This is a genomic window from Lysinibacillus sp. NPDC056959 (assembly GCF_042674095.1).
Classification (GTDB): domain Bacteria; phylum Bacillota; class Bacilli; order Bacillales_A; family Planococcaceae; genus Lysinibacillus; species Lysinibacillus zambalensis.
In genome coordinates this window covers 115,343-173,013 of the sequence record NZ_JBHURE010000001.1, presented here as the reverse complement: position 1 = coordinate 173,013, position 57,671 = coordinate 115,343, and the positions used below count along the sequence as shown (strand labels likewise).

Below are 57,671 nucleotides of genomic sequence, written 5' to 3'. Positions count from 1 at the left end.
AAGGAATCGGTATACTCATTACAGCCGAAACAACTAGAAGAATGGTTAAAGGAAAATGGTGAAAAGCCGTTCCGTGCGGCGCAAATTTTTGATTGGCTTTATAATAAACGAGTAAAAACATTTGAAGAAATGTCTAACCTTTCAAAGGGATTACGTGAAAAGCTAGAAGCAAGTTTTTCATTAACGACATTATCAACAATTATTAAACAGGAATCTAAAGATGGTACGATCAAGTTTTTATTCCAATTACAAGACGGCTATTCTATTGAAACTGTATTAATGCGTCATGAATATGGCAACTCTGTTTGTGTGACGACACAAGTAGGCTGCCGAATTGGCTGTACGTTTTGTGCCTCAACTTTAGGTGGTTTAAAACGACACTTATTAGCAGGGGAAATCGTGGAGCAAGTTGTAAAAGTACAGCAGACTTTAGATGAAGTGGGCGAACGTGTATCACATATCGTCATTATGGGTATTGGAGAACCTTTCGATAATTATGATGCGATGATGAACTTCTTAAAAGTCATCAATCATGAAAAAGGGTTAAACATTGGTGCTCGTCACATCACTGTATCAACATCAGGAATAGTTCCAAAAATTTATCAATTTGCTGATGAACAGCTACAAATCAACTTTGCAGTTTCCTTACACGCACCAAACCAAGAGGATCGTCAAAAACTTATGCCAATTGCACGTGCTTATAAGTTAGATGAATTAATGGAAGCCGTTCAATACTATACTAAAAAAACGGGCAGACGTGTTACTTTTGAGTATGGTTTAATGTCTGGTGAAAATGATTCAGTTGAAATTGCAGAAGAATTATCTGCTTTAATAAAAGGAATTAAATGCCACGTGAACTTAATTCCTGTAAACTATGTACCAGAACGTGATTATGTTCGTACATCTCGAAGTCAAATTTTTGCCTTTGAAAAAACATTAAAGAAGAATGGTATTAACGTAACGATCCGCCGAGAGCAAGGTGCTGATATTGCAGCAGCGTGTGGTCAATTACGTGCGCAAGAGAGATCTGAAGAGACGAGGTGACCAGTGTTGGAATACACAGTCGAAAGTGATATTGGGTTAAAACGGGCAATTAATGAAGACCGTGCGGGATTTTTTAATCGCCAAGACGGGTTTGCACTAGCACTTGTAGCGGACGGCATGGGTGGTCATAATGCTGGCGATGTAGCGAGTGATATGGCGATGAAACAGATGGAAACCGTTTTTTTACAGGCAGAGGCACATCATTTTGCGTCAACAACATCAAAAAAAGAGTGGTTATTACAAGCAGTCAAGCAATTGAATAAAAGTATATATGACTATTCTTTATCACATGAAGACTGTAAAGGAATGGGCACGACGTTTATTGCAGTGTTAATTGAAAAAAATCATTGCTTTATCGCACATGTTGGTGATAGTCGTGTGTATTATTTCTTTGAGGATGGTGCACAACAAATAACAAGAGATCACTCCTATGTAAATGTTCTGGTTGAAAATGGTGAAATTAGTGAAGAGGAAGCGTTGACGCATCCGAAGAAAAATTTCATTTTAAAGGCAGTTGGTACAGAAGAAACGATTGAGCCAGACTTTTATGAAGTTGATTTAGCATCAGAATCGTATTTACTCATTTGCTCTGACGGTTTAAGCAATAAACTTACAGTGTATGAAATGGCATCAATTATTACGTATCCAGATTCAGTAGAAGAAAAAGGACGAAAACTTGTAGAATTAGCAAATGCAAGCGGGGGAGAAGACAACATCTCCCTCGTGCTGCTCACAAGGCAAGATGAGGAGGTGTAAGTATGCTTGTAGGTAAACGAATTAGTGACCGCTATAAAATTATAGGGCTTATAGGTGGCGGTGGTATGTCCAATGTTTATTTAGCGCATGACATGATTTTAAACCGTGATGTAGCGATCAAAATATTGCGTTATGATTTTACCAATGAGGATGAATTGTATCGCCGTTTCCAACGTGAAGCACTTTCTGCTACAAGCCTTACACATCCGAATATCGTTAGTGTTTATGATGTCGGTGATGATGGTGACCTACATTATATTGTGATGGAATATGTCCAAGGGAAAACATTAAAGCAGTACATACAGGAATTTGCACCAATTTCTCCTGCCAGATGTGTGCATATTATGAAGCAGTTAACGTCAGCAATTGCCAATGCTCATGAAAATCATATTATCCACCGTGACATTAAACCTCAAAATATTTTAATGGATGCAGAAGGTAATGTGAAAATAACTGATTTTGGTATAGCGATGACGCTGAGTGCTACATCATTTACACAAACGAACTCCGTGCTTGGAACGGTGCATTATTTATCGCCTGAGCAGGCTCGTGGTGGTACAGCAACAAACAAATCTGATATTTATGCACTTGGCATTGTTTTATATGAATTATTAACTGGGGAATTGCCATTTTCAGGCGAGTCAGCTATTTCTATCGCGCTTAAACATTTACAATCAGAGACGCCATCAGTTCGTGCCTTCGATGCTACAATTCCACAAAGTGTGGAAAATGTTGTGCTAAAAGCTACAGCAAAAGATGCTTCTCATCGTTATTCAACTGTAGATGAAATGCAAGCAGATTTAGAAACAGTTTTATCGCCGAATCGTATGAATGAACCGAAGTTTGTCATACCGGTAGATAATGATGTGACGAAGGCTATTCCGATTATAAAAGAACCAACTGCACATAAAGACGAAGATTTAACGAAGACAAGAGTAATCGAACCAATTACACAATCAACGCCGAAACCCGAAGCGAAGAAGCCTATTGAAAAGGCAGTACCTGTAAAGAAAAAGAAAAAGAAAAAATGGCCAATAGTTGTTGCTGGGTTAGTAATAGCAGCGATCGCCATTTTCCTATTCGTTTTCTTTGGAACAGATCTATTTAACCCGAAAAAGGTACCTGTACCTAGTGTGGCTAATATGACAGTTGAAGAGGCTACTAAGAAATTAGAGGCTGAAGGCTTTACGGTGGGTCAGTCGCCACAGGAGCGTTATGACGAGGACGTCGAAAAGGATAAGGTTATAGAAACTGACCCTACAGAGGGTACGGAGCGTGTAAAAGGCACAGAAGTAGACTTAATCGTGAGTCTTGGGGTAGAAATGACGAAAGTGGAAGATTATAGAGGCCAGCAAATCAGCCAAGTTCAATCAATGCTAAAGGATAAATTTTTAGATTCTGAAGTTAGCTATGTAAATTCAAAAGATCCTGAAGGACAAATTATTGAACAAGAGCCAGCACCACAAGAAGAGGTAGTCGCTAAGAATACAATAATGAAATTTACGGTAAGCGCAGGTGTAAAAATGATCACCGTAGATGATGTTGTGAAGTACACTAAAGCTCAAATGGATGAGTATGTAAGAAGAGAAGGCTTGACATGGCGTGTTGTTCGTGAAGAAAATGATGATACAATACCAGCTGGAAGTGTTAAATCACAATTGACAAGAGCAGGAACGCAGGTTGAAGCGGGCACCGCAATCGCTGTTATTTTAAGTAAAGGACCTGCAGCAAGACCTGATAAAACTTTGGTGATACCTGTGAAAATTGAATATAAGCCAAATGAAGAAGGTTTAGAGCAAACTATTCGAATTGATATTCAAGATAAAAACCATAAAATGTTAACAACAGTTGAAACATTTACTATTACGGCTGATCAAGAGCACCGAATACAGCTTGTTATTGGAGATGGTCAGGATGCAGCCTATAAAATTATTCGTGATTCAGAAATTATAGATGAAAAAACAATCAACTACGATGATGTCAAATAAGGGGGAATTGGATGGCGCAAGGCCAAATTCGTAAAGCATTAAGCGGTTATTACTATGTATATGATGGAGAAGAACTAATTCAATGTCGAGGACGTGGGGTATTTCGCAATCGTGGGGAATCCCCACTCGTTGGTGACATCGTAGAATATACTCTGGAAACAAAAGGCTCGGACGGCACTATTCAAAAAATTATGGAACGCCAAAATGAATTAGTACGTCCCCCTATAGCCAATATTGATCAAGGCATTCTTGTGTTTTCTGTAAAAGAACCTAATTTTAATACAATTTTACTCGATCGTTTCTTAGTTGTTTTAGAGTCATTTTATGTTCATCCGATTATTTGTTTAACAAAGATGGATCTGCTAGAAGATCATGAACGTGAGGAATTGCAAGGCTATATAGCAGATTATGAGCGTATGGGTTATACCGTGCTACAAACCTATAAGGGTGAGGAAGAATTAGTTGAACGTCTACAACCTATTTTAAAGGAGAAAACCTCCGTATTAGCAGGGCAATCTGGAGTTGGAAAATCTACACTACTAAATACATTGATTCCAGATTTGAATTTAAAAACAGGCATTATTTCACAAAGCTTAGGGCGTGGTAAACATACAACTCGCCATGTCGAACTAATCGAAGTATGTGACGGTTTATTAGCAGATACTCCAGGATTTAGTTCATTTGATTTTGATGAAATCGAAAAAGAAGAATTAGGCGCATGTTTCCCCGAAATGGCCCGTATGGCAGATGATTGTAAATTTAGAGGCTGTTTACACTTGAAGGAGCCGAAATGTGCAGTAAAAGAAGCGGTGGAGACGGGGGAAATTCGTGACTACCGCTATAAACATTACGAACAATTTTTACAAGAAATTATGGATCGAAAGCCGAGGTATTAATGATGATACAAATAGCACCATCAATTTTAGCAGCCAACTTTGCTAATTTAGGAGAAGAAGTTAAGGAAGTAGAAAAAGCAGGTGCACAGCTTATTCATATCGATGTTATGGATGGTCATTTTGTGCCAAATATTTCATTTGGCTCTATCGTATTAGACGCCATTCGTCCTTTAACGGATTTACCATTAGATGTACATTTAATGATCGAAAATCCTGATCAGTATATTGAACAATTCGCCAAAGCAGGGGCAGACTATATTACGGTGCATGTAGAAGCTTGTCGCCATTTACACCGTACAATCCAATTAATTCGTTCATTTGGAGTCAAACCGGGTGTTGTATTAAATCCACATACACCAATAGAATCCATTCAACACATATTAGAGGATATTGATATGGTGTTGTTCATGACTGTGAATCCAGGGTTTGGCGGGCAAAAATTCATTCATTCTGTAGTGCCAAAAATTGAAGCATTAGCAGCTATTATTAAAGAACGTAATCTTGATATTGCTATAGAGATCGATGGTGGAATTAATGCAGAGACTATTGTTCCTTGTGCAAAAGCAGGAGCAACTATTTTTGTAGCTGGTTCAGCAATTTATAGTAAAGAAGATCGTACAGCGGCACTTCAAGAAATTTTAGCTGCTGGTGAGGCAGCGATTCAAGGATGACCAAAGTCGTTGTTTGTGCAGGTGGACCAAAAGAGGAACTCTGTTCATTTAGTCCGTTTAAAGAGCAAAGTGATGTATTATTTATCGGAGCTGATCGAGGAGCGCTATATTTAATCGAGCAAGGCATCACACCACATGCCATAGTAGGAGATTTTGACTCTTTATCAAAAGAGGAATACGAACTGGTGATGGCACATACAAATGATAGACAACGATTCCGAGAAGAAAAAGATGAAACAGATACGGACTTAGCGCTATTAAAAGCCTTGACCTATACACCACTAGAAATTGTTCTTACAGGTGTTACGGGTGGACGTTTAGATCATTATGAGGCGGCAGTTCGTTCGATTTATCGTTTACAAAAAGAGTATCCACACGTAGTATTGAAGATTATTAATCATGCAAATATGTTGCAATTTTTAATGCCAGGCAAGCACATCATAGAAGCAGATAAGCAATATCGTTATTTATCTTTCTTTGCACATGAAGAGCCGATTAAAGATGTTACATTAAGGCAAGTAAAATATGAAACAACAAATGAAGAAATCTCTCTTGGTACATCCCGCTTTACAAGTAATGAAATAATAGGCAATTCAGGGTCTATATCTTTCTCACAAGGCATATGTTTAATGATAAGAAGCATAGATTAGCGTAAGGGGGAGAGAGTCCTGAAAGTATATACATTCCAGCTGCCGAAATTTGTAAGCAGTATTACGCGTACGTGTATCAACATTTTCAAAAAAGATAAGAAAGTAAAAAAATCCGACTAACACTAGTCGGATTTTTTTATGGTGTTGAAAAAAACGGTCAAGGAAGTCTTTGTGAATATTGTGGTGGGTAATTTCCGTTCCAGGCTACTCGCTTTGTCGCTGACGCTTCGCTTTCGCGGCAAAGCGCCCGGTCGGAACGGAAATCAACCCCTCCCTTTGCAGAAGAACTATACTTTATATTATATCGTAACTGCCATTCCTATAGATTTATAAGCGATTTGTTGAGTTGGACAGCTATATGTAAAGAAAGCCGCAAGCAATTACGTTTCTTTGTCATTGCTTGCGGCTTAGTCATTTTATTGTATTTATAGGAAATCCACTAGTAGGATGATTAAATACGACTTATTCATGTAAATAAATACTCATAAAGGCGGTTGATAGCTTGCCTAGTTATTGAGAAAGAAAAAAATCGATTTGCGCCAAATGCGAAATCGATTTTTTGGAAGCGGCGATTAAACGCGCTCGATTTTACCTGATTTTAATGCACGAGCAGAAACCCATACACGTTTTGGTTTACCGTCTACTAAGATACGAACTTTTTGAAGGTTAGCACCCCAAGAACGTTTGCTAGCGTTCATAGCGTGGGAACGGTTGTTACCAGTACGAGCTTTACGCCCAGTGATTACACATTGTTTTGGCATGTTGTATTCCCTCCTTACTGTCAATGCTGAAAGATTATTATTTCAGTTCGGTATTTCACATACCATAATAATTTAACATACGATGACGTTCAGTGCAATAGTTTTCACATAACCTTTCAAGAAAAAAACCTTTACAGACTAAAAACACTTGTTAAATAATGGGTGATAATTCCTAGATAAAACAATTATTAGGAGAAATAATTGGAAGTTTTCAATTTTATTCCGCCCGATTGGAGAAGGCTCATAATCAGTAGGGGGATAAAGAAAACTCACTTCCATAACGTTTTATTTTCCACGGTAGCCAAGCTTCATGGAAACACGTTTACCAGTTTTCACTAAACGCTCTGTAAGAGTATTAGTATGTTCTGCTGAAGCGTTAAAGCTAACAAAACCTATACTTATTGCACCGACTATTTCATTGAAACCATTTACAATGGATACTGCGATCGAGGATGTTCCAGCCGTTCTTTCCCCATGACTAATGGCAAACCCTTGTAGCCTTATTTGATCGAGCTGTGACTCTAATTCAGAGATTTCTTCATGAGGAATAAGCTGTTCAATAATTTCCCTTGCTTGAGAAATAGGCATTGTGGCTAAAATTGCTTTATTTGCAGCCCCGATATTCATCGGAATACGAATGCCTAACTGATCGTAAATTCGAATCGGGTTAGTTGTACTGTCAATTCTTTCAATGATAATTGTATCTAAACCAGCGGGCTTACTTAAATAGACGCTTTCCTCGACTTCTCTTGCTAAACACTCTAGTTCTGGCCTAATTTTACTAATGTAGTCCATCGTATCATACACTTGTAGGCCAAGTTCCATCCATATTGTACCGAGACGATATTGTTTAGTTTGATCGTCTTGTTCAATCATTCCCTCTTTAATCATCGCTTTTAAAATTCTATGTAGTGTGCTAAGTGGTAAATTGCATCTTGCCGAAAGCTCTGAAATGGACAAACTGTTTTCATTTGCTTCAGAAGCCAAAACTTTAGCGATTGTCATAGCTCGTTCTAATAATTGCATTCATGTCCCACCTCTCCTTCATTTATTTTATTTTTATTCTTTGTCTAAGTCTAGCTACATAATCGTGGATATCTATTTCGTTACGCTTCTTACCTCGAAAAGAATGAATATAGGGATTTTTCTAAATATATTGACATTATACCTTAAAACACATATATTTTTCATATAAACTTTCCTCTATGCGGAAACTTTTTCCACTACACGGAAAAGGGGTGAAGGGAATGCATTATTGTTCGTCAATGTATGCACCTTTGAAACACGTAATAGTAAAACATCCAAAAGATGCTTTCCGAAACCAAGAGCATCTTAGCGATGAATGGAAAACATTTAACTACTTATCAGAACCTAACTATAATGAGGCTCTTATAGAATACGCTGAATTTATGAGTATTCTAGAAAAGTATGTTGAAAAAATTGATTTTTTACCAGAATCAGATGAAGTAGGTTTGGATTCGTTGTATGCACATGATCCTGTAAAGTTCACACCAAATGGTGCCATTATCCTGAAATCTGGCAAAACATTAAGACGGCCAGAAGCAGCTGTGTATAAAGCATTTTTACAGGAAAAGGGCATTCCAGTTATCGGAGAATTGATTGGAGAGGCTGTATCAGATGGTGGCGATATAGTTTGGCTTGATGATCGTACTCTTGCTGTAGGTAGAGGTTATCGAACGAATGATGAAGCTATTCGTCAGCTAAAGGACATGACGGAGGATATAGTCGACGAATTCATTGTTGTACAGCTACCGCATGATTTAGGTGAAGCTGAATGTTTACACCTAATGTCCTTCATTAGTATGGTGGACAAAGATTTAGCCGTTGTACATTCACGATTAATGCCGGTATTTTTTCGGCAGCTTCTAATCAACCGAGGTATTCAATTAATTGAAGTTCCGAAAGATGAGTATGATGCGCTAGGCTGTAACGTTTTGACACTTGCACCTAGGGTATGTATTATTCCCAATGGAAATCCAATTACAAAGCAACAATTACTTCATGCAGGCGTAACAGTTTATGAATATAAAGGAAATGAAATTTCGCTAAAAGGAACAGGTGGACCAACATGTCTAACTTGCCCAGTAGTAAGAAGATAAAAGGAGATGTCGTAAAATGTTTAAAAATGTTATTGTAAAAGACCCAGGAAATAGTTATTTAAATGGTTTAACGACTAGTGACTTAGGAAAACCGATATTAGAAAAATTATTTGAGCAGCATGAAAAATATGTTGAAGCCTTAAAAAGATGTGGCGTGGAGGTTACACAGCTCCAAGCGAATGAAGCCTTTCCAGATTCAACATTCGTAGAGGATACAGCTGTTTTAACACCTGAATTTGCCATTATTTCAAATCCAGGGGCAGAGGCTCGTAATCGTGAGATTGAGGAGATCGAACCAGCTGTTAAAAAGTTCTATGAAAATTTATATTATATCGAAGGTCCAGGAACACTTGATGGCGGAGATGTATTGCAGGCAGAAAAGAAATTTTATGTAGGCATCTCTGACCGTACTAATGAAGAAGGAGCTCGACAATTTAAAGAAATCGTTGAAAAAGAAGGCTATGAGGCAACGATTATTCCGTTAAAGGAATTTTTCCATTTAAAAACGGGCATCGCATATGTTGGTGAAAATCGTATGGTGCTAGCAGGGGAGTTTATCGACCACCCTGCATTCGAATCCTATGAAAAAATTATTATTCCAAAAGAAGATGAGTATTCAGCAAACTGTATTCAAGTAAATGATTATGTCATTATTCCAGCAGGCTATCCAGAAACAAATCGTAAATTAAACGATTTAGGCTACCAAACAATTGAGCTTGAAATGTCGGAATTTAGAAAACATGATGGTGGGCTAAGTTGTTTGTCATTACGTTTTTAGTTCAATAAAAAAATATCCAATCAATATCAATTATGTCTCGGCATAATTCCATGACACCCGCTGAAAGAAGTCAAATAGGATAAATTGATTGGGTACTTTAGTAGAATTAATATCAGAATATTCAATGTATTGTTCACAACTAGAGAGTGGGGATGGATGTTGAGTAAAGGGGAACAACGGCAAGATCATCAATTAAACCGTTCAATGAAGAGTCGTCATTTATTAATGCTATCGCTCGGAGGCGTTATTGGAACGGGGCTATTTTTAAATGTTGGCTTTACAATTAATCAGGCAGGTCCTGGAGGGGCATTAATTGGCTATTTATTTGGTGGCTTAATATTGTACATGGTTATGAATTGTCTTGGAGAATTAGCGGTGTATATGCCTGTAACTGGTTCTTTCCAAACCTATGCAACACGTTTTATCAGTCCTTCAGCAGGATTTTCTTTAGGATGGATGTATTTTGTCGGTTCAGCTGCCACAGCGGGGGTGGAATTTACAGCAGCTGGAATTTTGATGCAGCATTGGTTCCCGCATGTTCCTATTTGGATTTGGTGTGCCGTATTTATGGTCCTGTTATTTACTCTAAATGCATTAACAACAAGAGGCTTTGCGGAAGCGGAATTTTGGTTTGCAAGTATTAAAGTTATTGCGGTGATTGCATTTATCGTTATAGGAGTTGCAGCAATCTTTGGAATGATTCCGTTAGCTGATCGTCCGACACCACAATTTACGAATTTTGCACCATCTGGTTTATTTCCGGCAGGTATTTCAATCATATTTGTCACAATGTTGAATGTTATCTTTTCTTATCAAGGTTCTGAACTTGTTGGTATTGCTGCAGGAGAAACTGAAAGTCCGGAAAAAAATATTCCTCGGGCAATAAAGACAATTCTTTTTAGGATTATTGTTTTCTATATTGCTTCTATTATTGTTTTATCTGCGATATTCCCTTCAACGGAGCTTGGACTATTGGAAAGTCCATTTGTCACATTGATGAATTTAGCTGGTGTTCCATATGCAGCTGGCATCATGAACTTTGTTATTTTAACGGCGATATTATCAGTAGGTAACTCGTGTCTTTATGCGTCCACACGTTTATTATGGTCGATGTCAAAAGAGGGCATGGCGCCTAAACTATTTGGACGACTAACGAAAAATAAAGTGCCATTCAATGCACTCATTTTTACGATGCTTTTCTCGCTGCTTTCTTTATTAACGAGTGTGATGGAAGCAGATGCAGTATTTGTTTTACTCATGTCTATTGCAGGAATTTCTGTAACAATTTCATGGATGGGAATTTGCGCATCTCAATTGATGTTCCGGTATCGTTATGTGAAAGCAGGAGGGGATGTGGCTAATTTAAAATTTAAAACGCCATTTTATCCATTGATCCCGGTGTTCTGTATTATTTTTTGTATGCTAATTCTTGTCTTTTTAGCATTCGATCCAACACAAAGAGCTGGTTTATTATATGGAGTTGGGTTCTTTATTGCTTGCATGATTTTCTATAAATTGAAATTGAGTAAATCAAATACAGCTTCTTCTGAGTTTGAAATAAAAAATGAGGAATCTATTGATATACACTGATATGTATTCTGTGTTGAGAAGATCGGATAAAGGAGAGTTTTTATGAATGTTTATCTTTGGAATACCCCTGAAAAACTACGTGCATTATTATGTGAAATTGTCAGTTGGGAAAGTAGAACTTTAACAAAAGGTGAACATGAATTTGCCTATAAATTAAAAAATAAATTGCAAACGCTTTCTTATTTTCAGGAAAACCCGGAATTTATTGAATTACATGATGCAGGTCTTGAACGCAATGCTGTAACTGCCTTGTATAAGCATCCTTCTGCAACAGAAACGGTTGTGTTAATTAGTCATTTTGATACGGTCCATACTGAAGAATATGGCGAGCTGGAACTATTAGCCTTTTACCCTGAAGAGCTGACAAAAAAGCTAATGGAACCAAAATACAAAAAGGATTTACCTGAAGCGGCAAGAATTGATTTGGAATCAGGCTACTATTTATTCGGTCGTGGAACGATGGATATGAAAATGGGGCTTGCTTTGCATATGCAGTTGATTGAAAAGGCAAGTATCGAAGAATGGCCCATCAACCTTATTTTAACGGCGGTGCCAGATGAAGAAGTGAATTCTGCTGGAATGCGTGCAGCAGTTGTAGAGCTTGTCAGACTTCGTGAACAGCATGGACTCTCTTATAAACTATTTTTAAATAGTGAGCCTTCTTTTTCACAAGGTCCAGCTGATATCAATGAATATATTTATTCAGGAACTATCGGTAAAATTATGCCTGCTGCCTTATTTTACGGGAAAGAGACACATGTGGGTGAGCCATTAAAAGGAATGACCGCAAATTTTATTGCTTCCTACATGACGCAGCATATGGAGTGGAATCCTGTTTTCCGTGAGACAGATCTCGGTGAAAGTACGCCATTACCTGTATCCTTACAATTAAAAGATTTGAAAATGGAGTATTCTACACAAACACCATATCGTGCAGCAGCCCTTTACAATGTGTTTTTATTAAAGCGCACAGCATCGCAAGTAATGGATATTTTTGAACAAGTTGCATTGGAAGCGATGTTAGCTTGTAATGAACAGTATAAGCGAATTTGTGAGCGAGAAAAGGTACAAGGTGTAGGTGAAGTAAACGTACTTCGTTATGAGGCACTTTTAGAGTATGCGATTAATAAATTAGGCGCCAAGGAAGTAGATTTAATTAAAAGTCAAGTTATTGGAAATAGCGCATGGGATGATCGAGAGAAATCTATTCGCATTGTGGATCAGCTAATGATTCGTTGCCAGGAACTATCACCAGCGACAGTGTTGTTATATGCACCACCTTACTATCCGGCAATCAATTCATCTAATGATTCTCTTGTTATTCGATCCATTGAATTGATGAAGAAAACAGCCAAAACATTTAATATTGAAGTGGAGCAAATTCACTATTTTAATGGAATTTGTGATTTGAGCTATGTCAATTATTCTGATAACTCTAATGAATGGATAGCATTCGAACGAAACACGCCTGTATGGGGAGAGACATATAGTATTCCGTTTGAGGAAATGTCCTCATTAAAGGGACCTGTTTTAAATGTTGGACCGTTTGGGAAGGATGCTCACCAAAAGACGGAAAGACTACATGTGGATAGTGCATTTAAGGAAATGCCAGTGATGATTGATTCGCTTATTAAAAGCCTGTTTTGATTTAAGGAATAGAATGGCATCAAGGGATGTATAATCGAAGTGCTGTTATAAATTTATTCTGTTCGATTATATGGTGAGGAGCCGTAATATTCACTTTGAACTTTTCGGAGTTTACAAAAATTATATGTAATCGTTCAATTTTGTTGAAAAAGTTGGTGTATATAAACATCAGCTTTTTTATTGATTCGAGATTTTAAATAGCGAAAGTGGAACGCCAGATCTAGAAAATTTATTTTTGACTACGAAAATCAGCCAAGGTAGAGTAGTTCCTTTTTCAACAACTTTGCAAAGACTACTTGTATTTTTCATTATTTAGACGATAAAAATAGAACAAATTATCTTCATTCTGCAATGTTTTCTGTGCGAAAGCAACAAATGTTTTTGCAAGTTTGTTTTATTAGGAGCGGACATTATCGAAAATCAAGAAAAGCTAGTTCTCTCTATACAGAAAGAAATGATTCAATTTAATTTAAAACGGATGCGAGCGGTAGCATGGACATTGATGTATATATCAACTATCATTACGATTATTCATTATGGTGAGGTTCTTCTATTCGAATTCAGAAAGAGCGATGGTGCCAGCATATATAGCTATTCACACGATATTGTTTTATATAGATTTAGCGGTGTTAGTATTTGTAAAAGAGAAGAAATTTCAGGTTACAATGCTTAATATGCGAAAATATGAATCTATCTTACTTGCATATATCTATACGATATTGTTATTGATTACTGTAATAACCGTAATGGACGTTTATTTCTTTAAACATGCAGCTCTTTATGAGGTACTATTTTTAATAATTTGCACTGTTTTTTCCGTCTCTTTCCGGAAAATTTTTCTGATTATGGTAATAACAGTACCACCAATTTTAATAAGTGCTTATCTGAGTGTTGGGATATCAGGTGAAGGTATTAAAATACTTTTACCGATGTCCCTTATTATTCCTATAGGGCTAGTTATTCAGCGACATACTTATAAAATGCAACGACAATTTACGAAAGAACATATTTTATTGCAAGAAGAAATGACAAAATCTAAGAAATTGTCAAAATTATTAGCTGAGAAAAATAATGAACTATCAGCGCAAGCACTTCGGGATACGTTGACCAATTTACCCAATCGACGGGCTTTAAATAATAAATTGACACAAATTGGGCAGCAACTTAGTAAATCAAAATCTTTATTTGTCATGATGATCGATATTGATTTCTTTAAAAATTTTAATGATTATTACGGTCATTTACAAGGTGATGAAGCATTAATAAAAGTGGCGGCTCTTTTAAATGAAATTGCAGAAAAATATAATGCATTTGCAGCACGTTGGGGAGGCGAAGAATTCGTCATCGTTAGTCAGCATGCCGCCAAGTTTTCAGAGCATGTTTGTGAGGAAATTTTAGAGGAAGTACGCAACTTAAACATTCGTCATGAGCATTCGATAGTAGCTGATATTGTAACGGTCAGCATCGGGATGTGCCATGTTAAAATTACAAATAGCGAGCAATTAAAAACATGCTGTGAATTAGCTGATCAAGCATTATACACAGCAAAGCAACACGGTCGTAACAACTTTTACAGCAAAAGTGGAAATTTCGATGAAGATGTCTGTTTGCCTTTATAATGTCAGAAAAACGTTGATACAGTGCGCTTTCATGCCTTCCAAGGTTGCTTAATGTATAATGAAAGTGTTACAATATCATTTAGTCAAAAAGAGCCAAGGGGGCATTTCTATGTCAATTGAGTTAAACAATGAATTCGGCCAAATTGATATTTCAACAGATGTACTTGCACAAATAGCTGGTGGCGCTGCTGTAGAATGCTACGGTATTGTTGGCATGGCATCTAAACATCAAATTCGTGATGGTCTAACTGATATTTTACGTAAAGAAAATTTTGCAAAAGGTGTTGTAATTCGAAAACAGGACGACGATTTACATATTGATATGTACATTATTGTTAGTTACGGGACAAAAATTTCGGAAGTTGCTTATCAAGTACAATCGAAAGTGAAATATACAGTGGATAAAACATTAGGTATGAGCGTAAAATCTGTCAATATCTTTGTGCAGGGCGTTCGTGTAGCGAATGATTAAGAGGAGGAACTAAATCTAATGCAGTCTTTAGACGGAATAAAGTTTGCAGAAATGGTGCAAATGGGTGCCCATCACCTATTCCAAAATGCAAATTATGTTGATTCATTAAATGTATTTCCTGTACCAGATGGTGATACAGGAACGAATATGAACTTATCGATGACATCTGGAGCAAAGGAAACGGAGCAGTATGTCTCAGAACATATCGGCAAAACATCCCAAGCTTTATCAAAAGGTTTACTTATGGGAGCACGCGGGAATTCTGGCGTTATTTTATCGCAGTTATTCCGTGGCTTTGGTAAATTTATTGAAAAAGAAGCGACAATTGATGCTAAGGGCTTAGCGGGTGCTTTCCAAGCTGGCGTTGAAACTGCCTATAAAGCAGTAATGAAACCGGTTGAAGGTACAATTTTAACAGTTGCACGTGAAGCGGCGAAAAAAGGCGTGGAAGTGGCAGAAACTGAAACCGATATCATTGCAGTAATGGAAGCATTTACTGCTGAAGCACAGGCTTCATTAGAGCGTACACCTGATCTTTTACCTGTTTTAAAAGAAGTAGGTGTTGTAGATAGTGGCGGCCAAGGTCTATTGTTTGTGTATGAAGGATTTTTAGCATCCTTAAAAGGTGAGCCATTACCGGTGAAAAATGAAGCAACTTTAGATGATTTAATTAATGCAGAACATCATAGAGCGCAAGATTTCATGGATACTTCGGATATTGAGTTTGGGTATTGTACAGAAATCATGGTACGTTTTGAAGAAGGAAAAGAGCCGTTTAGCGAGGAACAATTCCGTAATGAATTAAACCCATTAGGTGATTCTTTACTTGTTATTTCAGATGAAGAGATCGCAAAAGTGCATATTCATTCTGAGCAACCAGGCTCTGTTTTAGCAATGGGTCAAAAATATGGTAGCCTTATTAAAATTAAGGTCGACAATATGCGTGAACAGCATTCTGCCATTGTTGGTGAGGATCATAAAGCACCAACTCCAGTCAAAAAAGCAGAAAAGCATCCATATGCAATTGTAACGATTGCAATGGGCGAGGGAGTTGCTGAATTACTTCGTTCAATTGGTGCTTCTTATGTTATTGAAGGCGGTCAAACAATGAACCCTTCAACTGAAGATATTGTGAAGGCGGTACAGGAAATTGGTGCTGAAAAAGTATTGATTTTACCGAATAACAAAAATATTGTCATGGCAGCAGAACAAGCAGTAGAGCTATTAGATATAGAAGCGGCTGTAGTTCCAACGAAAACAATCCCTCAAGGTATGGCAGCGATTTTATCGTTTAATCCAGAGGCGACAGTTGAAATGAACCAAGCAACAATGACAGAAGCTTATGCAAATGTTAAAACAGGTCAAGTAACTTATGCAGTTCGAGATACATCAATTGATGGTGTGGAAATTCATAAGGACGATTTCATGGCTCTTGCAGAAGGTAAAATTGTATTATCTACTCCGGCATTAAAAGATGCCGCTGAGAAGGTAATTACTGATTTAGTGGATGAAGATGCAGAAATTGTAACAGTCATTTATGGTGAAGATACAACGGAAGAAAATGCTTCGGAATTAGTGAAATTTATTGAAGAGAATTATCCAGAGGTTGAAGTAGAGTTATTTAATGGTAAACAAGGATTATATCCGTATATTATTTCGGTAGAATAATCCGATGCTACTTTGTGAATGAGTAGATAAAGCAGTGCACACAATGTGTACTGCTTTTGTTTATGGTACAAAGAGACTAGGGGATTATATTGGATATAAATCAGCTGAAATAAACGATTTGGTGTGCGTATCCAGAAGACGGCGTGTTTGTAAATGCTGGAATATCAGCAGTTTGAAATTATTGTTTTTTTGGAGTAGACAAAAGTTAATTAAAAATTCCACTGTGTAAATTATAGTCGCTTAAATTTTCTGAAAGTTGATAAAGAAATGCTTTGCTTTTATAGTAACTATCAAGCATTATATAAGTAAAAAATCAAAAATATTATATAGATAGAATAGAGGGGTGTTAGTATGAAGTTTACTTCAGTATTTGATATTATTGGACCGGTGATGATTGGGCCTTCTTCTTCTCATACGGCAGGTGCGGCACGAATTGGGCGTGTTGCTAGAGATTTATTTGGAAGACAACCAAAGTGGGCAAAAATACACTTATATGGTTCGTTTGCGGAAACGTATAAAGGACATGGAACAGATGTAGCTTTGATTGGGGGTCTATTAAATTACGATACATTCGATGAGCGAATTAAAACTGCTTTTGCCGATGCAGAAAAGGCGGGATTAGACTATGAGTTTATCCCAGAAACAGCTAACATGGAACATCCGAATACGGCTCGCCTTGTAATTGGCGATGATGAAGGGGAGATGTCCGTTGTTGGTATTTCAATCGGTGGCGGTAAGATTGAAGTTAGTGAGGTTAATGGCTTCAAGCTGCGTCTAACAGGTGGCATGCCAGCGATTCTTGTTGTCCATGATGATCGTGCTGGCTGTATTGCCAATGTGGCAAATTGCTTAGCGATGCATGCGGTCAATATTGGGCATATGGAAGTTTCTCGTATTGAACGTGGTTTAACAGCCCTTATGGTGATAGAAGTCGATCAAAACATCGAGGATAAAGTATTACAACAAATTTCTTTAATACCACATATTTCGAAGGTTTCTAAAATTAATAACTAAGGAGGTGTCCCGATATGGACGTATTGTTTCATAATGTTCGTGAACTAGTTGAACGAGCAGAGCAAGAAGGAAAACTAATATCTGAAATTATGATAGAGCAGGAAATGTTAATAACTGGACGCACTAGAGAAGAAATTATACAGCAAATGGACAATAATTTAACGGTGATGGAGGAAGCTATTGAAAGAGGCTTGAATGGTGTTAAATCTGTAACGGGCTTAACAGGCGGTGACGCGGTATTGCTTCAGAATTACATTGCACAAGGAAATTCATTGTCGGGGGATTTATTACTAGATGCGGTAAGTAAAGCGGTTGCGACAAATGAAGTTAATGCGGCTATGGGTACAATTTGTGCTACCCCAACTGCAGGCTCGGCTGGAGTTGTACCAGGGACATTGTTTGCAGTGAAGAACAAGCTAAATCCGACACGTGAGCAAATGATTCGTTATTTATTCACGTCGGGTGCTTTTGGCTTCGTTGTTGCCAATAATGCTTCGATTTCAGGCGCTGCCGGTGGCTGTCAAGCAGAGGTTGGCTCAGCTGCTGGTATGGCAGCGGCTGCAATTGTTGAGATGGCTGGTGGTACCCCGCAGCAATGTTCAGAAGCATTTGCCATTACACTCAAAAATATGCTAGGGCTTGTTTGTGATCCAGTAGCTGGATTAGTAGAGGTTCCTTGTGTTAAGCGGAATGCTATGGGAGCGGCGAATTCACTTGTGGCAGCGGATATGGCACTTGCGGGGGTTACAAGTCGCATCCCGTGTGATGAAGTGATTGGCGCCATGTATCGAATTGGACAATCTATGAGTCCAAATTTAAAAGAAACTGCCCGTGGAGGTCTAGCTGCAACTCCAACAGGTAAAGCTATTAGCAGAGCCATTTTTGATAATGGCAATTTAGAAAGTATTAAGTCACTTCAAAAATAAAAGATAGTAAACACGCTTTTCCTAAGTGGAAGGCGTGTTTTTTTGAGGTTCTACATGTATGGAGAAGATGAAAACCATGTTGAAATAGTGCGGAAGGGTAGTTTGAGCAAAGAGGATACATTCTCTTGGTGATATTCTACTTCTGTACCTGTCGCTATGCTTTCGATACAATAAACATTTGTAGCTGACGTTTCACTTTCGCTACGAAAACAATCGCTGTGAAGATAAAACGTACGCCATGTATATAAGTTGATCTTCGTTACGGTTGGGCGACTCCTTGGGAATCAGCAATTGAGGAACGAAGGCTAAAATCATCACATCCTGTGATAACGCCTTCGTGACCAACAAAGCGCTCAGCCGGAACGGAAATCAACCACTCGTTACGGTGATGAGTCTAGAATTAGGAGTATCACCAAGAAAAGTGATTATTCATTCGTTATAATTAACTATAAATGAATTGAATTGCTATCTTACTTAAAATGAAAAGTTATATAATAATATGGAGAATAATACGTGTTCAAATGTTCAAATGTTTAAATGCTAACAACGAGCTTAGAGTAATTGTAAGAAAGGGGAAACTCATATGCTGAAAAATAGTATGGTGATACGAATGACTGTAGATAAAGTACTTGTGGTGAAAAATTTAGAAGGGGCTGTCGTGCAAGGTGACTGATTTAACGAACCCCGTTACTAATTTAAAGGGAATCGGGAAAGAAACAGCAGGACATTTAGAAGCATTGGGCATCGAGACGGTAGCTGATTTGTTATGGACGTTTCCGCATCGGCACGAGGATTTTCGTTTAAAAGATTTGGCGCAAACACCACATAATGAACGTGTCACTGTTGAGTGTAAAGTTGAGCGTGAACCAACAGTATTGTTTTTAGGTCGCAATAAATCACGATTACAAGTGACGGTGCTGGCAGGTCGACATTTAGTGAAGGTTGTTTTTTTTAATCAAGGCTACTTAAAGCAAAAGCTTGTACCTGGAGCAATTATTACCGTTACAGGTAAATGGGACAGGGGCAGACAAGTTATTAATGGAACGTCTGTAACATTTGGTCCTAAGACAGATCAAGTTGACTTTGAACCTGTTTATAGTTTAAAAGGTTTAATCCCACAAAAACGTTTTCGTAAATATATGCGCCAGGGGCTAGATGAGTTTGGTGCTGACATACCTGATGCTGTTCCACAGCGCTTACGCACGGATTATAAGCTCGCTACAATACGTGATGGGCTTGAGGGAATACATTTCCCTATTGATGCAGGACATGCAAAGCAGGCTAGAAGGCGCTTTGCCTATGAAGAGTTACTAAACTTTCAACTACGTGTTCAAGCGTTACGTAAAATTCGAAAGGACAGTGAGCACGGTACTGTTATACAGTTTGATTTGCAAAAGATTCGTGCCTTTATTGCATCGTTACCATATGAATTAACGGGTGCGCAAAAACGCGTCGTCAATGAAATCTGCAAAGATTTAAAAGAGCCACATCGTATGAACCGCTTACTCCAAGGTGATGTAGGGTCAGGGAAAACTGTTGTCGCGGCAATATGTTTATATGCGGCTATAACTGCTGGTTTTCAAGGGGCATTAATGGCACCAACGGAAATTTTAGCAGAGCAGCATGCTGAGAGTTTGAAGGAATGGTTTGAGCCATTTGGCGTACGTGTAGCTTTATTATCGGGATCGACGAAGGCGAAGGAGCGTCGTTTGCTTTTAGAAGAACTAGTAAATGGAGACATCGATATTTTAATTGGTACACATGCGCTAATTCAGCCAGATGTCGTTTTTTACAAGCTAGGTTTTGTTATTACAGATGAACAGCACCGTTTTGGTGTTGAGCAGCGTAGAATATTGCGTGATAAAGGAGAAAACCCAGATGTGCTCTTTATGACGGCAACACCAATCCCGCGTACTCTAGCGATTACAGCATTTGGAGAAATGGATGTTTCAATGATCGATGAAATGCCGGCAGGGCGTAAGCAAATTGAAACACATTGGATGAAAAAAGAGCAATTTGGTTCTGTTATGTCAAAGCTAGAATTAGAGCTTGCCGCCGGTAGACAGGCGTATGCTATTTGTCCGCTGATCGAGGAATCAGACAAGCTAGATGTACAAAATGCTGTAGAAATCTATGAGCAGCTTGCAACATATTTTAGTGGGCGCTACAATGTCGGATTAATGCATGGTCGTCTAACTGCTGATGAAAAAGACGCTGTCATGCGAGCCTTTAGTGAAGGAACTATTCATGTGCTTGTGTCTACAACCGTTGTTGAGGTTGGGGTTAACGTGCCGAATGCAACGTTTATGATTATTTATGACGCTGAACGCTTCGGCTTAGCTCAGCTACATCAGCTACGAGGGCGTGTTGGACGAGGAGAACATCAGTCGTATTGTGTGTTGCTTGCCGATCCGAAATCCGATGAAGGTAAAGAGCGAATGCAGTCGATGACGGAAACGAATGATGGTTTCCGCCTTGCTGAAAAGGATTTGGAACTACGTGGTCCAGGGGATTTCTTTGGTCGTAAACAAAGTGGCTTGCCAGATTTTAAAGTAGCGGATTTAGTGCACGATTATCGAATACTTGAAACTGCGAGAAAAGATGCGACGGATATGATTGAAACAGATGCTTTTTGGCATGATGATGAGTATAAATATTTACGTGACATGCTTGAAAATTCTGGCGTTTTACAAGGGGATCGCTTCGATTAGTTGAATATCGATGCTCAATTAGGAATGTGAGCACTTGTTTATAAAACAAGTCTTGCATTCTTTTTTTATACTCTATATACTGATATTAGTACCAAGTGCTAATAACAACTAAAAAGGTGGCGAATGATGTTGAGACGAACGAAAAAAGAGCGACAGCGACTATTATCCGAAACGATAGCTGATAATCCATTCGTCACAGATGAACAGCTAGCAACACAGTTTCAGGTTAGTGTCCAAACAATTCGTTTAGATCGTATGGAGTTAGCGATTCCGGAATTACGAGAACGAATTAAAGATGTTGCTTCAAAAACCTATGAAAATGAAGTAAAATCACTACCGATTGATGAAGTAATCGGAGAAATAATTGATATTGAATTGGATAATCGTGCATTATCTATTTTTGACGTAAAAGAAGAACATGTTTTTCAGCGCAATGGCATCGCACGTGGACATCATTTGTTTGCGCAGGCAAACTCATTAGCGGTAGCAGTTATTGACGATGAACTAGCATTAACAGTACATTCTAACATTTCCTTTGTGAAACCTGTTAGAGCTGGAGATCGTGTTATTACAAAAGCAATCGTTATCGGACGTGATGAAAAAAGTCATCGTACAAAAGTAGAGTTAACGTCCACTGTTAACGGTGAAACAGTTTTTGTTGGTGAATTTGATATGTACCGCACGAAAGGTAAAGGTGAACAACAATGAAATTAGCGCTTGATGGAATGGGTGGAGACAACGCACCAAAATCAGTTGTTGAAGGTGCTTTATTAGCTTTAGAGCAAATTCCGAATTTAGAAATTCAATTATATGGTAAGCAGGAAAAGCTTGAGCCATTTATAAAAATACATGATCGATTAACTGTAGTACATTGTGATGAAGTTGTCGAAGGGACAGACGATCCAGCACGCGCGGTTCGTCGTAAAAAGGATTCATCGATGGCACGAATGATGGATGCAGTTGAAGAAGGTAAGGCCGATGCTTGTCTTTCAGCTGGTAATACAGGTGCTTTAATGGCAGGAGGCTTATTTAAAGTAGGACGAATTGAGGGGATTGCTAGACCTGCTCTAGCTACTACACTTCCTACTTTAGATGGTAAGGGCTTTTTAATGCTTGATTTAGGGGCGAATGCAGATGCGCGACCTGAGCATTTATTGCAATATGCAATTATGGGCGATATTTATGCGAAAAAGGTAGGTGGCTTACAAAAGCCGCGTATCGGCTTGTTAAATATCGGTACTGAGGATAAAAAAGGGAATGAATTAACAAAGGCGGCTTTTGGCTTATTAAAAGAAGCAGATTTAAATTTTATCGGCAACGTAGAAGCTCGAGATTTACTTGAAGGGGTAGCAGACGTTGTTGTAACAGATGGCTTTACAGGTAATATGGTGCTTAAATCAATAGAAGGTACTGCTGGCGCGTTATTTTCAATGTTAAAAGAGGCGTTTATGGCTTCAACTAAAACAAAAATTTCGGCAGTACTTATGAAAAATAATTTACGCGACCTAAAAAATAAAATGGACTATACGGAGTACGGTGGTGCAGGCTTGTTTGGTTTACAAGCACCTGTGATTAAGGCGCATGGCTCATCCAATGCTAAAGCAATATACAGTGCAATTCGCCAAGCGAATACGATGGTTGAGCATACAGTCATCTCGACAATTACAGATACAGTACGTCACATAGAAATCGATTAACTTCTTTCAGCTGGTGTCCAACCACCCACTGAAATAGAGGAACTCAGTCTAAGAACGCCACGTCCTGTGGCAATTTATCTGTGCGAAAGCGAAGCGACAGCAACACACGACTGAGTGACCAACATTATGTTGCTGCCGCTGCGTTAACACTACGCTTTTGCACAGAAAACATTTGTTGGCCTAAAGCCTCCGGCAGATGTCACGGAATCGGAAAGAAGTTCAATAAAGGATGTTAGCCTAAAATCATCGCATCCATGCGATAACGGCTAACTGACCTGCATCGGTAAAAACGCCACGTCCTGTGGCATTACCGAAATGACCGACATCGTATCGGCCCTCGTGCAGGCCTAGGCGCAAAGCCGATTCCGGACGCAAATTATGCCGAGGCAGAATTGATTAAAAAGGGGATTAATAAAAAATGACAAAAATAGCATTTATTTTTCCAGGCCAAGGTTCTCAAGTAGTTGGGATGGGGCAAGAGTTTATTGAGAATTCGGCAGAAAGTAAAGCATTTTATGAGCGTGCAAATCAATCACTTGGCTTTGAGCTATCTAAGCTTATGCTAGAGGGACCGGCTGAGGAGTTGACATTAACTTACCATGCTCAGCCTGCACTCCTAACTACAGGTGTGATGGTTGCTGAAAAATTACGTGCAGCAGGTATTATGCCAAATTATGCAGCTGGACATTCACTTGGGGAATATGGCGCATTAGTAATCGCTGGTGTGCTATCGTTTGAGGATGCCGTATCTGTTGTGCATAAGCGTGGACTTTATATGAATGAAGCTGTACCTGCAGGGCAAGGTGCTATGGCTGCCATATTAGGGATGGAGCTTGAGGCATTGCATGCAGTAACTGAAAAAGTATCTGTAGCAGGTGATCCAGTTCAAGTAGCGAATGTAAACTGTCCTGGACAAATTGTTATTTCTGGCACAAAGGAAGGCGTTGAAAAAGCTTCTTTAGCGGCTAAGGAAGCTGGTGCAAAACGAGCAATTCCTTTAGTTGTTAGTGGTCCATTCCATTCAGAGTTAATGCGACCATCATCTGAAAAGCTAAGAGAAGCGTTGGCTGATATATCATTGTCAGTTCCGCAAATTCCAGTAGTCGGTAATGTAATGGGGAAAGAGCTAGAGGATGTTCCGGCTATTCAACATGAACTAGTAGAACAAGTATATAGTGCTGTGCAATGGGAAGCATCTGTGCGTGAAATGATTTCGCAAGGTGTGGATGTCTTTATTGAATGTGGACCAGGAAAAGTATTGAGTGGATTAGTGAAAAAAATCGATCGATCTGTCACGACATACTGTGTTTATGATGAAACATCATTAGAGGCTGTACTAGAAGCATCGAAGGAGTGGACGATTAATGCGTAAATTAGAAGGTAAAGTAGCTGTTGTAACTGGTGCTTCACGTGGAATAGGACGTGCTATTGCATTAAAGCTTGCTAATGAGGGTGCTAAAGTTGTCGTAAACTACAGCGGTTCACAAGCAAAAGCAGAAGAAGTTGTCGCAATGATTCAAGAAAATGGTGGCGAGGCAATAGCTGTACAAGCAAGTGTTTCAAAAACAGAGGAAGTTACAGCGTTAATGGATGCAACGGTGAAAACATTCGGCTCGCTTGATATTTTAGTAAATAATGCGGGGATTACACGTGATAACTTGTTAATGCGTATGAAAGAAGATGAATGGGACGATGTGTTAGATACGAACCTAAAGGGCGTTTTCCTTTGTACAAAAGCAGTAACACGTCAAATGATGAAGCAACGTGCAGGCCGTATCATTAATATTTCATCCATTGTCGGTGTAGCTGGTAATGCGGGGCAAGCTAATTACGTAGCTGCGAAAGCAGGTGTTATTGGATTAACTAAAACGACTGCTAAGGAATTAGCATCACGTAATATTTTAGTAAACGCGATTGCACCAGGCTTTATCGAAACTGAAATGACTGATCAACTACCAGAAGATATAAAGCAAGGTATGCTTACGCAAATTCCGCTAGCAAAACTTGGGCAGCCTGAGGATATCGCAAAGGCTGTAACTTTCCTAGCTTCAGATGATGCTAACTATATGACTGGTCAAACGTTACATATAGATGGCGGCATGGTCATGTAATTTCAATTAGTCATAAATAATGATTTTTTGTATAATCATTTGAGGGGAGGTGAATAATTTGACTACAGTATTAGAACGCGTAACAAAAGTAATCGTGGACCGTTTAGGTGTTGAGGAAAGTGAAGTTACTCTAGAAGCTTCTTTCCGTGATGATTTAGGTGCTGACTCATTAGACGTAGTTGAGCTTGTAATGGAGCTTGAAGACGAATTCGATATGGAAATTTCTGATGAAGATGCTGAAAAAATCTCAACAGTTGGTTCTGCAATTTCATACATCGAAACTAAAATCAACTAATGCGTTTTAACTTTATTTAGCAGAAATTAATCACCTCTAGCGGTGTTGACATGACTGCGGTCATTTTACAATAAAAGTTTATGATTCAATAAAGTTAAAGCCTATGGCAGAAATTACTCTTGCTTTTCTTTCATGTGAAGAGCAGAAAATGCTAAGGTGTATTTAAAAAAAGGGACGAAATGGTTCGTTGTGCGAACTGTGAACGTCCCTTTTTTTTATTTTGGAAAAAAATTAAATGATTAAACTTCCAAAACATTGCATTTAAGCCGAAATAATTTTGCATAAATGCCTTGAAAAAGGTACACTTAAACGGTAGAAACTATTAGGAAGGCAGATTGTTCAATGGCTATGAAAAGAAAAGGAACTATGCAGAAATCTGGCGTGCTTCCTGAAAAAGTACGCAATCAATTCGAGCTGTTACAGCATGAATTAAATATCACATTTAGTAATAAAAATTTATTGTATCAAGCATTCACGCATTCATCTTATGTGAATGAGCATCGCCGTAAATTGTTTACGGATAATGAGCGTCTTGAATTTTTAGGAGACGCAGTACTTGAACTGTCTGTTTCTAAATACCTTTTTGAGAAATACCCTAATATGAGTGAGGGTGAGTTGACGAAGCTACGAGCATCCATAGTATGTGAGCCATCACTTGTTATCTTTGCAAATGAATTAGGTTTTGGCCGCTTTGTATTACTCGGAAAAGGTGAGGAATTAACAGGTGGACGGGAACGCCCAGCGCTACTTGCAGATGTATTTGAGTCATTTGTTGGCGCCCTTTATTTAGATCAAGGCTTACAAACGGTTGTGTGCTTTTTAGAACGAATCGTATTCCCGAAAGTAGAAGTCGGTGCTTTTTCGCATGTGATGGATTTTAAAAGCCAATTGCAAGAAATGGTGCAGCAAACAAATAACGGTCTTCTTCATTATGAAATTGTTGATGAAAAGGGTCCAGCGCATAACCGTACCTTTGTATCGAGCGTACTGTTGAATGGACAGGAGCTTGGAATTGGTCGTGGGAAATCAAAAAAAGAAGCCGAGCAGCAAGCAGCGCAATGTGCAATGCGTACGATGCGTGAACGCACTGCAAAAGAGGAGGCTTAATAGATGTTCCTAAAACGACTCGAAGTGATTGGCTTTAAATCTTTTGCGGAGCGCATTGGAATTGATTTTGTACCCGGTGTTACAGCAGTGGTTGGACCAAATGGCAGTGGGAAAAGTAATGTAACTGATGCCATTCGTTGGGTACTTGGGGAGCAATCGGCAAAGTCGTTACGTGGGGCAAAGATGGAGGATGTTATTTTTGCTGGGAGTGACTCACGTAAGCCACTAAACTTTGCAGAGGTAACGCTTATTTTAGATAACACAGATGAACAGCTTGCTTTTTCATATACAGAAGTCAGCGTAACAAGACGCGTATACCGTTCAGGTGATAGTGAATATTTACTTAATAACCAGCAGTGTCGCCTGAAGGATATTACGGACTTGTTTATGGACTCGGGACTTGGGAAAGAGGCCTTCTCCATTATTTCACAAGGCCGTGTCGATGAAATTTTAAATAGCCGACCTGATGACCGTCGTTCAATTTTTGAAGAGGCAGCTGGCGTGTTAAAGTATAAACTAAGAAAGAAGAAGGCAGAGCATAAACTTGTTGAAACAGATGAAAATTTGTATCGTGTTTTAGATATTTTACATGAGCTAGATAGTCGTCTGGAGCCGTTAGAAATTCAGGCATCAAGTGCAAGAGATTATGTGCAAATGTCAACAGAGTTAAAGGATTTTGATATTGCCATCCTTGTGCACGATTTGAAAAATTGTGCACAATCTTTGCATGCTCTAAAAACTGAGTACACAGAGCTTTATGAAACAGAGCAAAAACAAGCTCATCATATTTCTTCAATAGAAAAGCAAACTGCCAGTATTCGTAAGCTTTTAAAAGAGCTAGATGATTATTTAGATACTACTCAGGCTGAGTTTGTTAATGCAACGATGGAGGTAGAGCGTTGGGATGGTCGTAAAGCGTTAATGGCTGAAAAGCGACAAAATGCTTCTAATCAACTACTTCAATTAAATACGGCATTACAAGAAGCAAAAGATGAGGTTGAGTCTCTTATAGCTCAAGAGCAAGAGAAAAAAGAATTATTTGGTGAAAAGCAGCAAGAGGTATCGGAGCTGAAACAAAGCATTAAGCAATTAGAACAATCTTTAAATCGCTCTGTTTCTGAAATTGAACAAGAAATTGAAGAACAAAAAAACCGATATATCGACTCCTTAAACGAAGAAGCAACAGTAAAAAATGAATTAAAAAATATTGAACAACAAATAGTACAGCAAAAAGCGATGGCGGCACGAATGTCAGGCCAAACGGATGAAATCGGGCAAGAACTTTCGCAAGCTTTAGCGGAAAAAGAGAAGCTAGTTGTTGCTCATACTACAACAACAAGCGAATTACAGAACAAGCTTGAGCAATATGAAGCATTGCAAATACAGCTTAAGAATGTGAATGCATCGTTTAATGAAAAGCAGGATATGCTTTATAAAGCTTATCAGCATCAGCAGCAACTTAAGGCTAGAAAAGATACGTTAGCTGAACTAGAAGCCGATTTCTCAGGGTTCTTCCATGGAGTAAAAGAAGTATTATTAGCGCGTGATAAAGGTGAATTAGCTGGGATTGAGGGAGCTGTTGCTGAGTTAATTCAAGTGGATGGGAAATATTCGCAGGCTATTGAAACGGCATTAGGGGCAGCTTCTCAGCATATTGTGACAACCGATGAACGATATGCTCAACAGGCGATTCATTGGTTAAAACAAAAGAGAGCTGGACGCGCAACATTTTTACCGAAGACAGTTATCAAGTCACGAAAAATTAATCTATCTATGATTCAGCTAGCTACTGAGCACCCAGCATTTGTTCAAATGGCTGATGCACTTGTCACGTTCGGTGAAGAGAACCGTACAATTGTCGAGAACCTCCTTGGCAATGTCATCGTCGCATCAAGTTTAGAAGGTGCAAGTCAAATTGCTCGATTATGCGGGTTTAGATATCGTGTTGTAACACTTGATGGTGATATCGTCAATGCAGGTGGTTCATTAACAGGTGGTGCAACGAAACAACAATCTTCACTTTTTACAAGGAAAGCAGAATTAGATGGTTTAGTAGTAAAGCTAGAATCGTTGGAAGCATCTATTTATAGTGCTGAACAGTCTGTCTCGGATGAAAAAGAGAAGCTTGCGGTATTGCGAGACAAAGTAGAGCAATTGAAACTTGACGGTGAACAACTACGAAAAGATGAAATGCAGCAAGCGAGTCGTATTCGTGAGTTAGAGGTTGTTGAAAAAAGCTTATCTGCCCGAGTATCTTTTGCTTCTAATGAAACGCAAGATGTAAAAACTCGCGAAGAAGCATTATTAGCTCAAAAGGAAGCGGCCACGGAGCGTTTAACGGCATTAGCGACAGAGCTGTTAGAAATAAATGAAACAGTAGAACAACTAAGTAAAGTGAAGCTACAAAGTGAATCGGAAAAAGATGTACTTCGTGAGCAGTCTGCAAAAAAACGCTCGCAGTTAGCGGTAATGCAGGAGCAAATGTCACAAGTGCAAATTGCTACAGCAGAGTTAGCCCTACAATTAAACAAAGCTCGTCAAAAAGTCGACAATATTTCTCAGGAAATAATCTGGCTTCAATCTGATGAATCGACAAAACTTTTAAGCGATGAAGAAGTGGATGAGCAGGTTGCTACGTGGAAAGTGAGAAGAGATTCGCTGCAGGATACTATTTCACAGAAAAAAGATGAAAAAGTAGCACAACAACAAGAGCTTACTACTTTAGAAGAACAGCTGAAAGAATTGCAACGTACGCATAAAGGTTATCTTGAGGCGATCCGTGCAAATGAATTGAAACGAAGTCGCGTAGAATTCGAAATCAATAATTTCAATGAACAGCTAGAAGAAAATTATCAGCTAACATTTGCGGAAGCTGAAGAGTTAGCTCTAGCCATTGAAGATGAAGAGCATATGCGACGTCGAGTGAAATTACTGAAGAAATCTATAGAAGAGCTAGGTCCGGTTAACTTGAGCGCTATTGAGGAATACGATCGGGTACTTGAACGCCATTCATTTTTAACTGAGCAGCGTGAAGATTTACTTGCTGCACAGGACACATTACATGAGGCTATTAAAGAAATGGATGAAGAAATGACGCTACGATTTAGTGAAACTTTCTATGCCATTCGAGAGCAATTTAAACGTGTATTCCGTGAATTGTTTGGTGGAGGTCAGGCAGATTTAGTATTATTGGACCCTCAAAACCTGCTTGAAACAGGTATTGATATTGTAGCTCAACCGCCAGGGAAAAAACTACAAAATCTAAGCTTGCTTTCAGGTGGCGAACGTGCACTAACTGCAATCGCTTTATTATTCTCCATTCTAAATATACGACCTGTACCTTTCTGCATTCTCGATGAGGTAGAGGCGGCTTTAGATGAGGCAAATGTCGTTCGATATAGCCAATATTTGAAGAAATTTAGCCGTAATACGCAATTTATTGTGATCACACATCGTAAAGGAACGATGGAGGGAGCAGATGTGCTGTATGGTATTACAATGCAGGAATCTGGTGTATCTAAACTTGTATCAGTAAAATTAGAAGATGAACCCGTACTTGCGGAGCAAAGGAGCGAACAAGCATGAGTTTTTTTAAACGTTTAAAAGATAAATTGGTAGGCAACCCAGTTGAGGAAGAAGAAAAGGTAGAAGAGAGTAATGAAGAAGAAGTTGCTGAACAGAAGGAAGACGAAGCAACTGAGCCCGCTCAAACGGAAGCAACTGTAGAGGAAGCTGAAAAAGTTGAGGAAGTTTCTGTAACGGAAAGCTTAATTGAAACAGAAATTCCTGAAGAAATTGACCATGAACACCATGAACACCATGAACAACAAGAAGTGCAAGAAGTCGCGATAGTGAAAGAACCAGTAGAGGAGGAAAAGCCTTCTGCATGGACTATTACACAAAAGTTCAAGGCTGGACTGGAAAAAACGCGTAATTCATTTACTTCAAAAGTGAATGATCTAGTTGCTCGTTATCGAAAAGTGGACGAAGATTTCTTTGAAGAATTAGAAGACTTATTATTACAGGCAGACGTTGGCTTTGAAACAGTAATGGAGCTAATGGATAAATTACGCTTCGAGGTTCAGCGTAAAAATATCAAAGATACAAACGGAATTCAAACGATTATTTCTGAAAAACTTGTGGAAATTTATGAGCAAGGAGAAGAAGATTTAATCGAACTTAATATGCAACCTGAAGGGGAGCTTACTGTCATTTTATTCGTTGGGGTAAACGGTGTTGGGAAAACGACTACTATCGGTAAACTTGCCCATCGTCTAAAATCACAAGGTAAAACAGTTGTTTTAGCGGCAGGTGATACTTTCCGTGCTGGTGCCATCGACCAATTACAAGTTTGGGGAGACCGCGTTGGCTGTGAAGTGATTAAACAATCGGAAGGCTCAGATCCAGCAGCAGTTATGTACGATGCTATTCGTGCAGCGAAAAACCGTAAAGCAGATGTGTTGATTTGTGATACAGCAGGACGTCTGCAAAATAAAGTGAACTTAATGAATGAGCTTGAGAAAGTTCATCGAGTAATCTCTCGAGAGATACCGAATGCTCCGCATGAAGTACTATTAGCATTAGATGCAACAACAGGTCAAAATGCACTTGTTCAAGCACAAACATTTAAGGAAGCTACAAATGTAACAGGAATCGTTTTAACAAAGCTGGACGGCACTGCTAAAGGTGGTATTGTTCTTGCTATTCGAAATAAATTACACATTCCTGTGAAGTTTGTCGGTCTTGGTGAAAAGATGGATGATTTACAACCATTCGATGCAGAACGCTATGTGTATGGTTTATTTGCGGATGGTTTAGATAAAGAATTACAAAATAATGAGGATTAACAAATAATTGTTAATTGTGGCGCTCGTCTGTACAGGGGAATCGCGTTGTTTAAAAGGGAAATACTAGCTATAGGTGAAAAACGCCTAAAAAGCAGTTAATTAAGGCTTTTAGACAAGGAGATTACCTTGACACAGACGGGCGCTTTTCGATATGATACAAATGACTAATAACGGGAGGAGAAACATTCGATGCTACTTGAAAAAACAACACGCATGAACTTTCTCTTCGACTTTTATCAAGCATTATTAACAGATAAGCAACGAAGTTATATGGAGCTATATTATTTAGATGATCACTCACTTGGAGAGATCGCTGAATCGTATGGAGTTTCACGGCAAGCTGTTTATGATAATATTCGTCGAACAGAAGCGATGCTTGAAGAATATGAAGAAAAACTATGCTTATTGGAAAAATTTCAACAACGTACAAAAATGCTTGCGCAGCTAACAACAGGGATTACAGAACAAAGTATGACAAGCGAAGAGCAGTTAGCGCTTATAGAACAGTTGAAAGAATGGGATTAGGAGGCGAAAGCAATGGCTTTTGAAGGATTAGCGGAACGACTCCAAGGAACGATCCAAAAGATTAAAGGTAAAGGTAAAGTATCGGAACAAGACGTTAAAGAAATGATGCGAGAAGTCCGATTTGCTTTAATCGAGGCGGATGTTAACTTAAAAGTTGTCAAAGAATTCGTTAAAAAGGTCAGTGAACGTGCTGTCGGTGTGGATGTTATGCAAAGCTTAACGCCAGGTCAGCAAGTTATTAAAATCGTACAAGACGAATTAACAGAATTAATGGGTGGCGAGCAAAGCCCAATTAAATTTAATACAAAGCCACCGACAGTTATTATGATGGTCGGTTTACAAGGTGCGGGGAAAACGACGACTACTGGTAAATTGGCAAATGTGTTACGTAAAAAATATAATCGTAAGCCATTGCTAGTTGCTGCTGACGTTTACCGTCCAGCGGCTGTTCAACAGCTACAAACATTAGGAAAGCAGTTATCCCTACCTGTTTTTGCGTTAGGTACTGATGTATCTCCAGTAGAAATCGCACGACAGGCAATAGAATTGGCCAAAGAAGAACATCATGATGTTGTCATAATTGATACAGCGGGTCGCTTGCATATCGATGAAGAATTAATGCAAGAGTTAAAAGATATTCGTGCGTTAAAAGAGCCGGATGAAGTGTTCCTAGTTGTAGATGCTATGACAGGTCAGGATGCTGTCAACGTGGCAGAAAGTTTTAATGAAGCAATCGGTATTACAGGGGTTGTTTTAACAAAGCTTGATGGTGATACACGTGGTGGTGCGGCGTTATCAATTCGTTCCGTTACGCAGAAGCCGATTAAATTTGTCGGTATGGGTGAGAAGATGGATGCGCTGGAACCTTTCCATCCAGAGCGTATGGCGTCTCGTATATTAGGTATGGGTGACGTTTTATCGCTTATTGAAAAGGCTCAGGCAAATGTTGACGAAGCAAAGGCTAAAGAACTAGAGGAAAAATTTAAAACTCAGAGCTTTACATTTGATGATTTTGTTGAGCAATTGCAGCAAGTAAAGAAAATGGGTCCGCTTGAGGATATTTTAAAAATGTTACCAGGTGCCGGCAAAATCAAAGGCTTAGACAATGTTAAAGTTGATGATAAGCAAATGGGCCGCGTAGAAGCGATTATTTATTCGATGACACCTGCTGAAAAGACGAATCCGGAAATCATTAACGGTAGCCGTAAAAAGCGCATAGCGAAGGGTTCTGGGACATCAATTCAAGAGGTAAATCGTTTAATAAAGCAATTTGATGAAATGAAAAAAATGATGAAGCAAATGACAGGCATGGCAAGTGGCAAAGGCAAGAAAAAGATGAAACTACCAGGCTTCGATTCATTGTTTAAATAATAATTTTTAGGTGTTAAGAAAAAACACTTTACAAACAACCTAAACATTGATAATATACTATCTTGTGTGAAACTTATTCGGAGGTGCTATTAAAATGGCAGTTAAAATTCGCTTAAAACGTATGGGAGCTAAAAAATCTCCTTTCTATCGTATCGTAGTTGCAGACGCTCGTTCACCACGTGACGGTCGTTCAATCGAAACAGTTGGTACTTACAACCCACTAACTCAACCAGCTACTGTAAACATCGATGAAGAGAAAGCTCTTAAATGGTTAACTGACGGTGCAAAACCATCAGATACAGTGCGTAACTTGTTCTCAGAACAAGGAATCATGGAAAAATTCCATAACCAAAAATTCAGTAAATAATCGGGGGCGACGTCTTTGAAGCAGCTGATTGAAGCAATCGTTTTACCGTTAGTCGATTATCCAGAAGAAGTTCGTATTGAGACGGATGAAAATGCAAATCGAATTGTTTATAAACTTTTTGTTCATCCAGAGGATCGAGGGAAAGTCATAGGCAAGCAAGGGCGAGTAGCGAAAGCAATTCGTACAATTGTTTATTCAGCGGCGGGTAGTCACCATCAAAAAAAGACCTACGTCGATATATTGGATTGATAGAAAAGATTTTCACGCTCTTTTACATGCAACAAGCACTGGAGAGTCCTGATAGGTATGTTTACATACACTTAGGAATTCGAAGTGGCTTTGAGGTAAAGCGGGAAATCTGGACTACAAAGGAAGGAGCTTGCCAGTTCCTTCCTTTTTTCATTATCATCATTACTTTGAGAAGTAATTGAACATAATGACATTAAGGGACTTCTTAGCTATAACATCGTCCGCCAAAAGTTAATCTGCTACTTTAGGTGAAAGTGAGAGAAGGTTACTTTTGTTCTGGCTAGCTAGTAGCTTGACGGGGATAGGCATGTTTAGCAATTGTGTACTGTGCGAAAGAGAAGTGACAGCACAATTATGTCAAGGCGAAATTCATACGAGGTGAGATTTGAATGGAATGGTTTAATGTAGGTCGTATTGTCAATACACACGGTATTCGCGGTGAGGTGCGTGTGTTATCAACAACAGACTTTGAAGATGAGCGCTTCGCAGTAGGAAATAAGATTGCGGCGTTTAAAAAAGACGATAAAAAGCCAACGTGGGTAAAAATTGAATCAATGCGTCGTCATAAAAACTTCATTTTATTAACTTTTGAAGGAATGAACAACATCAACATTGTTGAACCTTTTAAAGAAGGAATGCTTAAAATTACGAAGGATCAAATGACAGATGATTTATTAGAGGAAAATGAATATTTCTACCATGATATAATTGGCTGTACAATTGTATCTGAAGAAGGCGAAACAATCGGAGTAGTGGCCGATATTCTTCAAACGGGTGCAAATGATGTATGGGTAGTCAAGGGTAATAAAAAAGAGCATTATATCCCATATATCGAAGACATCGTCAAGGAAATTGATGTGGATGAGAAGAAAATTGTGATCCATGTAATGGACGGCTTGTTATGATGAATATCAATGTGTTAAGTCTATTTCCTGATATGTTTACAGGCGTTTTTGGTGCATCCATATTAAAGAAAGCACAGGAAAAAGGGGCTGTAAAGCTAGAAGTAACTGATATCCGTGGGTTTTCGGGTAACAAGCATAATCAAGTAGATGATTATCCGTATGGCGGTGGTGCGGGCATGGTATTAAAACCAGAGCCGATGTTTAGCGCTGTCGAGTCTATTACAGAAGGAAGAAATCCTCGTATCATTTTGATGTGTCCACAAGGTGAGCGTTTTACTCAAAAAAAGGCAGAAGAGCTAGCACAAGAACAAGAACTAGTATTTTTATGTGGTCATTATGAAGGTTATGATGAACGCATTCGCCAACATCTTGTTACAGACGAGATTTCAATTGGAGATTTCGTATTAACTGGTGGCGAACTAGGGGCTATGACGGTTATAGATAGCGTTGTACGACTTCTGCCGGGGGTTTTAGGACAAGAGGATTCCCACATACAAGATTCGTTCTCAACGGGCCTTCTAGAGCACCCACATTATACACGACCTGCTGAATTTCGCGGAATGAAAGTACCTGATATTTTACTATCGGGCAATCATGCGAAGATTGAGCAATGGCGCGAGGAAGAATCTTTGAAAAGAACGTTCGAACGTCGTCCGGATTTACTCGAGAATTATCCGTTAACAGATAAGCAAAAATTGTATTTAGAAAAACTTAAAAACAATAATAAAGATGCTTGATTGCTATCTATATTTATGATAACATCTAATCTGTACTTCTATATGGAGTACTGAATTACGGTGTTCCGCTGTGGCATAGATTGCGTGCAAGAGCATCTGTCTAAGGAGAGAAAACAATGTCAAACATTATTACAGAAATTACTAAAGCTCAGCTTCGCACTGATCTACCATCTTTCCGTCCAGGTGATACTGTTAAGGTACACGTGAAAGTAGTAGAGGGTACTCGTGAACGTGTCCAAGTATACGAAGGTGTAGTAATTAAACGTCGTGGTGGCGGTATTAGCGAAACTTTCACAGTTCGTAAAATTTCTTATGGTGTAGGTGTTGAACGTACATTCCCTGTACACACACCAAAAATCGCTAACTTAGAAGTTGTACGTCGTGGTAAAGTACGTCGTGCTAAACTTTACTACCTACGTAACCTACGTGGTAAAGCTGCTCGTATTAAAGAAATTCGATAATTATGACTTAAAAGTGAGGGGCTTGTACAACAAGCCCCTTTTCTTTTTGCTTGTCATCTTAAATAGCTATCAACTAAAATGAGGATAGACAAGGGGGCAATTCTCGATGGAAAAGCAGGTTAAGGAAAAGAATGAACTATGGGAATGGACTAAGGCACTTCTAATTGCATTTGCGATTGCAGCGATTATTCGATATTTTTTATTTACACCTATTGCAGTAGATGGAGAGTCCATGATGCCAACCCTTGAAGATGGCGATCGTATGATTGTGAATAAAATTGGTTATAAAATAGGTGAACCAAAACGCTTTGATATTGTTGTATTCCACGCTCCTGAAAAGAAGAACTATATTAAACGTGTTATTGGGCTACCAGGAGATACTTTGGAATATAAAAATGATCAATTATACATTAACGGTGAACCGATAGATGAACCTTATTTAGATGCTTACAAATCAGAAATTACAGAAGGTACTTTAACAGAGGATTTTAAGTTAAACGACATTGATGTAAACCTAAAAGATGTAATTCCAGAAGGTTATGTTTTCGTTATGGGAGATAATCGTCGATACAGTAAGGACAGTCGTCATATTGGACTTGTCGATCAGAAAGAGATTATTGGTAATACAAGTCTGATTTTCTGGCCGTTTAGTGATATTAAAATTGTAAAGTAATTCTTGAAAGGGAGGGCTAAATACTCCCTTTTTCTTTTAGTTTAGGAGGTATAGGTATGACTATACAATGGTTTCCAGGGCATATGGCAAAGGCCCGCAGAGAAGTAACAGAAAAATTAAAGCTCGTTGATATTATTTTTGAATTAATCGATGCACGTTTACCTCTATCTTCCCGAAATCCGATGATAGACGAAGTGATAAATCAAAAACCACGTCTTCTTATTTTAAATAAATCAGATATGGCAGATGAGCATGAAACACGTAAGTGGGTAGAGTATTTTGCACAACGTGGTCATAAGGCGGTAGCAATCAATTCTCTTGAAGGCAAAGGATTACAGCAGGTGACAAAGGCTGCTCAAGAAATATTGAAAGAAAAATTTGACCGTATGAAGTCACGTGGGATGAAGCCAAGAGCTATTCGCGCAATGATTGTTGGAATTCCTAACGTAGGGAAATCTACGCTTATTAATCGTCTTGCAAAGAAAAATATAGCCAAAACAGGTAATACGCCAGGGGTAACTAAGGCTCAGCAATGGATAAAGGTTGGGAAGGAGCTTGAATTACTCGATACGCCAGGTATTTTATGGCCGAAATTTGAAGATCAAGAAGTAGGCTTCAAATTAGCCCTAACAGGTGCTATAAAGGATACTATAACGAATATGGAGGATTTAGCTGTATATGGTCTACGCTTTTTATCCATTCATTATCCAGCGCGAATGGAAGAGCGCTATGGCTTCCAGTTTGTACATGAAGATTTAGTTGAGACTTTCGACCATATCGGTAAACTTCGTCGTGTGTTCGGTCCTGGTGGAGAAATCGATTATGATCAAGTAGCTCAACTAATCGTTCGAGATATTCGTGGTTTACAATTAGGCAAACTAACATTTGACTTTGTTGACGAACAACTTGAAAAAGAAACAGAGCAGCAATAAAGAAAACTGTCATACTCACGTCATAAATCGTGAGCGTGACAGTTTTTCTTTTAGGAATACTTCTTCTTGCCGATAAATGATATAGAGCATGAAAAAGAAGTTATAATTATTTTGGGATTAGTATTTTAGCTTAAAAGAAACGAAAAACGTACTAGAACGTAAAATTAACGAGTTGGGAGTGTTTAAACAGTAGTCATTTTCATGGACAAACATGAACAAATATAGACAAAAGTGTTATGGCGTTCATGAGGTGATAAAGATGATTAAACCAAATGAAATGGCGAAACGCTTAGGTGTTTCGCTTAAAACACTCCAAAGATGGGATAACGATGGAACGCTTGTAGCACATCGAACACCGACCAATCAAAGGTACTATACCGAAGAGTAGTGGACTGAATTACAAACGAAAAAAATGGAACGTACTTCTTGATGAAGTTATGCGTGGGGAGGTTGAAGCAATCTATATCACGTTCAAAGATAGGTTTGTGCGTTTTGGATATGGCTGGTTTGAACAATCCAGACTTATCTCCGCAATAGGAATTAGTCGAAGAGTTGATTTCGATTATCCATGTATTCAGTTGTCGTATTTACGGCTTAAGGAAGTATAAAAAACAGATTGAAGGTGACAAAGATGTTAATTGCATACAAGACGGAAATCAATCCGACAAACGAACAAAAGACAAAGATTAATCGCACTGTTGGTGTCGTTCGCTTTGTCGAAAATAAATACCTCGCACATAACATTGAAGTTTATGAAAATGGTGGTTCTTTCGTAGGGTATATGGACTATTCGAAATGGCTTAACAATACATTCGTGCCTATGCACCCCGAATTTTCGTGGATAAAAGATGTATATGCGAAAGCCATTAAACGTGGTTTACAGAATGTTCATACAGCGTTCACAAAATTCTTCAAAGGTGAAAGCGATTTTCCCCAATTCAAGAAGAAACGCAATCAAGATGTGTCTATGTATTTTGTGAAAAATGACGCTAAAACCATTATCCAGGTGGAACGTCATCGTATGAAAGTACCAACACTTGGTTGGGTGAAATTAAAAGAAAAGGGATATATCCCAACGCATTCGCCTAGTGCAATCGTGAAAAGCGGTACGATTAGTCAAAAGGCTGACCGATACTTCGTTTCCGTATTGGTGGAAGTACCTGATACCAAATCAGAACTCAATCTCGATAACGAGGGGCTTGGTGCTGACTTGGGTATTAAAGAGACGGCAATCCGTAGTGATAGGGTAACTCATAAAAACATCAGTAAAAGTGCGAAAGTGCGAAAACTTGAGCGGAAACTCAAGAAAGAACAACGCAAGCTATCGAGAAAATACGAAGCGGAAAAATTGCGTATCAAAAATAAAGAAATTAAAAAAGGAGAAGCTACTAGACGAAATATCCAAAAACAAGTCTTAAAGGTACAACGTATTCATTACAGCCTTACGAATTTGCGTAATGATTTTCAAAACAAGATTGTGGCAGACATAGCGAAAACCAAGCCGTCATACGTTACAATCGAAGATTTGAATATCAAGGGCATAATGAAGAATAAACATCTTTCAAAAGCAGTCGCTCAACAGAAATTATACGGATTGCGTACAAAACTTGAATGGAAAGCGAAACAAGGCTACTTCGAATTACGCATGGTTGACCGTTGGTATCCAAGTTCGAAACTTTGCCATAATTGTGGTGAAAAGAAAGTAGACTTGAAACTATCTGACAGGACATACCAGTGCGAACATTGTGGTTATACCGCAGACCGAGATTTCAATGCGAGTTTAAATTTGAGAGATGCGAAAGAATACACAGTGTTAGCACCGCTATAAAGCAAAACGCAACTGTATATATGTACCGATGGCTAGTCGGGAATTAACGACTGTGGAGAGCTATACAAACCGTAGTAGCGAGCAACTGGCAAGGCGGAGTTCGAGGAAGCAGTAATGTGGAATAAACAATTGGTCTAAACTGATTGGCATAATCTCCGCAAATTTCTTGATATGGGTATATTTGTCCGTATTTTAAGTAGCAGTAAATAGATGAAAACGATTAAAGAAATTACGACAGCGTTGAAGGAAACTGAAGAATGGCAGGACTGGATGACAAGCGTAGCAACTGATGAACGGGCAGGGGTGCAAAAGGCTTGGCAAAGCTGGAATAAGCGCCAAGAGAAAAAACAACAGTTACTCCAGGATCATCAAGCGAAAGTCGATTTTGACCACAGCTATGGAGGAATAGGGGCACTCATTGCAGGGGTAGACGAAGCGGGACGTGGACCGTTAGCAGGACCAGTAGTAACCGCTGCTGTTATTTTACCTGCAAACTGTGAGGCGCTAATCGGCTTAAATGATTCAAAGCAATTATCAAAAGATAAACGCAATGCCTATGCTACTTTAATAAAAGAGTATGCATTAAGTTATTTTATCCATTTTCAACCAGCGCAACAAATTGATGCGTTAAATATTTACGAAGCGACGAAGCAATCGATGAAGACAAGTGTAGAATCGTTATCTATGAAACCTAATTATGTGCTAGTAGATGCTATGACGCTGCCAATCTCTATTCCGCAGGATTCAATCATTAAAGGAGATGCGAAAAGCCTAGCGATTGCAGCAGCGTCGATATTAGCGAAAACGGCGCGAGATGATTATATGGATCAATTGGACGAAGAATTTCCTATGTATGGTTTTGCTCAGCATGCAGGGTATGGCACAAAACAACATTTAAAAGCACTTGAAGAATTCGGTCCAACTAATCATCATCGCAAGTCCTTTGAACCGATAAAGTCAATGCTCTAAGTGATAAGCCAAATAAAATAGAAAATTGATGAAAGGAGTATGTATATGACAGCCACATCTTTTAATCCGATTCAAATGCAACAAGCTGCAATAACCTCAGCTAATCAGCCACTTACTTTAAAACAAGGACAAATATTTCAAGGAACAATCAAACAATTATATCCAGATCAAATGGCAGAAATACAGGTTGGTCAACAAAAGTTTATTGCTAAACTCGAAGTGCCGCTAAAAGCAGGTGATGCACATTTCTTTCAAGTAACTGGTACAAGCCCACAAACCGAACTAAAAGTTGTTACGGGTCCTATGGCGCAAACGGCTTCCCAAAGTCAACAGATTAATCAGTTACTTGAATCAATGAATTTACCTAAAACAGCAGAATCACAGCAGCTTCTAGCTCATTTTATGAAGGCGCAGCTTCCGATTTCAAAAGAGCAGCTGATGCAGGCAGAAATGTGGTTAAAGGCATTACCTGAAGGCGTAACAAAAATGGATGCCCTGCAAGCCATTCAAAAAATGGTAGAGTTTAAAATGCCAATGACAAATGATGTGTTTCAAGCTCTTCTAAGTGGACAAAAAACTGCAGGCATGGTTTCCATAATGGAAAACTTTACACAGCTTTTAACGAAGGATATAGCTTTACCAGAAAATCTTAAGCAAAATCTAATGCAACAAATACAAGCAATTGCAAAGCCTTTTGAAGTAGAAACAGGTAGTTTAGTCCTTGCTAAGTCCATACAAATATTAACTAATAGTGCGTCTTCTATGAGTGAAAAGATTCAAGCTATGAATAGTTTAAAAGAGGCGGGGATACTACCTCAGCAGGCAACCTTGCAAAATTGGTCCAGCCTTAGCGATGTAAAGACTATACAGTCAAATCAGCTGCAACAGGCTGGAGAAGTTATTCAAACAATTTTAACGACAAAATCTGACAACATTCATCATCTTGTTGATCAGCTTAGATCATGGACAGCGAATCAAAGCTTGTTAACTAATGAACAAAAGCAATCATTAAATGAACTTATCGATCGATTTAAACAGCTTCCAGCAACTAAACAAACGCTAGAGATTTTTGCAAAACAAATGCAAGAACACCTTATAAAGGCATTTGCAGAAAATTCTTCGGCGCGTTTATTTACACAAGACGCTAATGCTCTTTCTGTGAAAGACCATTTATTATCGCTTTTAAAGCATGAAGCAACTACTCCGCTACAAAACGAAGCATTTATGCGAAATCTCATGAGAAATAGTGTTGAATCCCCACAAGCAATGATTCAGCAGATTGTTACACAAGCGGATGCTCATGTACAAAATTCTATGGACAGTAAAGCAATGGAACATGCGCTTAAAACGGTATTAAAAAATTTAGGAGTTAGCTATGAAGCGACTCTTAGTAACAAGTCAGCCGATTTACAGCAGATTGCACATCAATTAAAACCGCAATTACATACATTATTGCAGGAAGCGCACGTTACTCCGCAGCTGAAGGAAGCTGCAGAAATGTTAATGGCACGTATGAATGGCATGCAGCTAGCATCAGGAGAAAATGGCCATCAGCATCAGCTTATTATGCAAGTACCATTAGAATTTTTCGGCAAGAAAATGGATGCAACATTACAGTGGAATGGACGCATGAAAGAAGATGGTAAAATTGACGCCAATTACGCACGCATATTATTTTATTTACAAATGGAATCTATGAAAGAAACGGTTATTGATATGCAAGTCCAAAACCGTGTCGTTTCTGTGACAGTATTTAATGAAAATAATGATATTATTCCGCTTGCAGAGCCACTAAAAGCAGCATTAAAAATAGGGTTAGCAGAAAAAGAGTATCAACTTTCAGGCGTTTTTATTAAACAATTTGAGAAAGCTCAACCTGAAAAAAACCCTGTAGTAGAACAGCAGGAGGAACATAGTGGGGTGGATTTCCGCATATGAGTGAAGAAAAATTTACTCGAAAAGAGGCTATCGCCCTCACTTATAAGTTAGGTCGTTTTGATAGTCCGACGGTAGTAGCAAAAGGAAAAGGGAAAGTAGCAGAAAATATATTAGCGCGCGCGAATGAGCACGATGTCCCGATATATGAGGATCCTAACCTTGTTCAATTACTCGGACAATTAGATTTAAATGAGTCAATTCCTGAAGAATTATACGAAGCCGTCGCTGAGGTTTTTGCATTTATTTATCGTCTAGATCAACAACATGCGCAAAAATATAGAAAAAATAGAGAATTCTGATTTTCGGAAATATCTGTTTTAGTACACGAAGTAGAAAAAACAGTCATATTTTTATGTAAAAAATGAATAAAAGACAAGGTATAGACTTTATCAGAATCTTTCGTTAGAATAGATTATGTTAGTAAAACAATTTTGCAAATGTTTGATGGGAGGATGTATTATGAATATCCATGAATATCAAGGGAAAGAGATTCTTAGAAAATATGGTGTAGCTGTACCAAACGGAAAAGTTGCTTTTTCCCCTGATGAAGCTGTGAAAGTAGCGAAGGAACTTGGCTCTAATGTAACTGTAGTCAAGGCGCAAATTCATGCAGGTGGACGCGGGAAAGCAGGGGGCGTAAAAATCGCTAAAAACCTTGACGAGGTGCGTACATATGCAAAAGAATTAATAGGTAAAATTTTAGTGACTCATCAAACAGGTCCTGAAGGAAAAGAAGTAAAACGCTTATATATTGAAGAGGGTTCTGATATTCAAAAAGAATACTATTTAAGCTTAGTATTAGACCGCGCAACATCCCGTGTAACAATGATGGGATCTGAAGAGGGCGGCATGGATATTGAGGAAGTAGCGGAATCACATCCAGAAAAAATCTTCAAAGAAGTTGTGGATCCTGTTGTGGGGTTAACAGGTTTCCAGGCACGTCGCATGGCGTTCAATATGAATATTCCAGCTAACCTAATAGGGAAAGCTGTTAAATTAATGTTAGGCTTGTATCAAGCGTTTATCGACAAGGATGCTTCTATTGTAGAAATTAATCCACTTGTTATCACTGGACAAGGAGAAGTTCTAGCATTAGATGCAAAATTCAATTTCGATGCAAATGCGTTGTATCGTCATAAAGATATTGTCGAATTACGTGATTTTGATGAAGAAGATCCAAAGGAAATCGAAGCATCAAAATATGACCTTAGCTATATTTCATTAGATGGCAACATTGGCTGTATGGTTAATGGAGCTGGTCTTGCAATGGCTACAATGGACACAATTAGTTATTATGGCGGAAGCCCTGCTAACTTCTTAGATGTAGGTGGCGGTGCAACTGCTGAAAAAGTAACAGAAGCTTTCAAAATTATCCTTTCTGATCCCCATGTAAAAGGCATCTTTGTAAACATTTTTGGCGGAATTATGAAGTGTGACATTATCGCTGAGGGTGTTGTAGCAGCTGCCAAAGAACTTGGCTTAACTGTGCCTTTAGTTGTACGTTTAGAAGGTACAAATGTAGAGCTTGGAAAAGAGATTTTAAATGCATCTGGTTTAAACATCGTTGCAGCGGATTCAATGGCTGACGGTGCACAAAAAATTGTGGGACTAGTAGGCTAAGGAAGGCAGGGAGAACAATGGCTGTATTTATTGATAAAGATACGAAGGTAATTGTACAAGGTATTACGGGGGAAACAGCACTTTTCCATACGAAGCAAATGCTTGAGTATGGTACTAAAATTGTAGCTGGTGTAACGCCGGGTAAAGGCGGTCTTGAAATCGAAGGAGTGCCTGTATTTAACACTGTAGCGGAAGCTGTGGCTGCAACAGGTGCAACAACTTCAGTTATTTATGTACCTGCTCCATTCGCGGCAGATGCTATTTTAGAGGCTGTTGATGCTGAATTAGAATTAACAATCTGTATAACTGAGCATATTCCTGTAATTGATATGGTTAAGGTAAAACGTTATATGGAAGGTAAAAAGACGCGTCTAGTCGGTCCTAACTGTCCTGGTGTTATTACGGCAGATGAATGTAAGATTGGTATTATGCCTGGTTACATCCATACGAAAGGGCATGTAGGAGTTGTTTCACGCTCTGGTACATTAACATACGAAGCGGTACACCAGTTAACACAAGCTGGTATCGGTCAAACTACAGCTGTAGGGATCGGTGGAGACCCTGTCAATGGTACAAACTTTATCGATGTTTTGGAAGCGTTTAACAACGATCCAGAAACATATGCAGTTGTGATGATTGGGGAAATTGGAGGGACAGCTGAAGAAGAAGCTGCTGAATGGATTAAAGCGAATATGACGAAACCTGTCGTTGGCTTTATCGGTGGACAAACAGCTCCTCCAGGTAAACGTATGGGTCACGCTGGTGCTATTATCTCAGGTGGTAAAGGAACAGCAGCAGAGAAAATTAAGGCTATGAATGCTGCTGGTATTGAAGTAGCAGAAACGCCATCTGTCATTGGTGACACGCTTATTAAAGTAATCAAAGAAAAAGGGCTATACGAAAAGTGTAAAACCCATTAAAATGGAAGATGTAGCACATTGTGGCTACATCTTTTTCTTTAACTTCTTTCAGCGGGTGTTTGGACACCTGCTGAAAGAAGTTAAAGCTTCCGGCGGATGTCATGGACTCTGCATTAATATGTTTCTAACTTCCTACTTACTTTTTAGAAAAAGCGGTGTCATTAAAAATGCGGTCATTTAATTTCTTCTATTATAAAAGGAGGCTCTTAAATGATTTTTTCAGTTGATACACAGAGATTGCTAGCTTTACATTATATATACCCATTACCACTTCAAAAACTTCAGCGATTATTGTCCCCGGTGGATTTACTAAGTTATTTTGAGGAAGCGCCCCCCTACGAGATTGCAAAAGCTCTGCAAATATCATCGAGTAGAGCTTTGGAGATATCCAAGAGTTTTCGACAAATTATGACATTGTCGTTTGCAGAAGCTTATGAAAGGGCAAATATTTCCCCGATACCTTTTCAGCATCCTTTTTACCCGGCGCAATTATTTGAAATATCCAGCCCACCTACTGTATTGTATGTGAAAGGTCGGTATTCTCTATTGACGAAAGAAAAACAAGTAGCCATTATAGGTTCTAGAAAGGCTACATCATATACAAAAACTGCGATGGACCTAATCGTGCCACCTCTTGTTGAACACGGATATACAGTTGTAAGCGGGCTTGCAAGAGGGGCAGATACGATCGCTCACGAGACAACTATAAAAGTTGGCGGTTCCACAATTGCAGTGCTTGGTCACGGGTTTAATTATATATACCCTAAGGAAAACCAGATTCTCGCTGAGCATATGGCGGAGCATCAGTTACTTGTTACAGAGTATCCTCCATATATGAAGCCTGAGAAATGGCATTTTCCAATGCGCAACCGAATCATTAGTGGATTGTCCAAAGCTATAGTTGTAACCGAAGCGGCATTAAGAAGTGGCACGCTTATTACAACGGACAATGCATTAGAGCAAGGAAAAGATGTATTTGTTGTACCGGGTCCAATTAATGCGGAGCAATCAAAGGGCACAAATAAACTACTATTAGAAGGAGCTATTCCAGCGTGTAATGGTCACGAAATCGTTGAAACACTTACGCTCTTTTCAAACAAAAATTGAAAAAAAGTTGCATTATCTTAAAATCTGTTATACATTTTGCAACAGGTAACTTAAAAAATTAGCAATAGACCTCGCTAAGGGGGAGACATAGATGGCGGATTATTTAGTGATTGTAGAATCACCAGCAAAAGCAAAAACAATTGAACGATATTTAGGGAAAAAATATAAAGTGAAAGCGTCGATCGGGCATGTTCGTGATTTACCACGTAGCCAAATGGGTGTTAGTCCAGAAAATAATTATGAACCTAAATATATTACTATTCGTGGTAAAGGGCCTGTTTTACAGGACTTAAAGTCTGCGGCTAAAAAAGTGAAGAAAGTCTTTCTAGCGGCCGATCCAGACCGCGAGGGAGAAGCGATTGCTTGGCACCTTGCGACTGCATTAAATATCGATATTCATTCAGATTGTCGTGTCGTTTTTAATGAAATTACAAAAGATGCGATTGTAGAATCCTTTAAAAACCCACGTCCTATTAATATGGATTTAGTAGATGCACAGCAAACACGTCGTATATTGGACAGACTTGTTGGTTATAACATTAGTCCGATTCTTTGGAAAAAGGTTAAAAAGGGATTATCGGCAGGGCGAGTACAATCTGTAGCACTACGCATGATTATTGATCGTGAAAATGAAATTAAAAACTTCCAACCGGAAGAATATTGGACAATTGAAGGTTCTTTTGAAAAAGGGAAGAAAACGTTCGATGCGCTTTATTACGGTAATGGCAAAGAAAAAATTAAATTAACAAATGAAGAACAAGTAAAATCTATTTTAAAAAATGTTAAAGGTACAAGTTTTGAAGTTGTTAATGTATCGAAAAAAGAACGTAAACGAAATGCAGCACCTGCTTTTACAACATCTTCTTTACAGCAAGAGGCAGCGCGTAAGTTAAATTTCCGTGCTAAGAAAACGATGATGCTTGCGCAACAATTATATGAAGGTATTGATGTTGGTAAAAAAGAGGGGACAGTCGGTTTAATTACTTATATGCGTACCGATTCTACACGTATTTCAGATACAGCAAAAACAGAGGCAGTAGCCTACATTGAATCCAAATACGGCAAAGAATTCATCTCAACAGAGTCGAAGCAGGCTAAAAAAGCATCAAATGCACAAGATGCCCATGAGGCTATTCGTCCAACTAGTACGATGCGAACTCCGGATGAATTAAAGGCAGTGCTTAGTCGCGATCAATTGCGCTTATATCGTTTGATTTGGGAGCGTTTTATCGCAAGTCAGATGGCGCCGGCCGTACTTGATACAGTAGCTGTTGATTTGCAAAATGGTGATGTTTTATTCCGTGCAAACGGCTCGCAAGTTAAATTTGCCGGCTTTATGAAACTCTATATTGAGGGTACAGATGATCAAACAGAAGAGACAAACAAGCTTCTACCTGAAATGGAAGTTGGCGATCAAGTAAAATCTCTTGAAATCGAGCCGAAGCAACATTTCACACAGCCACCACCACGTTATTCAGAGGCGCGTCTTGTAAAAACAATGGAAGAGTTAGGTATAGGGCGCCCGTCCACATATGCACCGACCCTCGATACAATTCAGCGCCGTGGCTATGTCGTATTAGATGCAAAACGATTTATGCCGACAGAGCTAGGAGAAATCGTGCACCAACTCGTACTAGAGTTTTTCCCTGATATCATAAATATCGAATTCACAGCACAAATGGAACAAGATTTAGATGATATTGAAGAAGGCGGTCGTCAGTGGAAAGAAGTTGTGCATGAGTTTTATAAGGATTTTGAGGTCCATGTAAAATATGCAGATGAGGCTATGGAAAAGGTTGTTATAAAAGATGAACCGGCTGGCGAGGATTGTGAGCTTTGTGGATCTCCAATGGTCTACAAGCTTGGACGATACGGAAAATTTATGGCTTGTTCAAACTTCCCGGATTGCCGCAATACAAAAGCTATTATGAAACCTATTGGCGTAAAGTGTCCTTCTTGTGAGACAGGCGAAATTGTAGAACGTAAGAGTAAAACAAAGCGTTTATTCTATGGTTGCAATCAGTACCCTGAGTGTGAATTTGTTTCATGGGACAAGCCAATTAATAGACCTTGTCCGAAATGTAGTGCATTATTAGTAGAGAAAAAAATTAAAAAAGGTGTTCAAATTCAGTGTACGAAATGTGACTATGAAGAGACACCTACTCAATGATAGAAAGATGGTAAGGACATGACTGAACAAGTAGTAAATGTAATAGGCGCAGGGCTTGCAGGCAGTGAGGCTGCTTGGCAAATTGCTCAACGTGGTGTGAAAGTTAAACTTTATGAAATGCGTCCAGTAAAACAAACACCAGCTCACCATACTGATAAATTTGCGGAGCTTGTTTGTTCGAACTCCCTACGTGCAAATGGATTAACGAATGCCGTAGGTGTGATTAAAGAAGAAATGCGTATTTTAGACTCTGTAATTATGAAGGCGGCCGATGCATGTTCAGTACCAGCAGGCGGTGCCTTAGCAGTGGATCGACATGAATTTGCAGGCTATGTGACAGAAGCGGTAAAAAATCATCCTCTTGTGGAAGTTATTCATGAAGAAGTCACTGATATTCCAGAAGGTATTACTGTTATTGCCACAGGTCCACTAACATCGAAAGCTTTAGCTGAAAAAGTTCAGGGCTTAACAGGTTTAGATTATCTATATTTCTATGATGCAGCAGCACCAATTATTGAAAAAGATAGCATCGATATGGAAAAAGTTTATTTAAAATCTCGTTACGATAAAGGGGAAGCAGCTTATTTAAACTGTCCTATGACAAAGGAAGAATTTGATCGTTTCCGTCAAGCATTAATCGAGGCAGAGGTTGTGCCATTAAAAGAATTTGAAAAAGAAATTTACTTTGAAGGATGTATGCCTATCGAAGTAATGGCTGCTCGCGGTGAGAAAACAATGTTATTTGGACCGATGAAGCCAGTAGGTCTAGAAGATCCAAAAACAGGGAAACGCCCTTATGCAGTTGTCCAGTTACGTCAAGACGATGCAGCAGGAACTCTTTACAATATCGTTGGCTTCCAAACGCACTTAAAATGGGGACCACAGAAGGAAGTACTACAATTAATTCCGGGATTAGAGAATGTTGAAATCGTTCGTTATGGCGTAATGCATAGAAATACATTCATTAATTCGCCAAAGGTTCTAGAGAAAACGTACCAACTTCGAGAGCAAAAAAATATTTTCTTTGCGGGTCAAATGACAGGTGTAGAAGGATATGTTGAATCTGCTGGTAGTGGATTAATTGCCGGTATTAATGCAGCTCGATTAGCATTAGGACAAGAGCAAATTATCTTCCCATTTGAAACGGCTTTAGGTAGTATGGCGCGTTATATAACAGAAGCGCAATCGAAAAATTTCCAGCCGATGAACGTTAACTTTGGAATTTTTCCTGAACTACCACCAGGACGTCGTTCGAAGCCAGAGCGTGCAGAGATGCATGCTACACGTGCAATAAGCACAATTCGTAATTTTGTGAATTCACAAACAATTTGATTGCAAAAGGCCTCTAAAAGTTGGTATACTCTTAGAGGCTTTTTCTTTTTTTGTAGCAAAATGCTAATTTACACGTGTTTTATTATTTTGTATGGAGATTTTCTCAAAATATAAACATTTTCACTTGCTATATGATGAAGATAGGTATAGTGTCAATATGTATGTTTTCTACATTAACGATACCCAAAGTGACAAACTAAAGAGGATCATCGAAAATCGACATTCTTTTAATGGCAAGTGAAAGCACTTTAGGCTCATCAGCCAACGTTGAATGGCATGTGTAAAAAACGTATGCCATGTATATAAGTTGATTGGAGTAGAGGCTGGGCGACTCCTTGGGGATCAGTGATATAGAGGAACGAAGGCTAAGAGCATCACGTCCTGTGATAACGCCTTCGTGACCAACATCATGTTGGCCCAAGCGGCTCATCGGATGCCCCCAGGAAGCTTTGCTCTGTGCGAAAGCGTAGCGACAGCAACAACAAATGTTTTCTGTAGCGAAAGCAAAGCGGCAGCGGCAAAGCGCCCAGCCGGAACGGAAATCAACCCCACGTTATGGTGATGCCCTGTAATTAGAGAAGATTATCAATAAATCTATTGGTGGTGAATCTTTTTATGTTAGTTTCGTCCCAAGATGCACTTGAACAGTTTATGCTTTATATCCAAATTGAAAAAAACTTCTCTGTTCATACAGTGCGAGAATATGAATCGGACCTACTAGATTTTTTAGCGTTTTTGCAAGCGGAGGGCGTAAATGATTTAGCTAGTGTTGAGTATATACATGCACGTCTTTATGTAACAAAGTTGTACGATGAAAAGAGAGCAAGATCATCTGTATCAAGGAAAATCTCCTCAATACGCTCCTTCTTTCGCTTTCTAAATAAACAGCACGGATTAGATGATGGGGCATTTCGATCACTTTATCATCCAAAAAAAGAATCACGTTTACCTAGTTTTTTCTACGAAGAAGAATTGATGCAGCTATTTGATGCGAATGTCGGCGATGATTTGAAATCATTAAGAAATATGGCTATATTGGAGCTGTTATATGCGACAGGTATTCGTGTAAGTGAGCTCACCTCAATTCAAGTAGAAGATGTTGATTTCCATTATTCGATTATTAGGGTAATGGGAAAAGGGCGAAAAGAACGCATTATTCCATTCGGGCAATTTGCGAGTTTAGCTATGCAGGATTACATAGAACAAGCTCGTCCACGATTGATGAAAAACACAAGTCATCAGCAATTGTTTGTCAACATGCGCGGTGGGGAACTTACTCCACGAGGTGTACGTCATATTTTAACTGAAATGATTGACAAAGCCTCGCTCCATACGAAAATATATCCACATATGCTTCGCCATACTTTTGCCACACATTTATTGAATAATGGCGCAGATTTACGTACGGTGCAGGAGTTATTAGGCCATGCTCATTTAACTTCTACACAAGTTTACACTCATGTAACAAAAGAGCATCTACGTCAAACATATATGAATGCTCATCCAAGGGCATAATAAGCTAAGGAGGAAGGCGAATGGGACAAATTCATGCGACAACGATATTTGCAGTTCATCATAACGGGGGTTGCGCGATGGCAGGTGATGGTCAAGTAACCCTGGGAAATGCGGTTGTTATGAAAGGTACAGCAAGGAAGGTCAGACGTCTGTTTAATGGTCAGGTGCTTGCCGGGTTTGCGGGATCGGTTGCCGATGCTTTTACACTTTTTGAGATGTTTGAAGGAAAGTTAAATGAATACAATGGCAACTTACAACGTGCAGCAGTAGAAGTTGCTAAGCAATGGCGCGGTGATAAAATGCTACGTCAATTAGAGGCTATGCTACTTGTAATGGATAAAAGTACACTCCTTCTTGTTTCGGGTACGGGAGAAGTAATTGAACCGGATGATGGAGTTTTGGCAATTGGTTCAGGGGGTAACTTTGCATTATCAGCAGGTCGTGCCCTTAAAAAGTATGCAGGTGATACAATGTCTGCTCGTGAAATTGCAGAAGCGGCATTAGAAACCGCTGCTGGAATCTGTGTGTTTACGAATCATAATATTATAGTGGAGGCGCTTAACTAATGACACAAAATAATTTAACGCCAAGACAAATTACTGAGCATTTGGATCGTTATATCGTTGGACAAAATGAAGCGAAGCGAGCGGTAGCTATTGCACTACGTAATCGATATCGTCGTTCGCTGCTAAGTGATGAGATGAAGGCTGAGGTAATTCCGAAAAATATTTTGATGATTGGACCTACAGGTGTCGGAAAAACGGAAATTGCACGAAGAATTGCAAAGCTAACGGGTGCACCATTTGTAAAAGTTGAAGCAACGAAGTTTACAGAAGTAGGATATGTAGGACGAGACGTAGAGTCAATGGTACGTGATGTAGTAGAAGCTTCACATCGTCTTGTAAAAGAAGAAATGATGGAGTCTGTGAAGGACCAAGCCGAAGAATTAGCAAACGAAGCTATAGTTAAGTTGTTGGTTCCTTCATTACGAAAAAAACAGTCCATGCAAAATCCGTTTGAAATGTTGTTTGGCGGAAAAGAACAGCAAGCCAATGATGATTCTTCTTCTGAAGAAACTGAAGTACGCTCCAAACGTGCGCAAATCGCTATCGATTTACGTAATGGTAAATTAGAAAATGAATGGGTTACAGTTGAAGTAACTGAACAAAATCCTTCTATTTTTGATGCGTTACAAGGAACGGGTATGGATATGTCTGCAAACAATGGCATGCAGGATATGCTGTCTAGTTTAATGCCTAAAAAGCAGAAAAAACGTCGTCTACAGGTGAAAGACGCACGTCGTATTTTAACGATCGAGGAAGCAAATAAACTCATAGATGCAGACGAAGTTGCTCAAGAAGCCATTTCAAGAGCGGAACAATCAGGTATTATTTTTATTGATGAAATTGATAAAATTGCTAGTAAGGATAGTAACTCCTCTGCAAACGTATCACGTGAGGGTGTGCAACGTGATATTCTACCAATTGTTGAAGGTTCTACTGTAACGACAAAATACGGTGCTGTAAAAACTGACTTTATGCTTTTCATTGCTGCTGGAGCGTTTCATATGTCGAAGCCGTCAGATTTAATTCCTGAATTGCAAGGTCGATTCCCGATTCGAGTGGAGCTTGAAAAATTAACGAAACAAGATTTTGTACGTATTTTGCAAGAGCCAGATCAATCACTTATTTTACAATACAAGGCATTATTAGAAACTGAAGGCGTGGAGATAAACTTTACGGAAGACGCGATTGAGCGAATTGCAGAAATTGCAACTGAGGTCAATCAGGAGACTGATAATATTGGAGCTCGACGTTTGCACACAATTTTAGAACGCTTATTAGAAGAATTATCATTTGAAGCTGCTGAAATTGCACCTGCAAATATTCCAATCACTGCTACGTATGTAGATCAAAAACTTGCGGGTATAGTAAAAAACAAAGATTTGTCACAGTTTATATTGTAAGATAAGGCTGAATAGTTTCATTCAGTTGAAAAAACATTTAGAATATTAAGAAAATACTCTTCGGATTATTTATAGGAGGAACATATAATGAATTTATTAGAAAAAACGCGTAAAATTAACTCGATGCTCCAAGCATCTGCTGGTAAACCAGTAAACTTTAAAGAAATGGCAGATACATTAGGAGATATTATCGACAGTAATGTTTATATTGTAAGCCGTAAAGGGAAGCTTTTAGGTATTTCAATTCACCAACAAATTGAAAATGAGCGTATGAAAAAGATGTTCGAAGAGCGTCAATTCCCAGAAGAATATACACATAGCCTGTTTACAATTTCTGAGACATCTTCAAACTTAGATATTAATGACGAACATACTGCTTTCCCAGTTGAAAACAAAGAGTTATTCCAAAATGCATTAACAACGATTGTACCGATTGTTGGTGGTGGTGAGCGTCTTGGTACATTAATTCTTGCTCGTTTATCTTCACAATTCGAGGATGATGATTTAATTTTAGCTGAGTACGGTGCAACAGTAGTTGGTATGGAAATTTTACGTGAGAAATCTGAGGAAATTGAAGAGGAAGCTCGTAGCAAAGCTGTTGTACAAATGGCAATTAATTCACTTTCATACAGTGAGTTAGAGGCTATTGAACATATCTTTGAAGAGCTTGATGGCCATGAAGGCTTACTAGTTGCTTCAAAAATTGCAGACCGAGTTGGTATTACACGTTCAGTAATCGTAAACGCATTACGTAAACTAGAATCTGCAGGTGTAATCGAATCTCGCTCTTTAGGTATGAAAGGTACTTACATTAAAGTACTGAACGATAAATTCTTAAATGCATTAGCTGAAATTAAAATGAAATAATAAAATAGCGTCCTTTTGGGACGATCTGAGGCATCTGGAATATTTTTGTTCCAGATGCCTTTTATCATATAGAGAATCAAAATGGCGAAAGGAAACTTTGTGAATGTTGTGGCCTTAAAATCCCCTTTCAGGGCTGCTTACTTTCCTCTGACGAGCGTCGACCACCACTTCCTCCTCTTTAGTCCCTATATTGGCACTACGCTTTCGCATAAAAAAACTGTGTCGCTGTCGGTACAATAACACTGCGCTTTCTCACAATAAAGCCTTCGGCGGATTTGACACAAAAAATTCATTGGAAACAGAAAGGTATCTGGGATAATCTTGTTCAGATGCCTTTTGTAATTCGACGAAGTTTCGACGAAATTTGCGGTTGGGTTTACATGCTTTAATTATGTCGAATCATGTTTTAGTACTAAATAGGGGGGAGAAATCATCTATATTTTAATCCTTTCGCTCATTTTTTATAGGTAAGTTTTCGACCCTCTTAGTCGCTAATGTCATTGCTTTATCCCTAAATTTGTTTTTTTACATATGCGCTACTTTTTGCGTAAGTGATAAAAACATATGCTCCAATTGTTACTTGTAAGACAGTATGGAATAACTATTCTGAATTTTGTGTAATATTTTAGCCTTATGTTTAAATAGTAAAAAGGAACTCTAATTTAGACATTGTGTCTACTGCTGTTTTGGTAAAAAAAGGAATAAAATAGATCCTAAAACCGTAAACACTGTCGAAATGGTGTAAATTGACTAGTGTTGGGTAGGCTGGCTATGAATCCAGTGGTATCAAGGGATGCAGAAGTATTGTCCTGGTTATTCGCGTGTAAAAATGGGTCGTTTATACTATCAAAAAGTGACAAAAGACAATAGACACTACGTATCATCTTAATTACAATTGTATTATTGGATAAAATAAGAAGTACAAGAATGAGGTGAGCTTTTTGGATTTGTTTGGAGGAACTATTAGTAAGTTGGAAAACGGACTTTCTTATGCAACTTTGAATCATAAAACGATCGCTAATAACATTGCGAATGTCGATACGCCGAACTATAAGGCGAAAAATGTAAGTTTTAAAGATATGTTGGAGAAAGAACAACAAATGTCAATTTCGGCATATCGTACGGATAATAGACATTTTGATTTCGCGATTCGACAATCAACGCCTGGTGTGAATAATATAAATGGCTTGCGTTATCGAAATAATGGTAATGCCGTAGATATGGATGCTGAACAGACAAAGCTTGCGGAAAACCAAATTTATTACAACGCATTAATTGAACGCATGAACGGTAAGCTAAATACTCTAAATACGGTTATTAAAGGAGGTAAGTAATAGATGTCTATTTTTCATGGAATGAATACTACTGCCTCAGCATTAACGGCACAGCGTTTACGAATGGATGTAGTTTCGTCAAATATGGCAAACATGGATTCAACCCGTGCTAGACAAGTGAACGGGGAGTGGGAGCCATACCGCAGAAAATCTGTAACGTTTACAGCGCAAGAGGGACAGTTTTCAAAGTTCTTTAATGCCGCAGTTGGCAAAAATGCAAAAGGCGGTGTTGGCAACGGCGTAAAAGTTACACAAATAAAAGAAGATAGAGAAACACCTTTCAAACTTGTGTATGATCCAACTCATCCAGATGCAAATGCAGATGGCTATGTAAATATGCCGAATGTAGATCCATTAAAAGAAATGGTAGATTTAATGTCAGCTACTCGTTCCTACGAGGCAAACATAACTGTATTGAATGCAAATAAATCCATGCTGACAAAGGCTTTAGAGATTGGAAGATAAATAAGAGGAAGGGAAGATACATAATGACAATTTCGTCCGTTTCACAAATGACACCTACGCAGGTTGTAAATGAAATAAATAAACTTAATGTGACACCATATGAAGCACAACAGAGCTTTGCGAACTCGTTAAAAGAAGCAATATCGAAGGTTAATGATCAACAAATTACTTCTGATAACCTTACTCAAAAGTTAATTAATGGTGGAGATGTAGAGTTGCACGAAGTGATGATTGCATCACAAAAGGCGAGCATTACATTAAATGCAACAATTGAAGTTCGCAATAAGGTGATTGAAGCTTACCAAGAAATAATGCGTATGAGTGTCTAACTTTAATTGAATAAGCTCTATTGAAGTAAAGAATTTATCCCATATTTTAAATGGATGATTGATGTGGAGGTTGGATGACTCCGAAGGGATCACGTTCATGATACAGAAGGTGATAGCCTTGAAGTGAGTGAGACAATAGAAAAGCGAAGGCAATTACAGCATGTATTGTGATAATGCCTTCGTGGCCAACATCCTGATTGCCCCAAATGGTTTATCGGACGCTCCTAGTCGAAACGGAAATCAATACGTTATGGTGATGATAATGATTGAATGTTATGGGATATCACTGTTTTCGCGAATTATTAGATGGATAGGTTGTTCACTATAACCGGAGGATTCATAATGAATGAACGATTGACGAAAATAAAAAACGACACCAGCCAATTTTGGACAAGTCGTAGTAAAAAACAAAAAATTGTAATGATTGGTTCAGTGATAGGGGTACTAGCACTTGCTGCCGTTATTACACTTTTTGCTACAAAAATTACATATGTACCACTTTATAAAGATTTATCGACAAGAGAAATTGGAGAAGTGAAGGAAGAGCTAGACACTAAAGGTGTAAAATATGAAATTGAACCGGGAGGGACAACGATTTCAGTCCCTGAAGACCAAGTAGATTCATTACTAGTGCAGTTGGCATCGGACGGATTTCCGAAAACAGGGTCGATTGATTACTCTTTTGCAAATAGCTCTGGATTTGGTATGACAGATAATGAGTTTAACCTATTAAAAAAAGCTGCGACTGAAACAGAAATTGCAAAGCTTTTTAAAAATCTAGAGGGTGTAAAAGATGCAAAGGTAATGATCAACGTTCCAGAAGAGGGAGTTTTCCTAAAGGATGTTAAAGAAGATGCGACAGCATCTATTGTTTTGAATACTGATCCTGGCTATAAATTTACTGAGCAACAAATTGCCACTATGTACAATTTAGTTGCCAAAAGTGTTCCGAATTTAAAGACGGATGATATTGTTATTTCTAACCAATTTTCTGAGTACTTTGATCTAAATGCTGCAACTACTGATGGAACTTCAACAGCGACAGCTGAAGGTCAGTTACAAGCGAAAAAATTGGTTGAACGTGACCTACAACGACAAGTTCAAAGTATGCTAGGTACGCTTATGGGACAAGACAAAGTAGTCGTTTCTGTGACAACAGACATTGATTTCAAAAAAGAAAATCGTGAAGAAAACCTAGTGACGCCGGTTGACGAAGAGAATATGGCCGGAATAGAAATTAGTGCTCAACGTATTACAGAGCAATATTCTGGAGGGGGTGCAGCTACTGGTACACCTGAAGCTGAAACGACTACAGATAACTTCACAACTTATAACGAAGGTGTAAATGGTATTGGAGAATCCGAACGTACAGAAGAAACAATTAATAATGAAGTAAATCGTATACGCAAAGAAATCCAAGAGGCACCATATAAAATTCAAGATATGGGTATTCAAGTAATTGTTGAACCGCCGACAGCAACTGACGCAGCAACATTACCAGATGGTATTCGTGAGGATATCCAGCAAATTTTAAGTACTATTGTTCGTACGACGATTTCTAAAGATGTAGCAGCTGAACTTACTCAAGATCAAATCGATGAAAAAGTAGCTGTTTCAGTGCATCCTTTAAATGGTAAAGCAACAGAGACAGCTAGCGAAAAATCTGTTATTCCATGGTGGGTTTGGGTAATTGGCGGCATATTACTTGCTGTCATAGTATTGC

General features: G+C 38.7%; 53 protein-coding genes and 1 pseudogene (2 of these 54 running past the window's edge). 52 read left to right on the top strand and 2 right to left on the bottom strand.

What is annotated here, in order from left to right; translation table 11 throughout:
- The 7 genes in view from rlmN to spoVM are tightly spaced (at most 18 nt apart) and all read left to right on the top strand, a layout consistent with a single transcriptional unit that may run on beyond the window.
- Window positions 1–1,044, top strand: the 3' portion of a protein-coding gene (rlmN, locus tag ACFTQ7_RS00810; protein ID WP_386826832.1) for a dual-specificity RNA methyltransferase RlmN. The gene continues 99 nt to the left of window position 1, outside the view; the window shows 1,044 of its 1,143 coding nt (coding positions 100–1,143); the start codon falls outside the window, past its left edge; the stop codon is at window positions 1,042–1,044.
- Window positions 1,045–1,050: 6 nt separating this feature from the next.
- Window positions 1,051–1,800, top strand: coding sequence for a Stp1/IreP family PP2C-type Ser/Thr phosphatase (locus ACFTQ7_RS00805; RefSeq protein ID WP_386827017.1), 750 nt, complete (start codon window positions 1,051–1,053; stop codon window positions 1,798–1,800).
- 2 nt (window positions 1,801–1,802) lie between these two features.
- Window positions 1,803–3,788: a Stk1 family PASTA domain-containing Ser/Thr kinase gene (gene pknB / locus ACFTQ7_RS00800; protein WP_386826831.1), complete on the top strand. Its 1,986-nt coding sequence runs from the start codon at window positions 1,803–1,805 to the stop codon at window positions 3,786–3,788.
- Between the two features lie 11 nt (window positions 3,789–3,799).
- Complete coding sequence (gene rsgA, locus ACFTQ7_RS00795) at window positions 3,800–4,684, top strand: ribosome small subunit-dependent GTPase A (protein ID WP_386826830.1); 885 nt, start codon at window positions 3,800–3,802, stop codon at window positions 4,682–4,684.
- Window positions 4,685–4,686: 2 nt separating this feature from the next.
- Window positions 4,687–5,355 (top strand): ribulose-phosphate 3-epimerase, encoded by a 669-nt coding sequence (rpe, locus tag ACFTQ7_RS00790; protein ID WP_386827016.1) that lies wholly within the window; start codon window positions 4,687–4,689, stop codon window positions 5,353–5,355.
- Window positions 5,352–6,005 carry a thiamine diphosphokinase gene (locus ACFTQ7_RS00785; protein ID WP_386826829.1) on the top strand — a complete coding sequence of 218 codons (654 nt, stop codon included), beginning with the start codon at window positions 5,352–5,354 and terminating at the stop codon, window positions 6,003–6,005. Before rpe ends, ACFTQ7_RS00785 begins: the two co-directional genes overlap by 4 nt.
- An 18-nt stretch (window positions 6,006–6,023) precedes the next feature.
- Complete coding sequence (gene spoVM, locus ACFTQ7_RS00780) at window positions 6,024–6,125, top strand: stage V sporulation protein SpoVM (protein ID WP_139376952.1); 102 nt, start codon at window positions 6,024–6,026, stop codon at window positions 6,123–6,125.
- Window positions 6,126–6,577: 452 nt separating this feature from the next.
- On the opposite strand, the gene rpmB is transcribed toward spoVM, so the two are convergent.
- A complete protein-coding gene (gene rpmB, locus ACFTQ7_RS00775; RefSeq protein WP_079560418.1) occupies window positions 6,578–6,766 on the bottom strand; it encodes a 50S ribosomal protein L28 in 189 nt (62 codons plus the stop codon).
- A gap of 285 nt (window positions 6,767–7,051) precedes the next feature.
- The gene (locus ACFTQ7_RS00770; RefSeq protein WP_349658868.1) at window positions 7,052–7,792 is read right to left on the bottom strand and encodes an IclR family transcriptional regulator; all 741 of its coding nucleotides are present in this window, start codon (window positions 7,790–7,792) and stop codon (window positions 7,052–7,054) included.
- Between the two features lie 221 nt (window positions 7,793–8,013).
- Between ACFTQ7_RS00770 and ACFTQ7_RS00765 the strand changes: the two genes are divergently transcribed.
- From ACFTQ7_RS00765 to fliF, 45 genes and pseudogenes are all read left to right on the top strand, one after another.
- Complete coding sequence (locus tag ACFTQ7_RS00765; RefSeq protein WP_386826828.1) at window positions 8,014–8,886, top strand: dimethylarginine dimethylaminohydrolase family protein; 873 nt, start codon at window positions 8,014–8,016, stop codon at window positions 8,884–8,886.
- A gap of 16 nt (window positions 8,887–8,902) precedes the next feature.
- Window positions 8,903–9,664, top strand: coding sequence for a dimethylarginine dimethylaminohydrolase family protein (locus ACFTQ7_RS00760; protein WP_386826827.1), 762 nt, complete (start codon window positions 8,903–8,905; stop codon window positions 9,662–9,664).
- A gap of 156 nt (window positions 9,665–9,820) precedes the next feature.
- Complete coding sequence (locus ACFTQ7_RS00755; protein WP_386826826.1) at window positions 9,821–11,254, top strand: amino acid permease; 1,434 nt, start codon at window positions 9,821–9,823, stop codon at window positions 11,252–11,254.
- A 42-nt stretch (window positions 11,255–11,296) separates the two neighbouring features.
- Window positions 11,297–12,901, top strand: coding sequence for a M20/M25/M40 family metallo-hydrolase (locus tag ACFTQ7_RS00750; protein ID WP_386826825.1), 1,605 nt, complete (start codon window positions 11,297–11,299; stop codon window positions 12,899–12,901).
- A 575-nt stretch (window positions 12,902–13,476) separates the two neighbouring features.
- Entirely contained in the window at window positions 13,477–14,520 is a 1,044-nt protein-coding gene (locus ACFTQ7_RS00745; RefSeq protein ID WP_386826824.1) for a GGDEF domain-containing protein, read from the top strand.
- A gap of 109 nt (window positions 14,521–14,629) precedes the next feature.
- Window positions 14,630–14,992 carry an Asp23/Gls24 family envelope stress response protein gene (locus ACFTQ7_RS00740; RefSeq protein WP_053594173.1) on the top strand — a complete coding sequence of 121 codons (363 nt, stop codon included), beginning with the start codon at window positions 14,630–14,632 and terminating at the stop codon, window positions 14,990–14,992.
- A gap of 18 nt (window positions 14,993–15,010) precedes the next feature.
- Window positions 15,011–16,660, top strand: a complete 1,650-nt coding sequence (locus ACFTQ7_RS00735; protein WP_349660828.1) for a DAK2 domain-containing protein — start codon at window positions 15,011–15,013, stop codon at window positions 16,658–16,660.
- A gap of 351 nt (window positions 16,661–17,011) precedes the next feature.
- Window positions 17,012–17,674 (top strand): L-serine ammonia-lyase, iron-sulfur-dependent subunit beta, encoded by a 663-nt coding sequence (gene sdaAB, locus ACFTQ7_RS00730; RefSeq protein ID WP_079560428.1) that lies wholly within the window; start codon window positions 17,012–17,014, stop codon window positions 17,672–17,674.
- Window positions 17,675–17,688: 14 nt separating this feature from the next.
- Window positions 17,689–18,600, top strand: coding sequence for an L-serine ammonia-lyase, iron-sulfur-dependent, subunit alpha (gene sdaAA, locus ACFTQ7_RS00725; RefSeq protein ID WP_349660829.1), 912 nt, complete (start codon window positions 17,689–17,691; stop codon window positions 18,598–18,600).
- A gap of 665 nt (window positions 18,601–19,265) precedes the next feature.
- Window positions 19,266–21,311 carry an ATP-dependent DNA helicase RecG gene (gene recG, locus ACFTQ7_RS00720; protein ID WP_386826823.1) on the top strand — a complete coding sequence of 682 codons (2,046 nt, stop codon included), beginning with the start codon at window positions 19,266–19,268 and terminating at the stop codon, window positions 21,309–21,311.
- A gap of 129 nt (window positions 21,312–21,440) precedes the next feature.
- On the top strand, window positions 21,441–22,019 hold the full coding sequence (fapR, locus tag ACFTQ7_RS00715) for a transcription factor FapR (protein ID WP_079560862.1): 579 nt from the start codon (window positions 21,441–21,443) through the stop codon (window positions 22,017–22,019).
- Window positions 22,016–23,008 (top strand): phosphate acyltransferase PlsX, encoded by a 993-nt coding sequence (gene plsX, locus ACFTQ7_RS00710; protein ID WP_386826822.1) that lies wholly within the window; start codon window positions 22,016–22,018, stop codon window positions 23,006–23,008. Before fapR ends, plsX begins: the two co-directional genes overlap by 4 nt.
- A 418-nt stretch (window positions 23,009–23,426) precedes the next feature.
- Window positions 23,427–24,380, top strand: a complete 954-nt coding sequence (gene fabD, locus ACFTQ7_RS00705; RefSeq protein ID WP_349660832.1) for an ACP S-malonyltransferase — start codon at window positions 23,427–23,429, stop codon at window positions 24,378–24,380.
- Window positions 24,373–25,119 carry a 3-oxoacyl-[acyl-carrier-protein] reductase gene (gene fabG, locus ACFTQ7_RS00700; protein ID WP_386826821.1) on the top strand — a complete coding sequence of 249 codons (747 nt, stop codon included), beginning with the start codon at window positions 24,373–24,375 and terminating at the stop codon, window positions 25,117–25,119. The genes fabD and fabG overlap by 8 nt, the downstream gene beginning before the upstream one ends.
- A 58-nt stretch (window positions 25,120–25,177) precedes the next feature.
- Window positions 25,178–25,414 carry an acyl carrier protein gene (acpP, locus tag ACFTQ7_RS00695; RefSeq protein WP_349660834.1) on the top strand — a complete coding sequence of 79 codons (237 nt, stop codon included), beginning with the start codon at window positions 25,178–25,180 and terminating at the stop codon, window positions 25,412–25,414.
- 342 nt (window positions 25,415–25,756) lie between these two features.
- Entirely contained in the window at window positions 25,757–26,521 is a 765-nt protein-coding gene (gene rnc / locus ACFTQ7_RS00690; protein WP_349660835.1) for a ribonuclease III, read from the top strand.
- 3 nt (window positions 26,522–26,524) lie between these two features.
- Window positions 26,525–30,106: a chromosome segregation protein SMC gene (smc, locus tag ACFTQ7_RS00685; RefSeq protein WP_386826820.1), complete on the top strand. Its 3,582-nt coding sequence runs from the start codon at window positions 26,525–26,527 to the stop codon at window positions 30,104–30,106.
- A complete protein-coding gene (gene ftsY, locus ACFTQ7_RS00680; protein ID WP_386826819.1) occupies window positions 30,103–31,368 on the top strand; it encodes a signal recognition particle-docking protein FtsY in 1,266 nt (421 codons plus the stop codon). The genes smc and ftsY overlap by 4 nt, the downstream gene beginning before the upstream one ends.
- A 189-nt stretch (window positions 31,369–31,557) precedes the next feature.
- Window positions 31,558–31,893 carry a putative DNA-binding protein gene (locus ACFTQ7_RS00675; protein WP_386826818.1) on the top strand — a complete coding sequence of 112 codons (336 nt, stop codon included), beginning with the start codon at window positions 31,558–31,560 and terminating at the stop codon, window positions 31,891–31,893.
- Window positions 31,894–31,905: 12 nt separating this feature from the next.
- Window positions 31,906–33,264 (top strand): signal recognition particle protein, encoded by a 1,359-nt coding sequence (gene ffh, locus ACFTQ7_RS00670; RefSeq protein WP_197141866.1) that lies wholly within the window; start codon window positions 31,906–31,908, stop codon window positions 33,262–33,264.
- A gap of 94 nt (window positions 33,265–33,358) precedes the next feature.
- Window positions 33,359–33,631: a 30S ribosomal protein S16 gene (gene rpsP / locus ACFTQ7_RS00665; RefSeq protein WP_053483320.1), complete on the top strand. Its 273-nt coding sequence runs from the start codon at window positions 33,359–33,361 to the stop codon at window positions 33,629–33,631.
- Between the two features lie 15 nt (window positions 33,632–33,646).
- Entirely contained in the window at window positions 33,647–33,880 is a 234-nt protein-coding gene (locus tag ACFTQ7_RS00660) for a KH domain-containing protein (protein WP_004269410.1), read from the top strand.
- Between the two features lie 389 nt (window positions 33,881–34,269).
- On the top strand, window positions 34,270–34,785 hold the full coding sequence (gene rimM, locus ACFTQ7_RS00655) for a ribosome maturation factor RimM (RefSeq protein WP_386826817.1): 516 nt from the start codon (window positions 34,270–34,272) through the stop codon (window positions 34,783–34,785).
- Window positions 34,785–35,522 carry a tRNA (guanosine(37)-N1)-methyltransferase TrmD gene (gene trmD / locus ACFTQ7_RS00650; RefSeq protein WP_349660910.1) on the top strand — a complete coding sequence of 246 codons (738 nt, stop codon included), beginning with the start codon at window positions 34,785–34,787 and terminating at the stop codon, window positions 35,520–35,522. The genes rimM and trmD overlap by 1 nt, the downstream gene beginning before the upstream one ends.
- Window positions 35,523–35,638: 116 nt before the next feature.
- Window positions 35,639–35,983 (top strand): 50S ribosomal protein L19, encoded by a 345-nt coding sequence (gene rplS, locus ACFTQ7_RS00645; RefSeq protein ID WP_079560440.1) that lies wholly within the window; start codon window positions 35,639–35,641, stop codon window positions 35,981–35,983.
- A 106-nt stretch (window positions 35,984–36,089) separates the two neighbouring features.
- Window positions 36,090–36,656, top strand: coding sequence for a signal peptidase I (lepB, locus tag ACFTQ7_RS00640; protein WP_386826816.1), 567 nt, complete (start codon window positions 36,090–36,092; stop codon window positions 36,654–36,656).
- Window positions 36,657–36,712: 56 nt separating this feature from the next.
- The gene (gene ylqF, locus ACFTQ7_RS00635; protein WP_349660842.1) at window positions 36,713–37,588 is read left to right on the top strand and encodes a ribosome biogenesis GTPase YlqF; all 876 of its coding nucleotides are present in this window, start codon (window positions 36,713–36,715) and stop codon (window positions 37,586–37,588) included.
- A 253-nt stretch (window positions 37,589–37,841) separates the two neighbouring features.
- A pseudogene (locus ACFTQ7_RS00630) lies at window positions 37,842–38,278 on the top strand (IS607 family transposase).
- The gene (locus tag ACFTQ7_RS00625) at window positions 38,220–39,416 is read left to right on the top strand and encodes an RNA-guided endonuclease InsQ/TnpB family protein (protein ID WP_386826815.1); all 1,197 of its coding nucleotides are present in this window, start codon (window positions 38,220–38,222) and stop codon (window positions 39,414–39,416) included. Before ACFTQ7_RS00630 ends, ACFTQ7_RS00625 begins: the two are co-directional and overlap by 59 nt.
- 210 nt (window positions 39,417–39,626) lie before the next feature.
- On the top strand, window positions 39,627–40,385 hold the full coding sequence (locus tag ACFTQ7_RS00620) for a ribonuclease HII (RefSeq protein WP_349660843.1): 759 nt from the start codon (window positions 39,627–39,629) through the stop codon (window positions 40,383–40,385).
- 45 nt (window positions 40,386–40,430) lie between these two features.
- The gene (locus ACFTQ7_RS00615) at window positions 40,431–42,323 is read left to right on the top strand and encodes a hypothetical protein (protein ID WP_386826814.1); all 1,893 of its coding nucleotides are present in this window, start codon (window positions 40,431–40,433) and stop codon (window positions 42,321–42,323) included.
- Window positions 42,320–42,622, top strand: a complete 303-nt coding sequence (locus ACFTQ7_RS00610) for an EscU/YscU/HrcU family type III secretion system export apparatus switch protein (protein WP_197141877.1) — start codon at window positions 42,320–42,322, stop codon at window positions 42,620–42,622. The genes ACFTQ7_RS00615 and ACFTQ7_RS00610 overlap by 4 nt, the downstream gene beginning before the upstream one ends.
- Before the next feature lie 160 nt (window positions 42,623–42,782).
- Window positions 42,783–43,943: an ADP-forming succinate--CoA ligase subunit beta gene (sucC, locus tag ACFTQ7_RS00605; RefSeq protein WP_349660845.1), complete on the top strand. Its 1,161-nt coding sequence runs from the start codon at window positions 42,783–42,785 to the stop codon at window positions 43,941–43,943.
- A 17-nt stretch (window positions 43,944–43,960) separates the two neighbouring features.
- Complete coding sequence (gene sucD / locus ACFTQ7_RS00600; protein WP_386826813.1) at window positions 43,961–44,863, top strand: succinate--CoA ligase subunit alpha; 903 nt, start codon at window positions 43,961–43,963, stop codon at window positions 44,861–44,863.
- A 210-nt stretch (window positions 44,864–45,073) separates the two neighbouring features.
- Complete coding sequence (gene dprA, locus ACFTQ7_RS00595) at window positions 45,074–45,970, top strand: DNA-processing protein DprA (RefSeq protein WP_386826812.1); 897 nt, start codon at window positions 45,074–45,076, stop codon at window positions 45,968–45,970.
- 91 nt (window positions 45,971–46,061) lie between these two features.
- Window positions 46,062–48,140: a type I DNA topoisomerase gene (topA, locus tag ACFTQ7_RS00590; protein WP_386826811.1), complete on the top strand. Its 2,079-nt coding sequence runs from the start codon at window positions 46,062–46,064 to the stop codon at window positions 48,138–48,140.
- A gap of 18 nt (window positions 48,141–48,158) precedes the next feature.
- Window positions 48,159–49,472, top strand: coding sequence for an FADH(2)-oxidizing methylenetetrahydrofolate--tRNA-(uracil(54)-C(5))-methyltransferase TrmFO (gene trmFO / locus ACFTQ7_RS00585; protein WP_197141882.1), 1,314 nt, complete (start codon window positions 48,159–48,161; stop codon window positions 49,470–49,472).
- Between the two features lie 615 nt (window positions 49,473–50,087).
- Window positions 50,088–50,987, top strand: a complete 900-nt coding sequence (gene xerC / locus ACFTQ7_RS00580; protein WP_349660850.1) for a tyrosine recombinase XerC — start codon at window positions 50,088–50,090, stop codon at window positions 50,985–50,987.
- A 20-nt stretch (window positions 50,988–51,007) separates the two neighbouring features.
- On the top strand, window positions 51,008–51,553 hold the full coding sequence (gene hslV, locus ACFTQ7_RS00575) for an ATP-dependent protease subunit HslV (protein WP_323645175.1): 546 nt from the start codon (window positions 51,008–51,010) through the stop codon (window positions 51,551–51,553).
- On the top strand, window positions 51,553–52,953 hold the full coding sequence (gene hslU, locus ACFTQ7_RS00570; RefSeq protein ID WP_349660851.1) for an ATP-dependent protease ATPase subunit HslU: 1,401 nt from the start codon (window positions 51,553–51,555) through the stop codon (window positions 52,951–52,953). Before hslV ends, hslU begins: the two co-directional genes overlap by 1 nt.
- An 87-nt stretch (window positions 52,954–53,040) precedes the next feature.
- On the top strand, window positions 53,041–53,820 hold the full coding sequence (gene codY / locus ACFTQ7_RS00565) for a GTP-sensing pleiotropic transcriptional regulator CodY (protein ID WP_049668434.1): 780 nt from the start codon (window positions 53,041–53,043) through the stop codon (window positions 53,818–53,820).
- Window positions 53,821–54,761: 941 nt separating this feature from the next.
- Entirely contained in the window at window positions 54,762–55,154 is a 393-nt protein-coding gene (gene flgB, locus ACFTQ7_RS00560; protein WP_386826810.1) for a flagellar basal body rod protein FlgB, read from the top strand.
- A 3-nt stretch (window positions 55,155–55,157) separates the two neighbouring features.
- Entirely contained in the window at window positions 55,158–55,619 is a 462-nt protein-coding gene (flgC, locus tag ACFTQ7_RS00555) for a flagellar basal body rod protein FlgC (RefSeq protein WP_386826809.1), read from the top strand.
- Between the two features lie 23 nt (window positions 55,620–55,642).
- Window positions 55,643–55,948 carry a flagellar hook-basal body complex protein FliE gene (gene fliE, locus ACFTQ7_RS00550; RefSeq protein WP_386826808.1) on the top strand — a complete coding sequence of 102 codons (306 nt, stop codon included), beginning with the start codon at window positions 55,643–55,645 and terminating at the stop codon, window positions 55,946–55,948.
- A gap of 342 nt (window positions 55,949–56,290) precedes the next feature.
- Window positions 56,291–57,671: the 5' portion of a flagellar basal-body MS-ring/collar protein FliF gene (gene fliF / locus ACFTQ7_RS00545; protein WP_386826807.1), read on the top strand. It continues 209 nt past the right edge of the window; only the first 1,381 of its 1,590 coding nucleotides appear in the window; the start codon lies at window positions 56,291–56,293; the stop codon falls past the right edge of the window.

What these genes read in the sequence shown, in the direction of transcription:
- ffh (WP_197141866.1), top strand. Translation starts at nt 31,906, where the DNA reads ATGGCTTTTGAAGGATTAGCGGAACGACTCCAAGGAACGATCCAAAAG.
- rplS (WP_079560440.1), top strand. Translation starts at nt 35,639, where the DNA reads ATGTCAAACATTATTACAGAAATTACTAAAGCTCAGCTTCGCACTGAT.
- rimM (WP_386826817.1), top strand. Translation starts at nt 34,270, where the DNA reads ATGGAATGGTTTAATGTAGGTCGTATTGTCAATACACACGGTATTCGC.
- trmD (WP_349660910.1), top strand. Translation starts at nt 34,785, where the DNA reads ATGAATATCAATGTGTTAAGTCTATTTCCTGATATGTTTACAGGCGTT.
- ftsY (WP_386826819.1), top strand. Translation starts at nt 30,103, where the DNA reads ATGAGTTTTTTTAAACGTTTAAAAGATAAATTGGTAGGCAACCCAGTT.
- lepB (WP_386826816.1), top strand. Translation starts at nt 36,090, where the DNA reads ATGGAAAAGCAGGTTAAGGAAAAGAATGAACTATGGGAATGGACTAAG.
- ACFTQ7_RS00755 (WP_386826826.1), top strand. Translation starts at nt 9,821, where the DNA reads ATGTTGAGTAAAGGGGAACAACGGCAAGATCATCAATTAAACCGTTCA.
- sdaAA (WP_349660829.1), top strand. Translation starts at nt 17,689, where the DNA reads ATGGACGTATTGTTTCATAATGTTCGTGAACTAGTTGAACGAGCAGAG.
- fabG (WP_386826821.1), top strand. Translation starts at nt 24,373, where the DNA reads ATGCGTAAATTAGAAGGTAAAGTAGCTGTTGTAACTGGTGCTTCACGT.
- ACFTQ7_RS00620 (WP_349660843.1), top strand. Translation starts at nt 39,627, where the DNA reads ATGAAAACGATTAAAGAAATTACGACAGCGTTGAAGGAAACTGAAGAA.
- plsX (WP_386826822.1), top strand. Translation starts at nt 22,016, where the DNA reads ATGAAATTAGCGCTTGATGGAATGGGTGGAGACAACGCACCAAAATCA.
- ACFTQ7_RS00740 (WP_053594173.1), top strand. Translation starts at nt 14,630, where the DNA reads ATGTCAATTGAGTTAAACAATGAATTCGGCCAAATTGATATTTCAACA.
- ACFTQ7_RS00615 (WP_386826814.1), top strand. Translation starts at nt 40,431, where the DNA reads ATGACAGCCACATCTTTTAATCCGATTCAAATGCAACAAGCTGCAATA.
- ylqF (WP_349660842.1), top strand. Translation starts at nt 36,713, where the DNA reads ATGACTATACAATGGTTTCCAGGGCATATGGCAAAGGCCCGCAGAGAA.
- ACFTQ7_RS00760 (WP_386826827.1), top strand. Translation starts at nt 8,903, where the DNA reads ATGTTTAAAAATGTTATTGTAAAAGACCCAGGAAATAGTTATTTAAAT.
- ACFTQ7_RS00735 (WP_349660828.1), top strand. Translation starts at nt 15,011, where the DNA reads ATGCAGTCTTTAGACGGAATAAAGTTTGCAGAAATGGTGCAAATGGGT.
- rpe (WP_386827016.1), top strand. Translation starts at nt 4,687, where the DNA reads ATGATACAAATAGCACCATCAATTTTAGCAGCCAACTTTGCTAATTTA.
- dprA (WP_386826812.1), top strand. Translation starts at nt 45,074, where the DNA reads ATGATTTTTTCAGTTGATACACAGAGATTGCTAGCTTTACATTATATA.
- ACFTQ7_RS00610 (WP_197141877.1), top strand. Translation starts at nt 42,320, where the DNA reads ATGAGTGAAGAAAAATTTACTCGAAAAGAGGCTATCGCCCTCACTTAT.
- hslU (WP_349660851.1), top strand. Translation starts at nt 51,553, where the DNA reads ATGACACAAAATAATTTAACGCCAAGACAAATTACTGAGCATTTGGAT.
- sdaAB (WP_079560428.1), top strand. Translation starts at nt 17,012, where the DNA reads ATGAAGTTTACTTCAGTATTTGATATTATTGGACCGGTGATGATTGGG.
- rpmB (WP_079560418.1), bottom strand. Translation starts at nt 6,766, where the DNA reads ATGCCAAAACAATGTGTAATCACTGGGCGTAAAGCTCGTACTGGTAAC.
- hslV (WP_323645175.1), top strand. Translation starts at nt 51,008, where the DNA reads ATGGGACAAATTCATGCGACAACGATATTTGCAGTTCATCATAACGGG.
- fabD (WP_349660832.1), top strand. Translation starts at nt 23,427, where the DNA reads ATGACAAAAATAGCATTTATTTTTCCAGGCCAAGGTTCTCAAGTAGTT.
- pknB (WP_386826831.1), top strand. Translation starts at nt 1,803, where the DNA reads ATGCTTGTAGGTAAACGAATTAGTGACCGCTATAAAATTATAGGGCTT.
- sucC (WP_349660845.1), top strand. Translation starts at nt 42,783, where the DNA reads ATGAATATCCATGAATATCAAGGGAAAGAGATTCTTAGAAAATATGGT.
- ACFTQ7_RS00625 (WP_386826815.1), top strand. Translation starts at nt 38,220, where the DNA reads ATGTTAATTGCATACAAGACGGAAATCAATCCGACAAACGAACAAAAG.
- ACFTQ7_RS00765 (WP_386826828.1), top strand. Translation starts at nt 8,014, where the DNA reads ATGCATTATTGTTCGTCAATGTATGCACCTTTGAAACACGTAATAGTA.
- xerC (WP_349660850.1), top strand. Translation starts at nt 50,088, where the DNA reads ATGTTAGTTTCGTCCCAAGATGCACTTGAACAGTTTATGCTTTATATC.
- rsgA (WP_386826830.1), top strand. Translation starts at nt 3,800, where the DNA reads ATGGCGCAAGGCCAAATTCGTAAAGCATTAAGCGGTTATTACTATGTA.
- rpsP (WP_053483320.1), top strand. Translation starts at nt 33,359, where the DNA reads ATGGCAGTTAAAATTCGCTTAAAACGTATGGGAGCTAAAAAATCTCCT.
- ACFTQ7_RS00770 (WP_349658868.1), bottom strand. Translation starts at nt 7,792, where the DNA reads ATGCAATTATTAGAACGAGCTATGACAATCGCTAAAGTTTTGGCTTCT.
- smc (WP_386826820.1), top strand. Translation starts at nt 26,525, where the DNA reads ATGTTCCTAAAACGACTCGAAGTGATTGGCTTTAAATCTTTTGCGGAG.
- ACFTQ7_RS00750 (WP_386826825.1), top strand. Translation starts at nt 11,297, where the DNA reads ATGAATGTTTATCTTTGGAATACCCCTGAAAAACTACGTGCATTATTA.
- topA (WP_386826811.1), top strand. Translation starts at nt 46,062, where the DNA reads ATGGCGGATTATTTAGTGATTGTAGAATCACCAGCAAAAGCAAAAACA.
- sucD (WP_386826813.1), top strand. Translation starts at nt 43,961, where the DNA reads ATGGCTGTATTTATTGATAAAGATACGAAGGTAATTGTACAAGGTATT.
- rnc (WP_349660835.1), top strand. Translation starts at nt 25,757, where the DNA reads ATGGCTATGAAAAGAAAAGGAACTATGCAGAAATCTGGCGTGCTTCCT.
- ACFTQ7_RS00785 (WP_386826829.1), top strand. Translation starts at nt 5,352, where the DNA reads ATGACCAAAGTCGTTGTTTGTGCAGGTGGACCAAAAGAGGAACTCTGT.
- ACFTQ7_RS00675 (WP_386826818.1), top strand. Translation starts at nt 31,558, where the DNA reads ATGCTACTTGAAAAAACAACACGCATGAACTTTCTCTTCGACTTTTAT.
- fliE (WP_386826808.1), top strand. Translation starts at nt 55,643, where the DNA reads ATGACAATTTCGTCCGTTTCACAAATGACACCTACGCAGGTTGTAAAT.
- codY (WP_049668434.1), top strand. Translation starts at nt 53,041, where the DNA reads ATGAATTTATTAGAAAAAACGCGTAAAATTAACTCGATGCTCCAAGCA.
- flgC (WP_386826809.1), top strand. Translation starts at nt 55,158, where the DNA reads ATGTCTATTTTTCATGGAATGAATACTACTGCCTCAGCATTAACGGCA.
- trmFO (WP_197141882.1), top strand. Translation starts at nt 48,159, where the DNA reads ATGACTGAACAAGTAGTAAATGTAATAGGCGCAGGGCTTGCAGGCAGT.